This is a genomic window from Bacteroidetes bacterium SB0662_bin_6 (genome assembly GCA_009839485.1).
Lineage (GTDB): Bacteria > Bacteroidota > Rhodothermia > Rhodothermales > VXPQ01 > VXPQ01.
The window spans coordinates 1-57,671 of record VXPQ01000009.1 but is presented as its reverse complement, the minus strand read 5'-3'; the positions used below and the strand labels follow the sequence as shown (position 1 = coordinate 57,671).

The following is a 57,671-nucleotide window of genomic DNA, read 5'->3' as shown; positions in this document are numbered from 1 at the left end:
AGGTCAGAACGCCAGCATGCCCGCTGACTCTACCGCCGGAAGATCCTTTATATCCACCGGGGTGTTTTCTTCGTCCACCAGAACCACGCGAGGACGGTGGCGGCCGCCTTCCTCGGGGGTCATGTGGGCATACGCGATGACAATCACTTCATCCCCCTTGGCCGCTGAGCGGGCGGCGGGGCCATTCAACTTGACGATACCGCTTCCGGCTGGACCCGGGATAGCGTATGTCTCAAGACGCGAACCGTTGTTTACATTCACCACCTGCACCTTTTCGTAGGGAAGGATCCCTCCTGCTTCAAGCAACGCTTCGTCCAGTGTAATGGACCCTTCGTAGTAGAGGTCGGCTTCGGTAACCCGAAGCCGCTGCAACTTCGCCTTGAACATGGTAACGGTCATAACAATCCGGCTGGCCGGCCTTTCGCATAACTTGTCGTAAGAAGTACAGGGAATCTAACTTCCTTCGTCATATTTTTCCACACGCTGACCCGCGGGGGCTTGCGTAAAAACACTGTCGATAAGTCGTGTGCTCCCGAAACAGACGGCCACCGCCGCCAGTACGTGCTGACCGGGCGATATTTCGTCGATCGGCTGCAACGTATCCGCATCCACCACATCCGCATATTGCACCTGTGCATCGGTTTCCCGGCGGAGTATCGAGCGCATGATTTCAACCAGTGCCGCCCGGTGCTGTTCCCCTTTCCCGATAGCCTCTTCTGCGCCAAACACTGCCTGCGACACGACGACCGCCGCCTTGCGCTGCACAGGAGACAGATAAACGTTGCGGGATGAAAACGCTAATCCATCCGCGGCGCGAACGGTCGGCACGCCAACCACGCTGATGTCCAGCAGCATCTCCCGCACCAGCCTGCTCAGAATGACAAATTGCTGGGCATCTTTCAACCCGAAAACAGCCACATGCGGGCGGCATGCATGAAAAAGCTTTAACACGATCGTTGCCACTCCCTCGAAGTGCCCCTGCCTGAATGGTCCACACAGATATCTGTTCATATCCCCCACATCGACAGATATCCGGTCTGCCTGCACACCTTCCGGGTACATCTCCTCTATCCCTGGGGCAAACACGGTGAGTCCGGAAGACAACCTGTCAAGAATTTCCACATCCTTATCGAAGGAACGCGGGTAGTCATTCAGATCCTCCCGGGGACCGAATTGCGTCGGATTCACAAAAATGGACACCACTACATCGTCCGCAGAGGAAAGCGCCGCCCGAACAAGCGCCTCATGCCCTGCGTGCAAAGCTCCCATCGTGGGCACAAGCGCAATACAGCGCCCTTCACGGCGCCGCTGATCGGCCCATGCCTGCATCTTCCGAACGGAAGTGATTATTTTCATGGAATGCAGCGTATAATGCCCGGTACTCCCGCCATCATCATATTGTATTCCCATGTCTGAGTTTCGTATTGAAACCGATTCCCTCGGCGAGGTTCATGTGCCGGCCGACGCACTCTTCGGCGCGCAGACACAACGAGCCGCCGAAAATTTTCCCATCAGCGGCCTGCGCTTTCCGCGGGCATTCATCCAGGCGCTCGGCATGATCAAGCATGCTGCCGCCCGGGCAAACCGCTCGCTGGGCATGTTGCCGGAGGACAAGGCGGACGCCATCGCGAACGCCGCGCAGCAAATCATCGACGGAAAATACGACGATCAATTCATACTGGATATTTTTCAGACGGGTAGCGGCACCTCTACCAACATGAATGCCAATGAGGTGATCGCAACGCTTGCAAACAAGGCATTGGGGGGAAAAGAAGATGGCAAGCATATCCATCCGAACGATGATGTAAACATGTCGCAGTCGTCGAACGACGTCATTCCGACAACCATGCACATCGCTGCCCGCATGGCCATCGAGCATACGCTGCTTCCCGCGCTGGAGCGGCTTCGGGAGACTCTTGTAAACAAGTCCGTCGAATTTGACGACGTTGTAAAAAGCGGGCGCACCCACCTGATGGACGCCACGCCCGTGCGGCTCGGACAGGAGTTCGGCGGATACGCGTCCCAGATAGCGCATGGCATGAACCGCCTGCAAGATGCTTCCGGGGAACTGGAAGAACTGGCCCTCGGAGGTACGGCCACAGGGACAGGGATCAACCGGCACAAGCAATTCCCCGAAAAAGCCATTGCAAACCTTTCCGGGTTATCCGGGCTGACGTTTCGCGAAGCGGAAAATCACTTCGAAGCACAGTCCGCCAGAGACGCGTACGTCAGCGCATCCGGAGCACTCAATACACTGGCGGTCTCGTTGATGAAAATAGCGAATGATCTGCGCTATCTCGGGGCAGGGCCCACCAGCGGAGCAGCCGAAATCCGGGTTCCTGCCGTACAGCCCGGATCCTCCATTATGCCGGGCAAGGTCAATCCTGTACTCAGTGAGGCCATGATGATGACCTGCGCCCGCGTGATGGGGAATCATACAACCATCACGATTGGCGGACAGCATGGCAACCTCGAACTGAATGTGATGATGCCCGTTATGGCGCATTGCATGCTGGAAAGCATCTCGATCCTGACCGGGGCATGTGATGCGTTCCGTATCCGATGCGTAGAAGGAATTGAAGCGGATCGCGCACGCTGCCGCGAACTGCTTGAGTTGAATCCGTCGATCGCAACAGCGCTCAATGCCGCTATCGGGTATGACAAAGCGTCACAGGTTGCCAAAAAGGCGGCTCTGGAACGGCGTTCGGTACGGGATGTCCTTCAGGAGATGAATCTGATCCCGGAGGCGGACATTGACGCCATCCTCGATGTACGCCCCATGACCGAACCGGGCATTCCGGGCACGTAGCCATACGTAGCCTGTAACATGGGCAAACGACCTGCTTGTCCGGGATTTTCGCAATAATTTCGAATTTGGCACGTTTTTGTCTGCCAACGAAATACGTCGCCGCAGCGCCTTGTGCGGCGGCGCCATACCTCATGCATAGTTGCAATCCAATCCACATCCGAACATGCGCACAAAAAGAAATTATCCCGTTTCGCTGGCCGTGATCGTTGCCGTTTTCCTGTCCGGCGGCCTGTTCGCAATGACGGGAGCCAACCTATTCGGCATAGGAGACAAGGCCGGCGTCGAGACCCGGGCCGCCGAAAGTGCCCCGGTCGTCGATGCGCTCCCTGAAGCAACCACCCTGGAAGACACATTTACCCAGGTAGTCGAACGCGTCAATCCGGCTGTCGTACAGATCCAGGCAGAAAACCTCCCGACCGACTGGAGCCCGGATGCACCGCGGACAAATCCTTTCGAGAACACCCCGTTCGGGGATTTCTTCAGAGATTTCGACTTCGATGGCCCGCAGATTCCGCGAAGGGGGCTCGGGTCGGGCGTCCTCATCCGGCCGGATGGGCATATCCTGACCAATAATCATGTCATCGAAAACATGAACGAGCTGGCCGTCATCGCCATGGACGGTACGGAATACGAGGCGCGCGTCATCGGAGCGGATCCTGTAAGCGATGTTGCCGTGATCAAGATCGACGCAGAAGCATTGCCTTATGTCGGCATGGGAGACTCCGACCATATCAAGGTCGGACAGTGGGTCATGGCTTTCGGATCGCCTATAGAAGCATCGCTCGGCAATACGGTTACCGCGGGTATCATCAGCGCAACAGGCCGGATTCGGATAGGAAACGGCAGCGTAAATGACGACGCAAGCGGACCCGCCCCCACATATAATTTCATTCAGACGGATGCAGCGATCAATCCGGGAAATTCCGGGGGGCCGTTGGTCAATCTGCGGGGCGAACTGATCGGGATCAACACGGCTATTATCACTCGCACGGGCGGATATCAGGGAATCGGCTTCGCCATCCCCGTCAATACCGTACGAAACGTGGCCGACCAGTTGATAGCCACCGGGCGCGTCGAGCGAGGGAAGCTTGGCGTAAGTTATGGTCCCGCGAGCGAAGCCCTTATCGAAACGCTGAACCTGTCTCAGGGTGCAGCCGTTGTCGGGTCCGTAGTAGCCGGCTCCGCGGCGGACAATGCAGGCATCCGTCCCGGCGATATCATTGTCAGCCTGAATGGCAAGCAGCTGAGCAATCATCAGCAGCTCTCTCTATGGATCGGCGCCATGAAACCGGGAGACTATGCCGAAGTCGAGGTCAACCGGGACGGGGAGCAGAAAATCTTCCGCATCAAACTCGGAGGCTGGGAGAACGGTGAATCGACCCTGGCCGGGAACGAGGATGCGCCGGAAACGATCGGAAACCGCCTGATGGACGAACTGGGCATCACGCTGGGCAACGTTACCCCCGATCTGGCTCGCGAAGCGGGTTTCGAAGAGGAAACGATCGATGGTGTGATCGTTACGGATATAGACCCAACGAGTTATGCGGCTCGTGAAGCAAACCTCCGCCAGGGCGCCGTCATTTCGGAAATCGATCGGAAGGAAGTCCGCAACCTTAAGGAATTCGAGGCGGTTTACGATAATATAGAGGCGGGCAAGGCCTTTATCGTCCGGCTGCGCGCCCCGAATGGAGGCGCCGGAATCACTGCGCTGAAAAAGCCGCAGGCGCAAGAGGAATAAGTCAGAGCGCCGGGAGACGGTTCGAGGTCCGCCTACTGCCGAATCAGCATAGTTAGCCCATACTGGTGGTCTTCGATCCGCATGGGCGCTTCGGAGAAGGGAATCAGGTAGACCTCGTCCTTGTTCGGTAGTGTACGCACATCGTAGGTCTCCCCCTCCGCCGAACGGTTGCTCCAGAATCCCATACGGGCCTGCTCGCCGGCCGCGGTCGCGGCAATACCTATTTCGTACTTGCGGATCTCCTTGCCCCGCTGAAAAAGGGAAACCTCCCGCGTACCGTAACTACGGTACAAACGAATGGTCTTGGGAACGGTACCCGCGTCCCTGCCGTCGATGAGTACATAAACAGCCTTGCCGTAGCGAAGCGAATCCGCCACTGCCTCGTCCCCCTGGGCCACGTCTTTCGACGCACTGCAACCTGCAACAAGCGGAACCAGAACCGTTAGCGTTACAACAAGTCTTGCGATCATCATGCCACCCTCCCTGTTCCATAAAATACGCAGTGCCTGTATTTCTTATCGCAACGGCTGCACACGGTTCCCCGTCCACCCCTTATGTTCCTAAACGCTATATTGCGCCTCCCGGCGGACCCGTCCGCACCGTCCCATGCATACGACGACCATGCCCATACCCATCTCTTTCGCTCCCCTGGACACGTTGCCTGCAGTCATACGCACTGGCGGCGTGGAGGCTGACCGGTGTCTCGTAGTGACGGACGAACATGTGGCGGCGCTCTATGGCGATGCCGTATGTAACCACCTTGCACGGAACGAATTCGAACCGCTCCTCATCGTACTGCCGCCTGGCGAAGAAAGCAAGTCGCAGCATCGACTCGCAGAAATCTGCGACCGAGCGCTGGCATGGGGCATCGAGCGAAGTACGCCCCTTGTAGCCCTCGGAGGGGGTGTCATAGGCGACCTCGCCGGTTTTGCAGCGGCCACCCTCCTGCGCGGCATTCCGTTCTTTCAGGTCCCCACCACACTGATCGCACAAGTGGACAGCTCTATTGGAGGCAAAACCGGCATCAATCATGAAACCGGAAAGAACCTGATCGGCGCATTCTACCGCCCTGCCGGGATCCTGACGGATCCGGCTTTACTGAAATCCCTCCCAACGCGTGAGTGGACCAGCGGCCTTGCGGAAGTGATCAAGCACGGCCTTATTGCCGACGACACACTCTTTACAGCGTTGGAAACGCAGATAGATGCGTTGTTTGGTCGCAACGAGCCGGTCGTGGAACGCATCGTTCCTCACGCCGCGGGCGTGAAAGTGCGCATCGTGGATGAAGACGAATTCGAAACCGGGCTGCGAACCATTCTGAATTTCGGTCATACGTTCGCGCACGCCATCGAAAAAGTAGCCGGATACGGAGTATACACGCACGGGGAAGCCGTAGCTGCGGGTATGCGGGCAGCCTTGTACGTTTCCGAACACACCACACCAGGCTTCGACGCCGAGCGAGCCGATCGTATCGTCCGGCGTATTCCGGTACCTCCCGGACTCGCTTCTCTTTCGATAGCGGATCTCATGGACACCATGAAGCTTGACAAAAAGGTGCGCAGGGGCAACGTGCGGCTGGTGCTGCTTGACCGAATCGGCCATGCCTTCGTAACCGGAGATATACCTTCCACCCTGGTGGAGAAGGCCTGGGCGTTCGTTCAGGAAGCCATCGGCTGAACCAGGGAATATTTGTACAGGCGTACAACGCGCTTCGTACGCAGGCACTATTTCGGTACGCCTGCGTACTTATTCCTGGCAAACCTTCCCTGCACCTTGTCCTCCCGCCGAGTCATACGCTTCTCCGGCAGTCTCCTGCAGTTCGCCTTGGGCGCAGTGCTGTTTGGAGTGCTGGCATTCTTTGCTCTGGCGCGCACCGAACAAGGTAGAGAAACACTGCGCATTGGAGCAGAGCGCCTGATCAACCGCTCGCTGGAGGGAAACCTGGAGATCGGCAGTTTGTCGGGCAGCGTGCCCGGACGACTCACCGCCCAACAAGTCGTCGTACGGGATGCCGCCGGAAACCCGATCGCCCGCATCGATTCAGTGGTCCTGCACCCTACATGGCGCTCCCTGGTCGGCCGCACCATCTCGACGGGGCATGTCACGCTCGTTCGCCCGCGTATCACCCTGCAAAGGGATGAATCGGGCGCCTGGAATATTACAGAGGTTTTCCGGTCTGTTACTGATACGTCCCGGTCGGACACGAACCCCTGGTCTTTGCGGTCCAGCCTCGTACACATCGTAGAGGGAAGCATCCGGACCCGATCGGCATTTCCTTCCTCTTCGGAGGTTTTGTTCGACTGGGGTAATGCCTCGATGGAAAATATCGACGCCCGGCTGGCGATCGACATAACACCGGAAACAAAAAACGTTGAGGCGCTCGATTTCAAGGCCCGGCTTATTGATCCGGATATGGAAATCGCCCTGCTGCACGGGCAACTGACCGCACAGGAAAACAATATCGCGCTGCGCGAAGTCAACCTTCGCACGACGGAGAGCAACCTGTATTTGAACGGTTCGATATCGACACCCGATACGCTTTCCGGCCATGTTTCTTCCCCTGTCCTGGATATTCACCTCGACCGCAGTACCATCCACTCCGGAGAATGGAGCAGGGTATTCCCGGCTCTGCCCTCCATGGAAACCGTTACGGCTGCCGCAAGAGTGCGGGGTCCTGTCGAGGCGCTGATGATTGAGCGCCTCTCTCTCGAAAAAAACTCCTCTGCACTGGCAATCGAAGGAACCGTCTTCGGCTTACCGGACTCGCTGGATTACGAACTGGCGGTACGGGAAGGGCAAATGCACTGGCAGGATATACGTCCACTCCGGCACACTATTGCCATCCCGTCCTTTGAACACCTTGGCCGCATCGCCTTCACGGGCTATGCAAAAGGGACGGCGCATTTTCGCAGAGGAGAAACTGCGCCCCGGTGGCAAGGAGTGCACGAATTTGCGGTCGAAAGCGATGCCGGCACCATCGAGGGAGACGCCCGGATTACGCGCAACGAGCGCACGTTCTCTGTAGACGGCGCGCTGGACCTCACCGATGTAGACCCCGGTCGCGTATTCAGGAAACCGAATCTGGCAAGCGATCTCACGGGGCGCATCACATTACATGGGGATGGCCCCTCTCTCCCCGAACTGGCCGGGGAAGCAGAACTGGAGTTGACCCGCTCGAATACCGCCTACGGGCGATTTGATACGCTCCGTGCAGTGGTATCCGGCACGCGGCATGCCTTCGAGGGAACCCTTCATGCGGCAGAGCGCAGCGGATCGCTGGATGCTTCTTTCCGGGCCGACCTGGATTCGGCCCCTTTCCATTACCGCATGGAAGGCGCCACGACCCGATTCGATATTGCAAATATCCTCCGCAACGACTCCCTTTCTTCGTCACTCAATACCCGATTCACGGTGGAAGGAAGCGGCGTATCGTGGACGAGTTTCGAAGGGGATATGGAGGTGGCGTTCGATCCATCCGTCATGTCGATGGGAACGACTCAACGCACTATCCCGGCCCACCGCTCCTCGCTGTCGATCCGTCAGAACAATACGGGAGACTCCGGGGAACCTCAGGTTGTGCTGGATGGAGACATGGCGGCATTGAAAATAACGGGGGATGTAGCACTGGAGCCGGTCATACGACTCGTGCGACATTGGGGCGAGGCCATCGCCCGATCGGCAGCGTATGAGACATCGAAACCGTACCGTACGGCAGCGCCAAAAATAGAACCCGCAGGTGCTGGACGACAGGCCGGCAGCCGTACAGTAACCGGCCTGGAAGCAAGACAAATCGATGTAAAGTTGCACTTGCTGCGTTCGGACATCCTTGCCGCCCTGTTTCCGGCCCTGCCTTCGGTACATACCGACCTCCGGGCGGAAGGCCGCCTCCGGTTGTCCCCCGACTCGTTTGATCTCGACATGGATGTCGAAGCTGACTCGCTGCATACCGGCGAGGTACGGGCCTACAAGGTTGCAGCAAATCTGTCAGCCGCAAGCGACGATGCAGACGCCATCGCACGCACATTGCGATCCGCCCTGTCGGCAACAATCTCGGACATGAATGTCAGGGGAAGGCGCCTCGAACAGGCCTCCCTGAAGAGCGGTTTCCGAAACAGGACCCTTGACTTTACGGCACAGGCAAACGCCCCCGGGGCGGCGACGCCGTTGCGGCTACGCGCCCGCATGGATATCCTGAACGACCGCAACCGACTGTTTATCGAAGAGCTTCAGATAGCCGCCAGAAATCAGATCTGGACAGCAACCGATAACCGGATCATCGATTTCTACAAGGACGCTATTCATATTCCCGATATCCGGATTACCCGGCAGGACCGGTTCGCTGCGGGCCCACAGGAATACCTGCATATCACCGGTGCGCTTTCCGCTTCGCCACAGGACACGCTATTCATCCGTGCAGAAGATATTCGCATGCGGCATGCGGGCGAACTGATGGGCCTGCGCAATGCAGTCGATGGACAACTTGGAGGAAAAATCGCTTTTACGGGGTGGGGCCGTCGGCCCGAACTCACCGGGCATGTTTTCGTGGACTCCCTGACCTTCAAAAACCGCCCGTTGGGGCATCTTGCGCTCGATAGCCGCTATATTCCCGGTTCCCCGGACGTCGCCCTGCAAGCCCGTCTGACTCCTTCAATATCCGGCGATACGGACCTGCTGCCTTATCGGAACGACCTGACCCTGAACGGCACGTTCCGACTCCCCGGGCCGCAGAGCGTCTCCGAAACACGGGATCCCGGGGCCCTGGACCTGAACATACGTATCGAACGAGCGGATGCCTTCTTTTTTGAACTCCTGTTCAGCGAGGCCATTGCCGACGTAACAGGATATGTCGACGGAAGCGGACACATCGGCGGAGATTTTTCAAAACCGGCCTTCAATGCCGATCTCGCCTTGCGCGGCGTGCGATTTCATGTTCCCGAATTCCAACTTGCCTACGAGGCAACCGGCCCTCTTGTCGTGGACAGACAGGGTATTCATCTCGCGAACCTGCGCCTCTCCGATACCCGAAACGGAACAGCTGTCGTGGGGGGATCCATCCTGTTCAACGACTATCGCTTTTTCTCTTTCAGGCTTGAGGGGGCGCTTGACAGGCTGAATGTGATGAATGTGCGCAATTCGAGAGAATTGCCCTTCTATGGACGCGTCTGGGCTTCCGGCGACGTACTGCTCAGAGGACCGATTTCCAATGCGCTCCTGGAATCGAGTGAATTGAGAACCACTGCGGGCAGCGAGATATACATCCCGGTCGCTGAAACAAGTGAAAATACGGACACCGGTTTCATCGTATTTGCGGACTCCATGGGATATACGCCATCCGATTCCGTCCGGATCACCCGGCGGCGTAACCTCCTGACGGAACGCCCTGCGGGCGAACGGCCATTCGTGGACGGCCTCGACATGGACATCAACATTCTGAGTCCGGAAGGCACTACGGTCCACCTTGTGATCGATCCGCTTCTTGGCGACGTCATCAATGCCCGAGGAAGCGGACGGGTTCAGCTCGGACGAGACGAAGGCGAATTCTACACATTCGGAGCCTTCACCGTTACTTCCGGGGATTATCTGTTTACGGCCGCCGAGGTATTCTCCCGAAGATTTCTCATCGACAGCGGCACGATAGACTGGGACGGCGATCCGCTCAATGCCGAGATGAACATCGCGGCCTCGTATCGGACCCGAGCTTCTCTGGAAGGCCTGGGCCTCAGCACACAACAGCGCCAACTCATTCCCCTCGTCATCGAGTTGGGCGTGAGTGGGCGTGTCGCAACACCCATCGTCGATCTGAGACTCTCCGTAGACCGGGAGAAACGCAGCTACATCGGCAACTATGAAGGGCTGGAAACCCTGCTCAACCAGCCCGAACGAGCTGCCCAGTACGCCACCAGCGTGCTGCTTACGAATTCGTTCCTGCTTGCCGAGCAACAGCCTCTGACGCAAGGAGGCAGAGGCAGCCTGGCATTCAATAGCCTGTCTCAACTGGTCACCGGCCAACTCAACCGGTATATCAACAATGCATTGCCGGGCGTAGAACTCAACGTCAACGTGCATGGAGAAAATGCCCAGGACCTCGGCGTTGCCTATGCCGTGGCCCTGCAGTTGCTCGACGACCGCCTCATTATCCGGGGACATGGCATCTATCACAACGACGAAACCAGACAACGGCAAAGCGGACTCGACGAATTTGTCGTGGAGGTGCGTCTGGGGCCGCACGTATCCATGGATGTGTTCCACCGCCGGGAGGACGGCATTCTACTCAGTACGGAATCGGTGAACAGCACCAATACGACCGGGGCAGGTCTTTCGTACAAAACGGGGTTTTCTACCTGGAAACGCCTGTTCAGCCGCCTTTTCGGACTGAGGGAACCCACGGAAGACGACAACGAACCGTCTGAAGACATCGCGGCCGAAACCCCCGACAGCGAATGACGCCCGCAGTATTCTATAGACCGGACGTGGTCACATACGCCTCAGCGGCATAAAATTCAGGCAGGCCAAGCTTGTTCAATGCGCGGGCCGTACTCGTATTCCGGTCCCGGGCACGCTGCCAGAATTCACGTTCATCGTATGCCCCCGGAAACATGGCACGGTCTTTCTGGCTCTCGTGCTTGTAAATGGCTTCGACCTTGCGATCCAGATCGGCCTTGGAGAGAGGTAGAAAAACGTCGGCCTGGTGAATATCCCACTCCTGCCAGGCACCACGGTATAACCAGATAACCGGTCTGCGAAAACCGGCGTCGGTTTCATGCCGGGCTGCATACGCCCTGCATGCCCCGCCGATCGCCTCGTAGCACATGCGATGGGTCCCGTGCGGATCCGACAGATCTCCTGCCACAAACACATGATCCGGCCGGACTTCCTCAAGCAGGTCCAGTACGATCTGCTCGTCTGCCGGTCCGATCGGATCCTTTCGCACCCGGCCCGTCTTGTAAAAGGGCATATCGAGGAATCGTGCATTGTCTTTGCCGAGCCCCATCACCTCTATGGCCTCAATGGCTTCGGCATAGCGAATGTTCGCCTTGATGGCGCGTACTTCCTCCGTATCCACCTCACCCGGGGCTTTGCCTTCAAGAAATCGGAGTATTTCTTCGCACCGGTTTTCGAAATCCGGGCAGACCCCGTCATCGAGCCCCAACGTCTCCCGGCTGAATTCGAGAAATTGCAGGTGACGCCGGACATCCGCATCAAAAACGGCCACGGAACCATTGGTCATGTACGCCACCACCACATCGTTGCCCTTGATCACAAGCTTGTCGAGCATACCTCCCATTGAAATCACGTCGTCGTCCGGATGCGGGCTGAACACGATTACGGACTGATTCGATATAAGGTCGTCCGGATACGTAATGCGTTTGCGGAGATCCTCGAACACCGTGCGACACAGATTGTCGATATTGTCGTACGCATAGACCAGATTGTGCAGATTATGCCGGTAAAAATCCGACTCGTCAAGCGTAAGAATAGCTTTCCCCAGTTTCTCGCTTAACCAGATAACCGCCCGCTTTGCCATGGCCTGATCCCAATGCACGGAACCGGCCAACCAGGGAGTTTTCTCTCGAACAAGCGCACCGGCGGCAGCCCGGTCCAGATAGAAGACGGCGTTCGGATGCTCCTGCAAATAGCTGGCGGTAACCTGCAGGTTCGGCTCCTCCTCCACGGCACGCCGGACAATGGGCCCCTTGTGCTCCCCCGTCGCAAGCAGAATGATTTCCCGGGCCGCCAATAACGAGCGAACGCCTATGGTAATGCCTTGCCGTGGAACGTTCTCCTCTCCGAAGAAATCGGAGGCGGCATCCTTCCGGGTAATTTCGTCGATAACGATAAGGCGGGTAACGGTCTCCGGGCCGGAACCCGGTTCGTTAAATCCGATGTGCCCGCTGCGACCGATCCCGAGAAGAAGCAAATCAAATCCGCCTGCTTCTTCCACAGCCTGTTCGTACCGTTGGCAAAATGCAGCCACCTCGTCCTCGGGGAGCGCCCCATCCAGCGCATGAATGTGGTCCTCGGGAATGTTCACATGGTCAAAAAAGTTTTCCCACATAAACCGGTGATAACTCTGCAGACTGTCCGGCGCAATGGGATAGTATTCGTCGAGGCTGAACGTAACCACGCCGGAAAAATCCAGTCCCTCCTCCCGGTGCATCCGGATCAGTTCCTGATATACCCCAATGGGGGTGGAACCGCTGGGAAGGCCAAGCACAAATTTTGTGCCCGCAGCCTGGTGTTCCCTGATCAGCGCGGCAATGCGCCCGGCAGCCTTACGCGCCAGCGATACAGGATCGTCAAAAATTTCGACAGGGACCCGCTCGGGATACCTACCCGAACCGGAAAGCGCCTTGCGGGAAGCACCGATTTCCTGTTGCATAGTCTCGCCGGATGATTAGTAGGATACTCTGAGCTTCGCGGACTTAATCAGAGTATCCTATGCATGAATTTCTGCAAGCGCTTCGCGCTGCAGCGCAAGCGTTTGCTCGATTTCATCGTCGCCGTGCGCAGCCGACACGAAAAATGCCTCGAACTGCGAAGGGGCAAGATAAACCCCCCGTCTCAGCATCGCGTGAAAATAACGCGCATATTGCTTTGTATCGCAGGATCGGGCCCCTTCGTAATCCGTCACGCGACGGCTGGTAAAGAAAAGGGATCCCATGGACCCTACCCGGGTGCAGCAATAATCAAGATCCAGGTCGCGGAGATTCTTGCGGGTCCCTTCTTCCAGAGTACGACCCGATGCTTCAAGCCGGTCATAAAGGGTCGAATCATTCAGGATACGCATCAACGCCGTCCGGCCCGCCGCCATAGCAAGGGGATTCCCGGAAAGCGTACCCGCCTGATATACGGGGCCGGACGGAGCAAGATGCTCCATAATGTCGCGCCGTCCGCCGTACGCACCCGCGGGCAAACCACCGCCCAGCACTTTCCCGAGCGTGGTCAAATCGGGAATCACGCCATAGCGCTCCTGGGCGCCTCCCCGGGCCACACGGAACCCGGTCATCACCTCATCGAAAACAAGCAGGATGCCCCGGTCCGTACATATATCCCGAAGCCCTTCGAGAAAACCCGGATCGGGCGGCACGCAGCCCATGTTCCCTGCCACAGGCTCCACGATCACACAGGCAATGTCGTCCCCGTGCGCTTCGGCAAGCCGCACTACGCTTTGGAGGTCATTGTACCGTGCCAGCAGCGTATTCCGGATCGCCGGAAGCGGTACCCCGGGCGAATCGGGATGCCCGAATGTGGTCGCGCCGCTGCCTGCCGCCGCAAGAAAGAAATCGGCATGGCCATGATAATTTCCCTCGAACTTGATGATCTTGTCGCGTCCGGTAAAACCGCGCGCAAGACGCACTGCGCTCATGGTCGCCTCGGTACCGGAATTCACCATGCGGACCATTTCTATCGAAGGCACGATCTCCGAAACGATCTCGGCCATCTCAGCCTCGAGGCGAGTGGGGGCGCCGAAGGATGTGGAAGATTTCGCTGCTTCCGCCACAGCCCGCACGATCTCGGGCTCCGCGTGCCCAAAGAGCATCGGGCCCCATGACCCCACATAATCGATATAACGGCGTCCGTCCTCATCTTCGACCCAGGCTCCGGAGGCGCTTCGCAAAAAGACAGGGGTCCCGCCCACGGCCCCAAAAGCCCGCACCGGAGAATTTACGCCGCCCGGAATAACGCTCCGGGCCCTTTCGTATAACGCCGCGCTGGTCTTGAACATCGGAACCTGCTATCAGGACACTCTATTCCGCAAAACTCAGAGGATGCAGTGGACAGGCAACGCCCTTGCTTACGTGGGCGTTTCCGTAATCAAAGAGGTTGGCGAAGCAGATGCGGGCGCAACCCATCTGCGGGCCTCGGCAATCAATTCGCATTTCCTGCATCGCGTACGCCGCTCCGATGGGCGGGAATATGACTGGACAGGACATAGTGCATGGACCTTGCGCGAAACATCGCCAACCCCGGAAAGCAAGTCGGGAGCATCGGCAGAAGATGACTTCTTCGAAGCTTCCGGGAAAGTGATTTGCGAAACCACGGCTTCTGCAAGGGCCTCCACAAAAAGCGGATGGCAGTTCAAGCCCGACATGACCTCGAACTGGTGAATGCCTGCATTTTCGGCCCGTTCGCGCAAATCCACATCCAGTTCGAAGGCCGTTTCTATATGATCGGTCACGAAGGCAATGGGGACCACAACAAGCGAAGCGACGCCTTCCGCACCGAGCTCCTGGACCTTATCGATCGTGCTCGGCGTCAGCCATTCCATGGGCCCCACTTTGCTCTGGAAGGAAACATGGTACGGGCGGTCATATTCACGGTGGGCCATGACCCGATCCACCGTCGAGTGAATCAGACAACAATAGGGGTCCCGCCGTTCTTTCATTTCCCGCAACGGCGTACCGTGCGCACTAAAAAGTAAATGCGTACCCGTGCGTGCGGGTCGGGGGAAACGCTGCAACGCCTCGTCTATACGTTCGGAAACAGCCTGTATATACCTCGGGTGCGCCGCATATTCGAATACCGAGGTGGTATCCCAGTCCGGAATCTCCCCCGCTTCCCTAAGCGCATGCCAGTACACAAGCGAGGCGCCTGTGGTGGTCTTGGAATACTGGGGGTACAGCGGCAGCAACACTGCCTTGGTAACCCCGTCGCGTTGCATCCTGGAAGCGGCTTCTTCGCTAAGAGGATGCCAGTAACGCATAGCCGGGTAGGTCCTGAACACGACGCCTTCCGCCCGGCCATAATCCCGCATGAGACGTTCTTCAAGCGCGTGCGCCTGCTCGCGGGTCAGACGATTGATGGGTGATCCGCCGCCGATCGCAGCGTAATCCTTGCCCACCACCTTCGAACGCCGTTTGGAGATAAGCCGGCACAGCCAGTGCCGCAGCCGCCCGCCGACAGGAATGTCGATAATGGCGGGATCCATGAAGAGATTGTACAAAAACGGCGCAATGTCCTCCCCTTTTTCCGGCCCCCCCAGGTTAAAAAGTACGACGCCCACCGTATCGCCCCGCTCGACCCTGAGCGGATCGGAAGAAAAGAACGCACCGGTCACAAGGCGGCGGTCGTAGGAATATCCTTTCAGGAATTCTCGAGGCGTCATGGAAAAAGTACGGCGTGAACACAGGGGCACCAATTATTCGGAAAAAACACCCCTGCGGTTTCGCCCGGACGTTGAAGTTTCCACTAACTCCGACAGGCGCACTTTACGGTGCATCGCCGGCGGACGACAGGGAAAGCCAGTCCCTGGGCTGTAAAAACCACTGCAAGCGAGCTTCGGGCGTACCGGGATCGGGTGTCCAGTCGTATTCCCACCGGGCCACTGGCGGCAAGCTCATCAGAATGCTTTCCGTCCGCCCGCCCGTATCTATGCCGAATTTCGTACCGCGATCATAGAGCAGATTGAATTCGACATACCGCGCCCGCCGAAGCGTCTGAAACGCCCGTTCCCGCTCGCCCCAGGATTCGTGCAGGCGACGCGCCACAATGGGGGCGTATGCATGGAGAAAGGCCGTCCCGGCCTGCTGCACAAACGCAAACGTTTCCTCCGGCGCTTCCCGCAAGCCGTCGAAGAAAATACCGCCGACACCGCGCGCTTCCCCCCTGTGCGGCAAATAGAAATACGTGTCGCACCGTTTCCTGAACGCCTCATAATCGGCCACATCGTGCGCGTCGCACACATCCTTCCAGGTCCGGTGGAAATGCTGTACATCCTTCAGGACAGGATAGTACGGCGTCAGGTCGGCGCCCCCCCCGAACCACTGATTCACCGGACGGGCAAGGTCATCGCCCAATGCGAAGTACCGGAAATTGGCGTGGACCGACGGAACATGGGGATTTTTCGGATGGAACACCAGAGAAATACCCGTAGCAAAAAAAGAGTGCGCATCCGCCCCCGATATATTCCCCAAAAGGTCTGCAAGCACCTGTTCGGAGAGTTCCCCATACACGACGGACGTATTGACGCCTGCTTTTTCGAACACAGCGCCCTCCGAAAGTACAGCCGACAAACCGCCCCCGCCTCCGGGCCGTACCCACACATCTTCCTGGAAAACGGCTTGCCCGTCCATCTCCTCGATCGCGCCGCGGATCGTACGCTGAAGCTCCTGTACGAAGGCCTGCATACGTCCGCCGACGGTTTCCCGGTTATGGATGGATGACATCGACATGAAAGAAAAAGATAGCCCGGGGTCTTTCTTCAGGGTCCTGCCGGATGCGCCGAGGCATCGGATGACGCAAGCGCCTGTGCGATTTCCCGGGCGAACAAGGTTCCCCAGGCCGGAGGAGGAGGCGTGCAGAACGTCATGCGCTCGCGGGTAACCGGATGCGCCACCGTGAGCCTGAAAGCATGCAACGCAAGATTACGTCCGTCCAGTTCCCGCAAGGCGCCATACCTGAAATCCCCCAGGATCGGATGCCCCTCCGCCGAAAATTGCACGCGAATCTGGTGTTTCCGGCCCGTTTCCAGCCGCACCGAAAGGAGGCTCAGATCATCCTGCACGCCGAGCGAGCGCCACTGCAGCCGGGCTTCTTTTCCTGAAGCATCTCCTGCGGGTACAATGCGCACGCCACCCCGCACACTGGCTGCAAGGGTGTGCCGGAGCGTACCGCTTCCCCTGCATACTCCTTCCACCAGCGCAAGATACTCCTTTTCAGGGGTCCGTTGCCGGAACTGATCCGAAAGACGAGCCGCCGCTTTCGAGGTACGGGCCAATACGACGACGCCCGAGGCAGGACGATCGAGACGATGTACAAGACCAAGAAACGCCTGACCTTTCTTCGCAAAGGTTTCCTTGAGATACCGCTTTCCGAGGCGGAGCAGATCAGGATCGTTCGTTTCGTCCTGCTGCACAAGCATGCCGGGCGGCTTGTTCACCACCAGGAGATGGTTGTCCATGTACAGGATGTGGAGATCAGGCCGCTTTGGGTCGACCGGGTTCAGGCCGGATATATTCGCATCGGATGCGTTCATTCCGGGGCACGCAGCGTTTCGGAAAATTCGTGTACGGCGTCCACGAAAATGTGGGCATGCGCCGGGTCGTGGTTGGGATGCATGCCATGGCCCAGATTGGCGATATGGCGTTGGGGGCCGAATGCCTCCAGCATGCGGCGCACTTCGGCGCGAATCGTACTGGGCTTCGCAAAAAGGACAGCAGGATCGAGATTGCCCTGCAATGACTTGCGACCTGTCTCTTTACGGGCCGCCACAGGGTCCATCGTCCAGTCCAGCCCGATCACATCGTACTCCGTATCGGCCAGAATCTTCAGGGCATGATGCGCCCCGCGGGCAAATACGATACACGGTACTTCGGGATGCGCCTGTTTGAAACGATGCGCCAGATCGCGCAAATAGGGGAGCGAAAATGTTGCAAATTCCCCGGGACCGAGAAGACCCGCCCACGAATCGAACACCTGCACGACTTGCGCTCCTGCCTCAACCTGCCGGATCAGATAGTCCGCGAGCACATCCGTAAGGGAACGCAAGAGTTCATGTGCTGCCAGAGAATACCTGTATAGCCAGGAACGGGCATGGGCAAATTGCTTGCTTCCTGCGCCCTCGACCATGTAGGCCATGAGTGTCCAGGGAGCGCCGCAGAAACCGATAAGCGGCACACGGCCGTCAAGGGCCCGCCGCACCGCAGTCAACGCATCGAACACATAGTCCAGTTCGGTCGATACGTCGGGCGCCAGCAGGCGATCCAGATCGTCCGGTTGGCGCAATGGTTCGGGAAACACGGGCCCCACCCCCTTCTCCATACGAACCTCCATACCCATGGCCTGGGGCACTACAAGAATGTCGGAGAAAATGATTGCCGCGTCCAGATCGAACCGTTCGAGCGGCTGCAAGGTGATCTCAGCGGCCAGGGCAGGGGTGCGGCACACTTCGAAAAACGGCTTTTCGGCCCGCAATGCGCGGTATTCGGGGAGATAGCGCCCGGCCTGACGCATCATCCACACGGGGGTGCGGGGCGTGTCTTCCCCGCGGGCGGCGCGCAGAAGGAGATCGTTTTGCAGAAGGGGAAAATCGCACATGGTCCGAAAGAAAGAATCCGGAACCCGGATGTTCCGCACACAACGGGTGCCGGTATAGGATACTCTGATTAAGTCCGCGAAGTTCAGAGGCTGAGAGGGATGCGCTGGCAAGGAATGACGAAGCAGTGTGGCAGGCTCCACATAATGAGGAATGACACAGCCAGCGCATCCCTCTCAGCCTCCCGAAGGGCGCTTCACGTCCGCACTGCCCCGAATCCGCAGGGTTTTACGCTGATTTCAACGATGCAATTATGGTATCCTTTACGCACGAACGTGAAGCGCTGATCGAAGCGGTTTTGGTCAGAGTATCCTATAATATTTTCGAACATTTTCAAATCGGCTCCGTTCGCTGACGTGCCCGTGCCGGCGTAGCAAACACCCCCACTTGTGTCCGTAGTTCTCAATGCCCCCCCTGCGTCGCCTGTCCCGTAACGAACTGCTGCGCAAAAGCCTTCATCTGCTGGCGCTGGCCATCCCGGCGGGTATTTATATCCTCGATAAGCCGCTTGCCCTTTTTGTACTGCTGCCCCTGTCGCTTGTCGCCATAGGCGCCGATGTGTTGCGCACGAGGTCGGAAGGCTTCGCGCGCTTCATTGCCCGTTTCTTCGGCTATATGATGCGCCCCGCCGAAGTACCGGCCATAGGCGGTAATGTGATCATTAACGGCGCGACATGGGTGGTCGTCTCCGCCACCTTGCTTCTCCTCCTCTTCCCGGTCGATGTGGTCGTTCCGGGATTTGCTTCTTTCATGGTTGCGGACGCTGCCGCCGCCATCACGGGGATACGGTTCGGACGCACGCCATGGCCGGGAACGCACCGCACGCTGGAAGGATCAATCGCCTTCGTAGTCATAGCATGGGCCGTTCTGTTGCCGTTCGGACATATCCCGGTGGGAACTGCCGCGCTGACCGCGCTGGCGGGCGCTATCGTCGAGGCCCCGAAGCTCCCCGTGAACGATAATATCCGGGTGCCTTTTGTGATGACGGCGGTGTTGTGGGTGGTGGGGTGAGGAACCGATGCGCTACCCTCCCATCTCCAGTTCCACTTCCTTCGGGTAACATACGAACGGCTTCACCACCACTTCCCCAAGCGAAGCCACCGTCGTCGCCTCGACCGTTTGGGAAAGCTCCCGGACGGCCCCTGTCCTGTCGAGCACATGGACCGAATCCCGCACATGTTCGTAGGCAAGGTGGCGCGTGTCGTCCTGGATCAGATAACATTGGGTGTTTTCTGAGGCGCAATCGGCATCGCTCAATCCCTTGCTTACGAGCCATGTTGCGATGCGGTCTGTCCATGCTTCTACCTGCTCCTGAGTAGGGAGATCGGACAGAAAAGTAACGCGAAAGAAATCCCGTTCGATAAACCGGCGGCAGAGGTCTGCCAGGATGCGGTCCGGGTGGCGCATACATGCTTTCATGCAATGCATGACATCCACATCGTCGATCCGGCAAAAATGCTCCCGGACATCTTTCCGCCGTATATCGTCGAGTGTCAGATTATTCGTCAGGAAAAAGAGCAGAGAAGGTGAGCAAAATCCGTCCAGGCTTTTCGAATCCCGCGCAAGATGTTCGCGCATCCGCCCGAAAGCGGTGCGCAGGAGCCGGTCCCCCGCGACGACGGTTTTGTGCAGGTAGACCTGCCAGTACATCAGCCGCCGGGAGATGATATAGTTTTCGATGGCGTAGATGCCCTTGGCCTCGATGACGATACGGGAATCCGGACCTCCCTCCTGCGGATGCACCCGCATGGTTTTGATGATGCGATCTACACCCACATCTCCCTCTACGACGCCTGTATAAAAGGAATCGCGCCGCAGGAAATCGAGGCGGTCCATATCCAGTTGGCTGGAAACGAGTTGGTGAAAAAAAGGACGTTCGTACGTACCGTCGAATATCTTCAGCGCCAGGTCCAAGGCGCCCTCGAAGCGTTCATTGAGCGAAACCATGAGCTCCCGGCTCATGTTTTCATGACGATAACCGTCAATAAAGGTATGTTCCAGTACATGGGAGAACGGGCCGTGTCCGATGTCGTGCAGCATCGCCGCCGCTTGTGCGGCAATGGATTCTTCGGGCGATATGGGCGTTCCCTTGTCGGCAAGATTCGAAAGGGCGTCCTGCATCAGGGCCATGGCGCCCAGTGCATGACCGAAGCGCGTATGTTCTGCGCCAGGGAACACGAGATGCCCTATACCCAGTTGGCGGATGCGTCGCAGGCGCTGCATTTCCGGCGTTCCGATCAAGTCCATGAGGATGTTCTTCGGAACGGAGATGAACCCGTGCACCGGATCGCAGAATATTTTGAATCGACTTACCATGAATTACGTGACATGATGCGTTTCGATAAGAACGCCCGGACGATCTGCCTGCTCCAAACTTCGGGACAAGTTACAACCTTGTTACATTGTCATTCCTGCGAACGGACGTGATCGTTTCACGAGGGACCCATATCGCCTGTTGCGTCGACGTGGCGCCCGACTTTGCGGTGCGGGCAAAATACGCCCTGCGGATGCTGCTGACGCCGCTCGGATTGGAGCCGCGCTGGATCTCGCCTGATGCCCTCGCCGACATGGCGCCACCCGATGCTCCGGTGTTGTATTACGGACGGCATGGGACTACGCCGCCGGATCCGCGCATAATTCCGTGTACCCATGCGCCGGGCGCCGCCGTTTTTCTTGCGGGAACGTCTCCCTTCGACGCGAAGGATGCCACCGCATGCGAGATTGAGGGGGAGTCCGTCCCGGTTTGCTTTGCCGACGAAAAAGGACGTCCGGATATCGTTGCTTCCACGTTCCTGTGGCTGAGTGGTTGGCAGGAGCAGGCGACGGAAAGACGGGATGAGCACGGGCGCGTTCCATTTGCGGATTCGCTGCCGGCCCGGTTCGACACGGCCTGCTTTCCTGTAGTGGATGCCTATCGCGTATGGTTGGCCGAACGGCTACGGGCCGGAGGCGTACCGGTCTCGCCTCGCAGATGGGCAGGCTCCGGTTGGGCGTTTTGCCCCACCCACGACGTGGATTACGGAAGGAAATGGCGACCCGGTATTCTGTACCGCGAAGGAATAGCCTATTTCGTGCAGAACCACCGAGGAGAATCCTTCCGGGAACGGTGCGGGCGTCTCGGGCGCGTAGGCCGTCAAATGCTCAAGGGAGATCCATTCCGGCGTTCGATCCGGGAAATTCCTCGCGAGGTTGTTTCGCGTGGCGGAACCGCTACGTTCTTCGTAAAAGCGGGCGCCGGTCACCCGCGTGACACAGAATATCGCCTCGGTTCGCCTTTCCTGAGAAACTGGATGGCCCGGATTTCGCAAGAAGATTTCGAGATTGGTCTGCACCCTGCGTACCGTGCTATTGACGAGCCGGATCGTTTCGGACTCGAGAAGAAACAACTGGCAAAGGTGTTGGAACAGGTGGGCACGCCTCCTCCCATATCGGTTCGGCAGCATTATCTCCGGTTCGATCCAGTGACCACGCCCCGGCTGCAGGCAGCGCACGGTTTCCGCATAGACAGCACACTGGGGTTTGCCGAACACGAAGGGTTCCGGCGCGGCACGTGTCTGCCGTTTCAATTATACGATCTCGAGGAAGACCGTCCGCTGGATGTGTGGGAAATGCCGCTCACCGCAATGGATTCCACGCTGTTCGGACATCGCGGGCTTGATCCTGAAGAGGCTATCCGGACGACATCCGGCCTGATGGAGACATGCCGCCGGTACGGGGGCGCGTTCGTGGGGCTGTGGCATCCGGTGCTGGGGGACGAAATCGATTTTCCGGGATGGGAGAGGCACTTTCTCTCAACGCTGGACGAAGCGAAGCGGGAAGGCGCATGCATCATGGGGCTGGCGCAGGTGCTGGGGAAATGGGAATGATGAAGCGTGTGCGGGATAGGTGCATTACCTAACCCCCTACCCCGCCACCTGAATATATATCTCCGGCAGGTGGCGCCCGGTTTGTTCGTAATCCATCCCGTAGCCGATAAGAAAACGATCAGGCGCCCGGAACCCTACATAATCGAGAGGAACGTGCACACGGACCGCTTCCGGCTTGTGCAGAAGCGTAGCGATACGGAGTGAAGCCGGCTCCTGCTCCCTGATGCGTTCCATGAGATAGGCCATAGTAAGTCCTGTATCCACAATGTCTTCCACCACAATGACATGGCGCCCGCTCAAATCGATACGGGCCACGCCTTCCCGTTCAATGATCTGACCGCTGGAGGTTTTCCCTTCCTCGTACGAAGACAACCTCCGAAAATCCACCTCGCAATCTATAGTAAGCACACGCAGCAAATCGGCGAGAAACATGCAGGCGCCATGCAACACGCCGATAAGCACCGGATTCTTGCCCGCGTAGTGCAAGGAAATCTCCTCTCCTATTTCAGCCACGCGGCGTCGGATCTCATCGCGGTCGATGTACACCTCGAAGCGCTCGCCCCGGCACAACACGGAAGTGTCTGAAAATCTGGAAAGATTAGACGTATCGGACATGGCCGGCTGTGTTTTTTCAGAGTTCTTGCAGAGCGCTTGCAGAAACGATCCAGGTTCACAAATTCGAACTTTTCCGGTTCCTTGTAAACCGTAACCGGACCACCTCCGAAGAATCCTCTCTCACACGCGCTTCCTCCGAAATCCGCAGCGGAAGCACCCATACAATCCGTCCTTCCGACTCGACCACATGGACGGCGCGTTTCCGGTGCGGCGGCACATGCTCGTCCGTCAAAAAATCACTGATTTTCTTGCCCCGGCGCATGCCGAGCGGTACAAACCGGTCACCCGCTTCCCACGGGCGCACCAGCAAGGGGAACCGGGCCGTCCGCGCATCAAGATACACCTCGTCGGGCGCACCGGCGGCCACATTGCCGGGAGGCGCTCCGAGCCGCTCGACGTGCAGATATCCTCCGGGAATTTCGATGGCGCCCTCCTCATCGAGACGGCATGCAGAGGCGGCTTCGACAGAGGAACCGGAGGGCGCAAAAACGATCCGGTCCCGCTCCCGCCATACCACGATATTTCCGAATACGAGCCGCCGGCCCGGCTGCCTGTCCAGAAGGTGTTCGATGCGGGCCGCGGCGCGGGCATCCGCCTCGAATCCCGGGGCCCAGCGCCGCAGGGCCTCGATAAATACGCGGCGACGCAACACCGGCGGCAAGGCAAGGATCGCAGCCTCGTCCACCACGCCTTCCCCTGTCAATGCCGCATCGAAACAGGCTTCCAGTTCATCGCGCAGCACTTCGTCCACATATTCCCGGACGAGCGCGCCCGACCGGGCAATGTTCTCCACGACCGCTTCCCCGAAATGCTGTTCGATCAGGGGAAAAATGTGCTCCCGCAGAGCGCCGCGCCGGTATTTGGGAGCGGTATTCGATGCATCCTCCCGCCACGTAAGACCTTTTGCACGGGCATACGCCGCAATGTCCCGCCGCCGCTCAGCCAGCAAGGGGCGTACTACCTGTACGGACGATCCGGGAGCAATCTCCCGCCGGGTCGGCATTCCCGCCAACCCTTCGGGTCCCGATCCCCGAAACAGGTTCAGCAGTACGGTCTCCGCCTGATCGTCGCGATGATGGCCCACAGCCACCTTTCCCCAGGAAATCTCCATGGCCGCCTCCTCGAAAACGACATAGCGAAAATCTCGCGCGGCCTGCTGCACCGAGGCCCCGGACGGCCATTCCCCATCGAATGAGCGCACGATCAGATCGATACCCTGCTCCGCGCACCAGTTCCGCACGAACGCCTCGTCCTCATCCGATGCGTCCCCGCGCAGCCGGTAGTTGACATGCACCGCTCGCACAGACATGCCCAGCCCCGCCAGCACCGAAGTGAGCACCATCGAATCCACCCCGCCGCTCAGACCGACCACCACCGGTTCGCCGGCTTCCAGCAGGGCATGCCGGCGAAGAAAAGCGTCGATACGTCGCTCGAAGGAATCCATGCCGCAAGCGCCGTCAGTGACCGAAGCGCTTCTGCAACTCCTCAATGGGGATCCGAACCACGGTGGCGCGTCCCCTCGGACATACATAGGGTTTGTCGCATGCAAAGAGCTGGTCGATCACGGAGCGCATTTCCGCAGGTGCGAGGGTAACGCCGGACCGGATGGCGCCACGCCGCGCCAGACTCCTTGCAAGCCGCTCGCCTTGCTCCGCCCCGGCCTGCTCGTTGTCACGCCGGTATTGCGCCAGAATATCTTCCAGCAAAACCTCCTTGTCGCCGGAATGTATTTCCGACGGCACGCCCCGCACCACAGCAGTCCGCCCGCTGAGCAATTCGATGTCAAAGCCGAGAGTGCTCAGATCCGGCAATAATTCCTTGAGCAGCTCAAAATCCGCAGGAGAAAACTCTACAGTGCGGGCAAACAGCAGTTGCTGGGACAGCCCCTGCCCCTGCAGGAGATGGCCAAGCGCCCGCTCGTACAGAATACGCTCGTGCGCAGCATGCTGATCGATGATCATCAGCCCCGACTGGATCTGCGTGAGAATGTAGCAGCCGTGAAGCTGCCAGAGGAGCATATCCTCGTCCCCGGGCGCCGCAGCCGGAATCGGCAGGGACGCCGCGCCGCGATACAGTTCCTCGGATTGCCGGCCTGCATCCCGTTCATTCTTTTGGTAAAGCCCTGCCGGGAACGCCCCGGAAGAAAATCCGGAAGCGCCCGCCGGACGGGTTGTTCCGGGAACGGTAAATTCCTTCGCAGGCGATTTCAGCACCCAGGGTTCGGCTGTATCGGTGGACGACGCATCCACGAGCGGCGTCAATAACATCCCGCCAAGCCCTTTCTGCACCACCCCATGGAGAAATCCGTAGACGCCCCGGTCGTCGTCGAATCGTACTTCGGCCTTTGCCGGATGTACATTGACATCGACGCGGGACGGGTCCACCGACAGGAAAACACAGAAAAACGGCCAGGCGCCTTGAGGCACGAGCCCCTCGTAGGCCGATTGAATCGCATGTCCCAGCGAACGGCTCTTCACAATGCGCCCGTTGACAAACAGGAACTGCTCGTTGCGATGCTTCTTGTGCAATTCGGGCATGCCGACAAACCCGTGCACGGTCAGGTAACTCGTCTGCTCCCCCACAGGGACGAGCATACCGGGATACTGGTCGCCGAACAATGCTCCGATGCGGGCGCGGAGCGCCTCGGCAGGCTCCCCGGACTCGGCAGGAAGCTGATGCATTTCCACATCGTCGTGAATGAGCGTGAAGGCGATGTCGGGGCGGGACAGCGCAAGCGCCTGGAACGTCTCTATGATATGACGGAGCTCCGTGGCCGGCGTTTTCAGAAAATTCCTTCGGGCAGGCACGTTGTAAAACAGATTCCGCACAGCCAGCGACGTGCCGTCGCTCATTGCGCACGGCTCCGAAGAAACAATACGTCCTCCCTCGTTGCGGATGCAGAGCCCGGCGTCGTCAACGGCCCGTTTCGTGCGTAACTCGACCTGTGCCACCGCCGCGATAGACGCAAGGGCTTCCCCCCGAAAACCGAGGGTGCGAATACAATCCAGATCTTCGGCCGCAAAGACTTTGCTCGTGGCGTGCCGCTGAAAACACGCGGCCGCATCGTGCCGGCTCATACCGCACCCGTCATCCACAATCTGAATCAATTCACTACCCGCCCTCTTCAGGATCAGCGTAATGGACCCGGCGCCGGCATCCACCGCGTTCTCCAGCAATTCCTTCACGGCCGAAGCGGGGCGTTGCACCACTTCTCCGGCAGCGATTTTGTTGGAAAGCGTCTCCGGCATCACCCGGATGCTTCCCTCGATATCCATGGCTACGTCATGCGCCATACGACAACAGAGACAACATGTAAAAAACGCGTGGTCGGAACAGGGTCAACCAAGCTGGAAATAGATAAACAGGGCCATCGCCAGCAAAATCACAAACAGAATGATTCCTGCCGGGTTTCTCCGTTTACGGCGCGAAAGGCTCTTGATGCGCATGCGATGGCGCAAGTCCTGATCCTTTTTGGGATCGTAGAATCGCGGCTCGTAGGAGAACCTGCGATGCTTTGCACGAGAACCCGGCAAAAAAATACCCATGACACGCTCCTCTGATTTCCCGATCGAATATACACAAGGCGGGGTGCCCCGTTCCGGAACGAGTGTCCACTCGTTGCACACAGCAGCCTTACCGGCATCGCTCCGAACCGGCAGGCAACTGCATAGTGCTAACAGGCCCTAAAAGACACCGGCGGCAAAGCGCAGGTACAAATACATCGCAGCCGCTACCGGAAGCATGGCGTCGAACCGGTCCAGCACGCCGCCATGCCCGGGCAACAGCGAGCCGGAATCCTTCGCACCGGCCAACCGCTTCAACCGACTGGCCGCAAGATCCCCCAACTGTCCCAACACCCCGGCGATCCCGCCCAGAAGCAGTATGTTTACCCAGGAAGTTATCTCATACACGAACAGCTGAAACAGGACCGCTGCCGCAAGCGCCCCGAACACCCCGCCAATAGCGCCGGCCCATGTTTTCTTCGGCGACACCGCAGGCGCAAGCGGATACCGTCCGAAAAGCCGCCCGGTTATAAACGCCAGGGTATCGGCAGTCCATACAATCACGAAAACGGCCAGCGTCAGATAGAATGCCGATACATCGTCCATGCCCAGCCCGTTTGCAAAACGCAGTTCGATCAAAAAGGCCCACAATACACTCGGATACACAATGCCCAGCAGTGTGGCTCCGAGGCGGCGCGTCCCCGGCGAATCGGGCCGAACGCCTCCCGGTCCTGCCACACGCGTCTCCGCCCCCTCCCGCCCCGACAATCCGGAATACAAGGGAAAGCAGGCCACCACCCCTACAACGACTGCAGCGGCCACATAAAGCGCAGGGCGCCAGGCGGCTTGCAGGACAAAAAGCGCGCCGATGAGCAAGCCGGGAATGCGATGCGGATGCAGCCCCCCCTCCTCAAGCAGGCGGTACACCTCATGCTGGCACATCAAAGCCAGACCCAATACAAGCAGGACGAACGGCCAGGAACCCAGATAAAGCAGTCCGACGATAATCGGAATGCCTACCAGTGCGGTAAGAAGACGAAGAAGGATACTTTTATACACGTGTCCCGCAAGGTATGGAAGAGGCCGGACCTGGTGCTGAATAATTTATTCACGCCGAAAACGCGGAAGCGTTTCGAAAACAGGCGCATTGCCGGTCTGACCCTGCGCTCTCCGTTCGATCGCCAGCACGAACAGAACAAACAAACATCCGCCCAGAACCACCAGATACCACGGCATATTTATGTGTTCGATATCGGTGATTTCGTGTTCCGGATGCCTTGCAATATAGGCGCCCATTACTACGGCAACGGCATTGTTCACAAAATGCACGGCGATGGCCGGCCAGATACTTCCGGTCCGCCACACGAGATACGCCATGAACACGCCCAGCGCCGCAAGCGGCAGGATTTGTGAAAAACGCAGATGATACAGGGCGAAAACAATCCCCGAAAACAGGATGCCCCCGACCACGCCGAGACCCCGCTCGGCCTGACGCTGTACATAGCCTCGGAACAGCAACTCCTCGCAGAAGGCGGGCGTAAGCGCCAGCACGACCAGGTGAAATGCGATGTTCGTGTCTACATGAAGCACCTGACGGATGAGTTCCATCTGCGAGGCCTCGAACTCCCGAATGACTTCGGGTAGAGGAAGCGCTCCATTTACGGCGCCAAGCCACTGTACGACGGGCAGAAGCGCAATAAGCGCGGCAAGCGCAGGTACCATGAAAGACGTATCGAGCCGCCGCACCCGGAGAAAAGCGAGAGGACGACGGGTGTGCATCCGCGCCAGCCACCACGCCGGCAGGCACAAGCCCAACACCTGACCGATCGTATTCGCCGTAAGCAGGATGCCGGCATGCTGTTCTATGAGCATGGACGGATCCGTCAGCAACGCATCCGTAGAAACCCCTTCTATCAGCAGAAGCACTACTACGGCAAGCGGGCTGATGATCATCTGAAAAAGGACGAAAGCCAAAACCAGGGCGGCAAAGGTCGTCCACAGCGGCGAAAAGCCGCGGCGTTCAAACAATCCGTCCAGCGGAATGGGCCTCCGCGCCCCCGGTGCGGAGGCCGGCTCCCCTTGAGATACATCCGGAGAAAGATGTTGGGGCGACTCATCCATGATTCGTACAGGTGAAAAGGTAACGATGTAAAACGGAACGGGCTGTTACGACAAGGGAACCTGGCGCCTGCCAATCGTTATCTATGGCGCAACAAATGCTTGCGCCCGTAGCTCAGTTGGATAGAGCGTTGGATTCCGGTTCCAAAGGCCGGGGGTTCGAATCCTCCCGGGCGCGCCATTTCGCCATGCTGTGCGGGGTTGTCTAACGTTTTAAGGGGTGTGGCGGGTTGCATAGCCCCCTAAAACCTCCACGTCACCACAGCGGATATCTCCGGTGTACGATACGGCCCGTATTCCGTATACCCCACCCCCATGTTCGTTTCGATGCGGTGATTGTGGAGCCGGGCCGCAATAGCCGCATCGAACGCCGCAAGCACATGATTCAGGATAAGCACTGCCGACATGCGCGAAGCGCGCCGGAGTAAGGTGTTGGCGTGGGCATGGTCGTCAGCGTAGTCCAGAAACCGGCCCTGTACGTTCGGCTTGGAACCGTTTGCGCCGGTTCGCTCGGGATCGATGGCATCGGTAAAATCTTCGCCGCTCTTCCACGCAGGGTAGTCCACCCATCCGGGCGCAAACTGAAAATATTTCCCGATCAGTTCATAATACTGCTGCTCGCCGAAATACGGGATCTCGTGCGAAAAGACCGCACCGGTCTCCGGATGCCATACCTCGCGCTCGACCGCACGCATCGCATCGAAAAACTCCCGGACAACCTGCCGATCTGCGTCCGTCCATCCGTCCGGCCTCATGAAATCGATTCCGGAGGGCGGGGAAATCACGGCGGCGCCCAGCGTCATTTCCTCGGTGCCCGCTTCAAGCCAGGCCGCGTAATCGTTCAACCAGGAAGCATACCGCACCGGATCCCAGAACCGATGGGCATACGCCTGATAGGCCCTTTCGCCATCGCGCCCCTGATCTCTCCAGGTGAAATAGGCCACCAGCAACCCGCCTTCTATCGCAACCGCCGCCGCGGAACGGATCCAGTTCCGGTTGTAGGCTTGCCCAAGCCCCGGCAGAACCGCCGACATCCCGAAAGCCAGCGACACGCTGCGTACGACGCTTTCCGAAGCTTGTCCCGGCATATCCTGGTATAGTATCCGGGATCGCAGTTGCGCCGCCGAGATGACATCCTCGTTTGCATCCTGCGCCGCCAACGAAGCCGGCCGGACCGCCACAACGGCAACGAACACAACAAAACCCATCAAAACAATGCGTTGCATAGCATCCTTATTCTGAAGGAACAGTCTGTTTAAGCCAGGGGGCGATCATGCGCTCGAACGCCGGGGCATCCTGCGCTCCCAGGACGAAATCGCGGATCACGCCATCCCGGTCGATCGCATAGGTCGTCGGGCGAATCTGAAGGGTGCGCCGGAACGGATCGGAAAGGTTTTCAAGATGTTCGTCCTGGACATACCCCGCAACCGTGCGCAACGGCAACTCGTTGTTGAAATCAACAAGCGTCGGCCGCGATTCGTCCGAAATCGTGAGCACGACCAACCCTTCATCCGCGTAGCGGTCCTGGAGCCCGTTGAGCGCCGGTAATTCTTCGAGGCAAGGCGCGCACCAGGTAGCCCACCAGTTGAGCAGGATCACCTTGCCGCGGTAATCGGACAGGTGCATCTCTTCTTCCGAAAGCAGCTCCACGAACGCAAAATCCGGAGCCGGAGCACCCAGTTCGGTATCCTCCAGCCGGGGCTCGCCGGAAAAAACGAACCCGCTTCCCGAATCGACCCGGTACGTTACATACACCAGGAGCCCGGCAGTCACAATGAGCGCCATGGACATGAGCGACCCCAGCCGCTCTACGGCGTCTGCCGGCAGCAGCGTGCCGGTCTTGCGGTACAGGAAGATCAGAAAGCCGGTCCCGGCAGCGATCATACCGGCGGCAGCGAAATAGGAAAGCGCAAAATCCATGAGCAAAAGCGGCGAAACGCGCCGTTAAAGATCAAAGTCAAAGAGAAGTCCGAAATGCCATAACAACTCGTGCCCGTACCGGATAAAGCGACTCCCGTCGACCGTAAGGAAATCCTCGTCGGGTTCGAACGTGAACGTATCCAGTCCGTAGGTTGCGCTGACAAAAAACGCAGTGGGCAGAAGGTAGAAAGAACCGAGCCCGACACGCAGTTCCATGCCGATGTCGCGCCGCATGTCTGCAGCCCTGGGCGTCCCCTCGCTCCAGGCGAGCGCCGCATCCGCGTAGATACGGCCGTATACCTTGTCGAAATAAGCGAACAGCGCCTGCTTCGACACATGAGACCATATCGGAAAATGATAGGCCACCTGCAACCATAAGGTTTCGTTGCCTCCGAGGGCGTAAAACGGATATCCCCGTGCACGCAGCAGGCCGCCTACATAGTCGTTGTAAAAATCATCCACCTCGGCCCCCAGAATGGTGCTGCCGCGCAACCGGATTCCCAGACCATGGCTTGCGGAAGCGGACAAACCCGGAAGCCGGAAGCCCGCTCGCGCATCCAGGGTAAGCCGATGGTTGCGCCCGCGTTCGTACGAGGGTACGAGGACACCGTCCTCCACGTCGAACCGCTGCAGCAAGCGGCCCGATTCGGCCTCGTAATGTACATCGGCGCGTATCCGTTGGGGCAGTACATCGCTGTGGCGATGGAGCTTTTTAGACTGGAACCGGGCGCCTGCCGTAAACGCGCGTCCGATGAAATAGCGGGAAGCCGTACCGGGTACGAAACCGTTTTCCTCTGCGGAGAAGAACCGCTCGGTCGAAACGCGATAGGGACTGTACCGGTATCCGGCCTCGAGCAGCAGGGCCTTGTTCACTTTGCTGCGGGCGTAGACATTGCCTTCCCACAGGCTGTAGGCAATATCCACGTGCGTCGTATCCGGATAACAGGCCGTACAGGGAAATTCCTCGATCCGCAACCCGTTCTCCACATTCCGGCGGATGTTATACAGTTCGATGGAAAACTGCGGCGCCCATCGTTTCGGCAGAAACCGGAAGCCGCGGTTGTATGCAATGGTGAGGAAGGCGTCGCGCTCCATTTTCAGCAGATTGGAAGGCGCCAGAAGATCGCCCGCCCCCTTCGCCTTCGTGGAACCCGGACCCACCATGATTCCCCCGAAAAACGACATCTCTTCGAGCATCTCGCGCGAATTCACATACACGCCCAGTTTGGTCGTGCGCAGGAGATGCCCCCCCACGGAGCGCTGTGGAATACGCGCGCCCAATGATCGCCCGCGCCGCGACACGTAATTGTCGATGCGCAGCACAGGGAAAAACCCGATCGGAGTAAACACATTCCGGTATTTCTCCACGCCCTCCGTCACCGCCGCTTCTTCCGTTTCCGGCTGCGCTTCCTGGCCGGCGTTCGAATCGCCCCGCGTCCTCCGCACCCGCAACACGGTCTCCCCGTCGAACGGGCGAATATCCGTATCGTCGAACGCATCGAGCATCCCCCATTGGTCCGGAAGAACCGGCGCCGGCTCCCCTTTTCCGGTAATGACAGGCGGGACATACACTGCCGGAGCCGGAATGGATACAGGGTGATCCAGCATGGCAATGTGGTAACCGTCCGCATCGTACCGCGCAAACGCCATCGCGCCGTCCGGGGCCAGATCAGGCATGAAGGCGCCCCCTGTCACATTGGTCAGCGGCTCCGGAGAAGTACTGGATATGCCCCCTCCGTCGTCGAGGCGCATCCGGTAGACGTTGAAAATGCCCGATTGGTCTGATGCGTAATACAACCAGGTTCCGGAGGCATCGAACGCAGGAGACCGTTCGTCTGCGTCCGACACCAGCACCTCCTCCGGAGTGGCGGAACTATCATCGACCGCAACCCTGTAGATATCGCGCCCGCCGCCCCGCGAAAGCGTCAGGTATATCCATGCGCCGTCCGGGCGCCAGACCGGCTCGGTTACCTGGGTGCCGTCGTCATAGTGCGTGATGCGGCGCGTTTGCCCGCTCGATACATCCAGCAGATACAGATTGGCGCTGCCGTCGGATTGTCCCAGGAAGGCGATCTGCGAACCGTCCGGGCTGTATGCGGGCGCCGCCGCGCGCAGGTTGCGGGTCAGCCGCTCCGTTTCCTTCGTTTCCGGATCGAACCGGTACAGGTCCGAAAACAGATACCCCTCCGCATTGGTTTTCGTGCGGGCATATACCAGATGATCCCCACCGGGATGCCAGCTTACGGACCCGCCCACACCGGCTTTCGCTTTCTGCGTATATCCCAGTGAGCACTCAAACTGTGCACCGCCCCCATGCCGATGCCGGTGTGCCGCCGCCGTACCGGATTGCAGGTCCAGGCCCTCCAGCCGGTACGCCTCCTCTTCTCCGGTCTCCCGATCCAGAATATACAGGGAAGAAAGATTGTAGTGCTCGCCCTTGTTCGATACATAGGCAAGGCGGCGGCCATCGGGCGAAAAACGGGGATAAAAATTGCTGAATCCTTCCGCCTCGATCAGGCGTCCTTCGACCATATGATCCCGAACGGGGCCCATGCGCTCCTCGTACTCGCGGCGGAGCGTTTCTATCCAGTCCGCATAGACGCCGGCTGCGTCAAGGCCTGTCGCATCCTTCAGGGCCTTCTCAATATTCCAGGTATTCCATTTTCCGAGCCCGGAAGTCAATCGGCGCAGTATGTCCTCCCCATACGTAGCGGCGAGATAGTGCGTGAACGCGAACCCCTGATTGTATACGAGTTCGCGCAGCAAGCTGGAATGCGAATAAAATCCCCCCATTTCGGCCAGCGTCAGTTCCTCACCGGCCAACACCCGGGTCCGCAGCACCATATCGCGGTGGGTATCCCAGTGATCGTAGTGCATGAACGCGCGCTGGTACTGCGCCGTCCCCTCCGCCAACCAGGCGGGGTTGTTGAGTGTCGGGACGGGATACGTAACAATCACGTCCGGATATCCGTACAATACGTCAGGCCTCTTTACGTCCTCGTAATCCAGATACTGGAAATACAGGAACGGAAACCGGCGGCCCGCTTTCATCGCCGCCTGCAACTGCACTATGTGCGTAAACTCGTGTGTGATCACGTTGCGCAGCCAGTTGTGGTCGCCGCGAAGCGGGGAGTCCAGTGCAGGCGCCCATATCTCGATCTTGTTGTCAAAGAAATAGGCGGCGCCGTTGGAATAATCCTCAAAATCCTTGAGCACGAAGGTTACCTTGCCGTCGGGCTCATACTGGTACAACGAAGTGATCGGGGCATATATTTCTTCGGCAATGCGGGCAACGACCCGTGCCGTCCGGCTGCTTCCGTTATCCGCCCCGTCATGATGGAAAACCACCTGGAAATGCTCGGTTTCGAAGAGGTACCAATCCAGCCCCGGACGAGTGAAATCGTATAAATCCACGATATTTTGCGCCTGAACCGCCGGAGCTCCGCCCACGAGAGGCATACCGGCCAGCACGACCGCAAAGAGCATCCGCGCCGACGCCAAACGCCCGGCAACCCGGCGCCAGACCCCCTGCCCCCTGTCGTATGTATGTAGCCCGGTCATTATTTTATCGAATAACCATCTTACCGAATAACCGCCATCTTGATGAGTTTGGTGGCGCGGGTCCCGTCCGCCGCCTTTGCCGTGAAGCGCGCGAAATACAGACCGCTCTGCACGTCGGCCTGCCAAACCGTTTCCGTGGGCACGCCCCCCACGATGCTGCCCATGTCCACATCGCCTACCTGAGCGCCGCCCGCGTCCAGAATCGTCACGCGCACCTGGGCGTCGCGGGACGTCCGGATGCGCAAGTGTGTGATGCCGTCTTCTATCGGATTGGGCCAGTTATAGGTCTCTTTCGAATCGATCAATCCATCCGGTACAAACGGATCGGCCTGCTCTTCGAGCGCTGAAAAACTGCTTTGGGCGCCGGAACCGTACAATTCCCCCCACCAGATTTCCGGGATGGGAGGCAATTGCCATGCTTTTGCAAAGCCGGTCGCAGACACGGCGATGACGCGATTATCCAGAAGCAACGGCGTGGTATACACAGCACCCCCCGCTTCAAGAGGGAACGGCGCTGCCGTCCTGCCACCGGGTTCGACAGCGTATAGATATCCATCCGTTCCGGCGGCAAGTATCGTCCAGCCTTCAGCCCCTTCGAACCGGAATACGAGCGGCTGGACGGCAATGCGGGCCGGAAGCATCACCGGAAATCCGGCCGCCAATGCCCCGGATTGCGTAAATGCGAAGATTGTGGAATCCATCGCCGCAAGCACATCGAGCCGGTTGTCCCCATCCACATCCACGAGTACCGGGTAGTTCGAAAGCACGCCTTCACCGACCCTCCCGGCGGACGCGGCCACCGCTCGTACGTCGATCCGGCGCGTTACCCCGCCCGGCGCAAGCAGCAGCAACTCCCCTGTTCCGGTGAGCGGAAGCACCGCCATGCTGCCGGCGCGCTCCCTGCCTATCGCCGGACTCCCGACGCCGGAAGCAGCGTCTACCGTATACCTCCAGGCCGTCCCGTCGATCTCGACGCCCCCGGTTTCAAAGACCACAGGCGCCGCAGCGCCTGCCGGACCGTGCCATGCGGCCAACCCCAACGCTCCCCCGGACTTACCAGGGATAACCCGGGCGCCGGATGCAGAGGCCTGCACATGCACCCCACCCGTTTCCCCTTCAAGAAGCACATGCCATGCATCTCCGTTTCCCGCCGGTATATGCACGATTGGAGAAATCGGCCGCCCCGCCCCCGCCTCGGGAGGAATTTCCCAAACGGCTTCGGGGGCATCCAGCGAGCCCCCAAGGTCCCGTACCACGATGGCGCAGCGTTCGGCGCCGGCATCCGTCCTGCATTCGAACGTAGCCATGCGGTTATCAGGAGCCACGGCAGGGGATGCCGCCGTAGCAACACGCCCTGTCAACACGGTTCGCCCTCGGGTTGCAACGGCCACGCTATCCCGCCCGTACAGCAGCAGGTGGTCTCCCGCTTTCGACACTTTGGACCCGGCGGGAAGCGACATGAGGGCCCCGTGCAACGCCTGCAGTTCCGGGGCATCTACCGGGAGGGCCCCGCCCACGGTCTCCCGCCGGTAATCGAACGACATCTCTGCACCGGGCTCGGAAAATGCATCCAGCACAATGAAACTGGGTCCGCCGGCATTCGTCTCGCTGCCCGGATATGTGTCCGGGCCGAAGCGGTTCCGGTACAATGGCGGCCCGCCGTCGGGGCCAAACGGATTCCCTTCGTAGAAAAAGTCAAAAGGCGTGCCCAAATGCCGCCGGTGTCCGAATAAACCCTCCGACGGATAGCCGATGTCCTGCGGGCCATCCGCTTCTTCAAGATCGATGGCGCGCTCCTCCCCCACATTGACGGCATAATCCGCCAGTCCGGCCCACAATCGCCGCTCATCCACATGCCAGATCAATAGCCCCCCGTTCAACTCAATTTCTTCGTCCTCACTATCCACACCGCCTGGAAGCGCCCAATCGTACCCGTCCGCTCCCACCACTACACCCCCGACAAAGCCGGTCGTTGTCACGCTGTTGAAGAGCGAATCGCCGTTGTCCACGCGCTGTTCGACAATTTGCCCGTCTTTAAAAACGCGCAGCGTCAGGCCATCCCCTTCCGGATCCCGGTAACGGTTCTCGACCAGAAAATATTCGGTGTCCGAAACGAGCACGCGAGCCGATTCGGAAACATCCGGGGCCGAAACGGCGCGAAGCCGGACGGTCCGCGGGCCGTCCCCGGTAAGTTCCACCGGATCCGTCCAGCCCAGAAAATACTTCGTCCATGCCATGGGCTCGGGCGGGAGAAGCCCGCTGTATGCAAAAATTCCCTGCGCATCCATCAGGCCGAACGGCCCGATGGCGCTTTGCCCGTTCTCGGTATCGAACAGGTCCGGCACACCCAGAAAATTGAAAAAACTGGCCGCAAGCAGGCCATTGATGGAAAGTTCAAGCAGATACCGCTCCCCGCTGAAGGGGTCCGTGCCTGGCCGGGTTTCGGTGCGTGGAACGATCATGGAATGATCGACAGGAAATCCGTGAAATGTCGCTCCCCCGGCGCCGAGCCTGCTCAGCGTTTCCGCATCGAAAAAGATCGAGGGTAAATCTTCCGGGGTCCGGTCCAGCGAGGTACCGGAAAGCTCCGTATCCCGCCCCACGCCGGCATGAAACAGGAGCAGCGCCGTACGTCCGGGTACAAACCCGCTCATATCGAAGGCAATGTCCGCCTCGGCAAGCGTCCAGGCATCATGCACCAGGCGGGCCAGCTTCGCCCGCTCCATGTCGCTGTCGGCATCGAGGCCTGTGGGCGCATAGGCTCCTATCGACCTGGGAAGCTGCACCACGCCGGGTACAAGATGCGTGCGTACTGCCGTTTTGCCATCGGAAACACGCGCCACGTAATCTTCCAGAAAAGCAAGGTGCGCCTCAAAGTAGGCGGCGTTATGGGGCAACGGATCGATCAGCGGCTCGATTCCATGGTACGGATCGCCTGCAAACGTTCCGTCACCGGTCGAAAAACGGGTCGTATCGGGTTGGAACTCGACGCGGAGCGCCACCACGTCATACGCAGGCGCTGCAGGCTTGCGGAGCGGGCCGGAATGAATCTGCGCATGCCCCGGCGCCGACCATCCGACTGCCGCCCAAACAAGTGCAGGCAAAAGGAGGAGCCGCATCGCATCGCCACCGATCATGCACATCCTCGCCATATACGGCTCATGAAAAAGCGGATGCGGAGAGTACTTAGCGCAGGAAATTCAGGAGGAGAGAAAACCGCATCGTGTTCGCCAGCGGGTGATTCTCCTCCAGGGCATAGATGTACGAAAAGTCGGCCCCGATGATGTTCCACCGGACCCCCGAACCGAACGTCAGGAACTTCCTGTTACCGAAATTCGGGTTTTCATAAAAATACCCGGCGCGAATGGCGAACAGGTCCCGGTACCAGTATTCGAAACCTGTGCCTATGGTCATCTGATTGAATGCATTGAGTGTCTCGTAGGTGGCATCTTCCTCACTATTTGCTGCACCGATCCGTACATCAATGGGCTGCCAGCCGGAAAAAATCGCTTTGTAGAACGGATCTGCTTCCCGGGTGGAAGAGCCGGGTGTGTCGTCCTCCGATATATTGACGCGAATCAGCATTTTGTTGAAATCCTGTGCAAGCGTCAGTTTGTTATACTCGTCGAAATTGAACGTAACGGCATACCCGAACCTGAGATTCTGGGGAATGGGGTCGGCCTGTCCCTGATCCGAATACTGGATCTGCGGACCCATATTGGCGAGATTGAATCCAAGATCAACCCCCACCTCCGTATTACCGGCCTGGAAACGCGGCACGCTGTACAGACCCGCAATATCGAAGCCGATCGTTACCCCGGCGCGCGTTTCCTGCGCCCCCACGGTCTGTCCCGGCGCAAGATTCGAATAGATCATGCGGATGCCCGTGCCCAGAGCCAGATTCTCCAACACATTCGTCCCGTAGGAAGCGCCCGCCGCCAGATCGTACGACTTGAACGTGCCTGTGGGATTGTTTTGGGCGTCCCGCCCTTCATGCTCGCCAAGAAACAGGTAGGTCAGATGGGCCCCGAACGTGCCGATACGGTCTACCCGATGCTTACCTCCCAAATAACTGTAGCTAAGATCTGCATTAAACTCCGGAAGCCACTGGGAATAGGTTAGCGAAACTTCTGTGCCATCCTGCCGGGCCAAACCTGCCGGATTCCAGAAGATCGCGTAGGCATTGTTTGCAACGGCAACGCCTGCATTTCCCATGCCTGCCGAACGGCTATCCGGCTCGATCTGCAGAAAAACCACGGCGGCCCCGCCGGCCTGCGCATGAGCCGCCTGGCTGGCAAAGGTTGCAAAAAATACGGTGAGAATAGCCGCGGCAAGAAATCTTCGGCTCATGGCAATGTACCTGCTGCTTTCGTTGAATGGTTGCATGATTCGTTCTCAAGGAGGCGAAAAAGGTTCCTGATTGCTATGTGCAAGGCTATCGGATGATAGCCAGTTTTTCTATGTGTTCGGATACGGAACGGCCGCCGTCCGGATTTTCCACGCGCACGCGCACCTTGTACAGGTAAATACCGGATGCAAGGAGGTTCATATCCTCGTCCCGCCCATCCCAGGTCACCTGCACGGGGCCGGCGGTCAAAACTCCGGAAGGCAGCGCCTCTTCCGTATCGATAGTACGGACCGGGCGTCCGGACAGGGCGTAAATGCGCACCTGCACGGAAGCCATGCTACCCGCCGGCTGGTTATGCTCGAACACGAACCGAGTGTGACCGCTCGTCGGATTCGGGTAGTTGTACACATTGTTCAACACCACGTCCTGCGTGGAAGCCACCACGAAATCCAGTGATTCGACATTCGAATTATTGAGTACATCCCAGGCGCGCACCGACAACGAATGCGGCCCGTCGGCCAACCCGTCCGCATAATCCCTGAACGAATATTCGACACGGCCGCTCCGGAACGAACCGGGATCGCTTTCAAAGCGGCGGCCTATATCCACGGCGGAGCGTTCGTCTCCGTCGACCACCAGCAGCATCTCGTGCCCCACGCCCGTGCCTACCGTGTTGATGCCGCTGTCGTCGCGCAGTTTTACGATGAGGCGGGGGTTCGCCGGGGTCAATCCGCCGGAAACAAACGTGGTATCGTTCAAAAAGAGGGAAATATCCGGTCCGACATGATCGTCGGGCAAGGTGGCGGCCGTCCCGCCGACCACGATCTGCTCCGTATAGCCGCCGGCATGTTCGGAGGCATTGCGCACATAGACACTCACACGACCGGGTTCGTTACTGTACGAAATATCTTTCGGCACCACAAACGTGGCGCTGAAGCGGCCCGAGGTTACCGGCACGCTACCCCGCCAGAGCAGATCCTCCCAAACCGTATAGTAGTCCCGGGGCATAGCAGTACGATCGGGTACGTTGACGCGGCGCGCTGCATCGAAAACCACAAGGTGCGCCTGCCCTTCGAATCCCGGATCCACCGCGCCCGCAGTCGTACGTACATGGCCCTCGATGGTTACTTCGTCCAGCGCCCGGAAAGCGGGCATCTCCTCAACGGGTGTTCCGTTCACCCGCTCGACCACGGCTTCGCGCGAAGGATACCCGAGACGCAACGTCGGATCGCCGAGCAAACTGAATTTGCGATTGTTCGCCTGCAAGCCCGCCCGGGTATTCTTCGTGCTCACCATGACATCACCCAATCGGCGGGGCCTTCCGTCCGGTGCGGGTTTGAACAACTCCTTGTTCAACGCCCGGTTCAGACCCACGTTCAACTCGTCGAGTCCCGTACTCGTATAGACCAGACGGACCGTCGTCATCAGCGCAATGGCGCCTCCGCGCTCGTTGAGCAGCAGCACTTCCGCAGCGCTTTGTTCTCCGGACAGATCCCACCACCCGTAAGAACAGGTCGCGGTAATGAACAGCGGCAGGCGGTCATAATTGCGCAATTCCCGTCCATCCTCAAGGGTAAAAATTCTTTCCTGGGCAAGCCCGTATTCCCCCCCGTGCCCGCTGTAATTCATGACCAGTACGCCGTCGTCCTGAATGTCCTCGTTGATGTCCCGCTCGACGCCGGGCAGGCGCCAGCCGTTGGCGAATTCCCGTTTGTAAGAGATACCGTACACCTTGCGCAGATCGATTTGCGGATACTCCTGCGCGAGCAGTTCGGCTACTACATCCGTATTCTGCGTATGCAAATCCGGAGTCCCTTCTTTCACTGCCCGGAGTTCGTTGTACGCATCGTCAGCCACAAGCAGATACTGCTTGCGCCAGGCGCCGTAGGTAGCGGGATTCTCGTAATGCTTGATCTTGGCCACCATGACGGCGGCTTCTTCCGAAGTCTGCACAGGAAACCGGCCGATGCCTATATCGACACGTTCCCGACCCGTTAAACGCGAATTGCCTGGCCATTCCCATATTCCCTCGTCCGCATCCAGCAAGCCGAAGTAATCGTCGCTGGTGTATGATTCGATCGGACTGAACGATTCTTCCGTTTCGTAGGGCGGAACCCAGTTTTCGAGGATAGACTCGTTATCCGTGCCCAGACGGCGATAATTAAAGTGCCCGTCTCCGAAGAGCAGGGCATACCGGAGCGGCTTACCCGCCTCGTTGCCCCTGTCGTACAGAAAACGCAGATAATCGCGCAACCCGCGCATGTCCGTAAGCCCCCCGGAAAACTCATTGTATATCTCGCGAATATCCGTCACCAGCACGTCGAGTCCGTCCCCGCGGCGATGTTCCGCCAACTCCTCCGCAGCGGAATGAAATTCATCGGGGGTTACAATCACGAAATCCGGATACGCGGCAAGTCCGTGCAGATTCTGCGAAGCGACACGCTGCGCATTCTCTGCACGAAGCGGCCGGGCTGCTGGCGGACGAAACACCGCCAGTTCACGCGGCGCGGATGCATCGGCCACTTGCATCTGAACGCGCCAGGCGTTCCCGACCTGCCGCACGACAAGACTGCGGACATGACCGGGCTCCGTCACGTCCCACACCAGCGGTTCTGCGGTAAACCCTTCCAGGGCAAATTCGAACGTTCCCGTTTGTCCCCCGGGCGTACTGAAATGGAGCGAGTCGCCGGTTGCCCGCAGCTGCTGCGTATAAAATACCCGCATCCAGTCCACGGAAGCCTGGGCATCGTTTTCGGCGTCTCCATCCAGGCGGATCGAAAGATTCAGGGGGTCGTTGGCGCCTGCGTCGCGCGCGAACACAGCAACACCGGGAACCGCAATGGGCGCAACCTCACCATCAAAAAGCACACTCCTCGCGGCCCGAAGAGAACCCGCCAACGCCCCATTCGATTCGAAGCGCACCGTGGCGGCGGGATTGGAGCGGATAGCCACCCGCGCCTGATAGCGAACAGCTCCCTGCACAAGTCCCGGCAGCATCAGGTTTTCGATCAGGGGCCGCGAGTCCCCGGCACGGATCGGCGTCATAACCCATGTGTGTCCGGTTCCGTTCTCCTTGCTCCACATGAACTCGTCGAAATCCACCATATACCGCCCTTCCGTCTCGGAGCGCGTTTCGAGGCCCGTATACGCAGGGAAAGGCTCTGATACAGGCAAAGCAGCATCTTCGTCCAGTATCTTGACGAAGTAATAATTCTCATTGGAAAAGGGATGAACGTAATGCTCCCATCCCTCCTCCCCGTATGTCCAGCCGTACGGCCCTTTCCCGTAGAAAACCACCGAATCCCCTGCATCGAAGCTGCCGTCGCCGCCGCCCGAGCGATAGGCGGGCTGTTCGACAAGATCCGCGAGCCGGGGCACCGAATTGAGCGCCGGTACGGGCGCCCCCCCATTGCCGTAAATAGCGACGCGGTCCGGATCGATGGCGTCCGGAGAGGGAAAATCAGACAGGGCGGCCAGAAACTCCCTGTCGATGCGGTACAAGCCCGTGGTATGCACAGGAATCTTGTAGACCACGCCGTTGGCCAGCACACTCTCCTCAATGTCGAGGTGCGGGTTGTCGTTACGGCGGGATACGGCGAAACGGGAAGCCACGCCCTGCTTGCCGGCCCCGCTTGCGTAGCGTACGGAAGCGCGCACCTGTCGATAGCGGCGGACCACCCCATCCTCGTAGACAAGCAACCGCACACCAAGATTGATGAGATGCCGCCCCTGACTTGTGCCCAACCCATCCAGCCATACTACAGGACCACTCGTTTCCTGCGCGACCAGCGTATCTCCGACGGGAAGATCCAGTTCGTCGTATGCAGACGCAAGCAACGAAAGATCGGGGACATCCTTCGACGGCAATTCGATCGTTTCCGAAACGGTCGGCAGCCCAAAAGACAACGCGCGGGCAGAAGAAATCGTAAATGCCTCGATCCCCGCCGAATCGACAAGGGCCTGCATGGAAACCGGCCAATCCACCGTAATCTCCACAACCACGCCCTCCGAAGAAGATTCCACCGTACGGATATCCACATCCTGCGCTACGGACACATTCGCCCGAACGAAGCACAGGAAAACCGCAAGGAACGCGAATCGAACACTCATGATACCTTGCTTCTCTCGCCGGATCGCTTACGCGGCAGAGAAAAACATGCTGTTACGAAATAGGAAAACGATTAAGGGAACGAGGACGAAGCAGCCGTCCGGTTTCGTAACAGTCTCAGGTCGATAGGCGAAAAGAAGTAAGGAAGCGATACGGGGGCATTATATCGAGCCGCGCCGGGTGTACCCGATTATACAAAGCAATACACCCTCGTTCGACGGGCACAAACGGCCCCCTTACCCGCACAAAACGAAACCCGCCCGGCAAGGTTCCACCTGCAGCGTATCGGCCGGTGAAGTTTCGACGAAACAGCTACAGGCCCTAAGTCCGCGAAGTTCAGCGTATCCTACAGTTCTTCGAGGGGCCGTTCCTCTGCAACAGCAATGCCCCTGGACGTACGCACGGGCGTACCCACAATCGTCACCGGGTCGTGCTCGAAAAAGAAATGCCATCCCCCCTCTACGGCATCTTCAAGAAAATTCGCCTTTTCTTTTAGGGTCACAAGCGGACGCACATCATACGCAGCAGTCCAGGCCCCCCTTGAATGGGCCGCTGTAGGCAGGAGATCCGACACAAAAACGAGCGTGCGTTCTTCGTCGGATATTTTCACCAGTTGCTGCGCCTCCGTATGTCCATCCACAACGATCGCCTCGACCCCGGGAAAAAGCGCACCCGGCCCGTCTATCAGACGCAGTTGTCCGGCACGCTCGAGCGGTTCCATATTTTCCTTCATAAATGACGCGGCTTCGCGTGCGTTCGGGTGTAACGCCCACTCCCAATGCGCGCGCTGCACGTGATACAATGCATTTTCAAAAACCGGGACCGGGCCATTCCGGCCTGTTGCGGTGCCGCCGCCGCAATGATCGAAATGCAGGTGGGTATACACGACATCCGTCACGTCCGCCGCACGGAAACCTGCCTGGTCAAGCGACCTGTGCAGCTCGGTATCGGTGTAATCCACGGAATAGATGCTGGCGAATTTCTCATTGCCCTTGGTACCGATGCCGTTGTCGATGAGAATAACGCGCCCGTCTCCCTCCAGAAGCAGGCAACGCAGGGCAAGCGTAATCCGGTTCTTGTCGTCCGGCCGGATATGGCGCTCCCATAACGCACGCGGCACCACACCAAACATGCCGCCGCCATCCAGACCGAATCGACCCGTCTCGATCGTATGCAGTTCGTAGGAACCGATGCGCGCCATCCGCCCTACCGATCGTATGCGTTCGACCTGCCGGAGGCGGAATACCCGGGGATACTCTGATCAAGGCATTGTACGACCATCATGTACCCACTCCCTCGCTCAGTTCCAGCATGCGCTCGATCGGACGGAGCGCCGCCAGGCGCACTGTCTCCTCCATATGCATCTCGGGCTCCTCGAATTGCAAGCAGAGATACACTTTCTCGATGGTATTGAGCCGCATGTGAGGACACCGGCTGCATTCGCACCCGCTTTCCGGCGGCGCCGGAATAAATGTCTTTTCGGGGCTATCCTTGCGCATCTGGTGCAGAATGCCTTCTTCCGTCGCCACGATAAAGGCATCATGCGCACTTTCCCGGGCAAAACGGCGAATGGACGTCGTAGAGCCGATATGGTCCGCATGGCGCAAGACCGGCTCCTCGCACTCGGGATGCGCCAGGACCAATGCATCCGGATGGCGCACTTTCAGACGAAGCAACTTGCGCTCGCTGAACGTTTCGTGTACGATACATGCCCCTTCCCAAAGCACCATATCGCGCCCCGTTTCCCGCACAAGGTGCCGCCCGAGGTTACGATCCGGCGCGAAAATAATCGGCTGGTCCTCCGGAATGGAGGACACGATATGTGCAGCGTTCGACGAGGTGCAAATAATGTCGCTGAGCGCTTTCACGCCCGCCGTACAGTTAATGTAGGAGACCACAAGGTGGTCGGGATGGCGCTTTTTGAACGCAGCCAGTTCGGGCGCCGGACACGAGTCCGCAAGAGAACACCCGGCGTTCAGATCCGGCAGCAACACTTTTCGTCCGGGATTCAGGATTTTCGCCGTTTCCGCCATGAAATGCACGCCGGCGAATACAATGATATCCGCGTCCGTCTCGGCGGCTCTCCGGGCGAGCCCCAGCGAGTCGCCTATATAATCGGCGATGTCCTGAATGTCCGGTTCCTGATAATAGTGCGCCAGGAGCACCGCGTTCTTTTCCTGCTTCATCCGTTCGATTTCCTCAAACAGATTCAGCATAGGATCGACGGGTGCGTCGATAAAACCGGCCTCCCTGTCCAATACCGGAATGTCCACCATAATGCACGGGAGAAATAGTGACCGTACGGTAGCGTATCTCCGCTCGCAAAAGCAGTAAGGAAATGTAACGCCGTAACGCTCTGTGCGTTCTCTGAAACGGAAACGGCGCAGAGCGCCGCTGCATAGTGTCAACAGGCCCTAATCATCAGACCCTGTCCGGAGTTTCCTGACGCAGTACGCCCTCCTCAAGCCGAAGCACCCGATCGGCGCTCGCCGCCAGTGCAGGATTGTGCGTGGCGAGCACGAACGTACACCCGAAATCGCGGCTAAGCCGAAGCATTTCCTCATGCAGATGCGCAGCGTTTTTCACATCGAGATTGCCCGACGGCTCATCAGCCAGCACCAGACCCGGCTGGTTCATAAGCGCCCGGGCCACGGCAACCCGCTGTTGTTCCCCCCCGGACAACTCGCCGGGCCGATGTTCCGCCCGATCATCCAGATGCAACATGCGGAGAAGCATGATGGCGCGGTCACGGGCCTCCGAAAGGCGCTGGTGGCGAATGAGTGCCGGCATGGCCACATTTTCGAGCGCCGTAAACTCCGGCAACAGGTGGTGAAATTGAAAAACGAACCCGATCTCCCGGTTGCGGAATGCAGCCAACTCCTCGTCTGACGCGCTGAACACCTCCTTGCCCCGGCAATACACCGAGCCGCTGTCCGGGCGGTCAAGCGCCCCGAGAAGATGTAGCAGGGTGCTCTTGCCGGTTCCGCTTTCCCCTACGATGGCCACCACTTCGCCGGAACGCGCCTCGAAATCCACGCCACGGAGCACCTGCAAGGATCGATCACCCCCCGAAGGGTAGCTCTTTCTAAGCGCGCGCACACTCAGAAGCGGCGCACCCCGGGGGGTATCCCCCATGGATTCCAGGGTATGTTCCGCCACACTCAAACTATGCTCCCTCTTCGCGTTCGATCCCGTATTTATTCATCTTGTTGTACAAATGAGACCTTTGCATCCCAATGGCTTCTGCGGTTCGGCTAATGTTCCAATCGAAATCATTCAATTTCCGCTCAAGAAACATTTTTTCCGCCGTGTCGCGAAAATCACCCCAGTCTTCCGTCCTGGCAAGCAGATCCATCAGGGGATCCCAGGAGGTTTCCCGGGAAAACGCATAGCGGTCGATATCCTCTACACGAATCTCGTCATCGGCCGTAAGCACGATGAGACGCTCTATTACGTTTTGCAGTTCGCGCACATTGCCTCGCCATTCCTGCTCCATGAGGCGCTTCATGGCCGACGCGGTAAAATGCTTTCCGGGCCGGCCGTTGCGCCGTGCGAGGTCCTCGCAAAAACGGGCAGCGATGACAGGAATATCTTCGACACGTTCCCGCAGGGTCGGAAGATGTATGGGAATCACGCTGAGCCGGTAGTACAGGTCCTCCCGAAAGGTTTCCTCCCGGATGCACGAAGCAAGGTCCTTGTTGGTGGCGCAGACGATGCGTACATCCACCGGAATGACCCGATCCCCGCCTACGCGCTGGATATTGTTTTCCTGAAGCACCCGCAGCACCTTGGCCTGGGCAGACAAACTCATGTCCCCGATCTCGTCGAGAAACAACGTACCCCCGTCCGCCTGCTCGAATTTGCCGATACGCTGCTTCACCGCGCCGGTAAAAGCCCCCTTCTCATGGCCAAAGAGTTCGCTTTCGATCAATTCGTCGGGGATCGCGGCACAGTTCACGTCTACCATCGCCCCGTCCTTTCTGGGCGACAGGTGGCGAATCCACTTTGCAACGAGTTCCTTTCCCGTACCGGGGTCGCCCGTAATGAGCACACGCGCTTCCGAAGGCGCAACGCGTTCAATCGTGTCGCGGACGGCGCAAATAGCAGGACTATCGCCAAGGATAGGGGTGAGCTCGCCCTCGTAGGCGTCTATCGCTTCCTTCATCCGGCGATTCGCTGTGGCCAGAACCCCCCGGTCCATGGCGTTGCGTACGGAAACAAGCAAGCGATTCAGGTCGGGCGGCTTTTCGATAAAATCGTACGCCCCCAGCTTGGTTGCCTTCACAGCCGTCTCTATGGCGCCGTGCCCGGAGAGCATAACAATGGGCGTCTCGGGCATTTCTTCGCGCGCCACGGCGAGGACCTCCATGCCATCCCGTTTCGGCATGTTGACATCGAGCATAACGACATCGTACCGCCCGGCGCGCAGCCGGGCAAGGGCCTCTTCCCCGTCGACGGCTTCTTCTACGCCGAACCCTTCGTACTCGAATATTTCGCGTAGCGTACGTCGAATACTCGGTTCATCGTCGACAACAAGAATAACAGGAGGCATGCGATCGGTCAGGATGACTGTTTCGCCGTTGCACGTGCAATATATACCCGGATATTTGCAGCCTGGCTGGATTCGGGATATTCCGCTTCGACTGCTTCGTACTGTTCGAGGGCATCCTCGTATTGCCCCGCCCGCTCGTAGAGCTGACCGGCATGCAGGAGATATTCCGGCGTCGTCAGTTCACTTTCGAAGTGACGTGCAGCGCGCCGGTACAAATCCCCGGCGCGGGCATATTCCTCGCGCTGCTCCCAGGCCGCCGCCTCCCCCGCAATGGCGCCCGCACCGATAAAGTCCGGCCCCTTGTCGAAATCCTCGAAGTACGAAAGCGCCCGGTCGTATTCGCCCAGATTGAAGAGTGCATCCGCTGCATAGAACCGCGCAAGATTTCCTGCAGGCGTACTACCGTACTCATCAGCAATTTCCAGCAAGCCCAGATTCTCCAGCGATCCGTCCAGTGCCTGCTGGTACGATGCTTCCTCATACAGGGGCAGGACCTGGGCCAGGAGCACCTCCGCCTCGGAGGCCTGTCGGCCCTGATAGAAAACATTCCCGACGATCACAGCAGCAATCACTGCAAGGGCAGCGGCCCCGCCGTAGACCACCTTCCTGTTGGCGTCCACGAATCGCCACGCACGCGCATAGAACGTGACAACCTTGTCCTCACGCAACTCATGTCTTCTGGAAATACTTCGGGGGGCTGGCATAGATTCGCGGGATGCGCGCAGTAAATTTCGGGAAACATTACGGGAATCCGCAGTACGGGAATCCGCAGTACGGGTATCCTGTAAAAATACGGATTGCCGCTTTTATGCGTATGTACGCACAGAGGGTCCATCATTTTCCTTCAAAAGGAGCGCCGATCCGGCAGTACGTCATTTTTAGACAAGATTTTCACCAAATCCGGGAATCTGACATGGATCGAAGCCGGTTGGGGGCCGTTTACTGCACCGCACGGCATGCGCCGGCCTAACCCATTAAACCCGCACACGCCCTTACCGGGCCTGCTTTTTCAAAAAATCGTATACAAACCTCATGGCCATCAAGCTTGGAATTAACGGTTTTGGACGCATTGGACGGCTCGTATTCCGCGCGATCCTCGAACGTCATCTTGAAGATCTTCATATCGTCGGCATCAATGACCTGACCAGTGCCGGCACCCTCGCGCACCTGCTGAAATACGATTCGGTGCATGGCCGTTTTCCCGGCGATGTGCACGTCGATGGAAACTCGCTTGTCGTGGACGGAAAGGTATTCCCGGTTTTTTCGGAGCGGGATCCCGCCCGGCTCCCGTGGGGAGACCTCGGCGCGGATGTGGTGGTGGAATCCACCGGAATTTTTCGCTCAGCAGAGCAGGCCGGCAAGCACATCGAAGCCGGCGCTTCGAAAGTGATCGTCTCGGCGCCCGCCAAGGGCGCGGTAGACGCCACGGTTGTGATCGGGGTCAACGACGACACCTTGACCGGTGAAGAAAAACTCCTGTCCAATGCCAGTTGCACCACGAACTGCCTCGCTCCGATGGTCAAGGTTCTCGATGACCGGTTTGGTGTGAAGCGCGGCTTTATCACCACGGTGCACGCCTACACGTCGGACCAGGCGCTCGTGGACGGCCCCCATTCGGACCTGCGCCGGGCACGAGCTGCAGCCCTCTCCATCGTACCCACCACGACCGGCGCCGCCAAGGCGGTGGGCCTCGTGCTGCCGCACTTGCAGGGAAAGCTGGACGGCATGGCGCTCCGCGTGCCGACGCCGGCCGGCTCCATTACGGATCTCACGGCCGAACTGGACCGGGAAGTCTCCATCGAAGAAGTCAACGCGGCGTTCCGCGAAGCCGCAGCAAACGACCTGAAGGGACTGCTCGAATACAGTGAGGAACCGCTCGTGTCGAACGATATTCTCCACAACCCGCATTCCTGCATCTTCGATGCGCCGTGCACCATGGCGAACGGCACCACCGTGAAAATCGTCGGATGGTACGACAACGAATGGGGATACTCGTGCCGGGTGGCGGAACTCGTCCAAAAAATCGCCGGCTGACCGGAAGTACAGACGCATGCGCAAACGGACCATCGAAAACATGACGGTGCGTGGGCGGCGTGTGCTGGTGCGCGTTGACTTCAACGTACCGATCGCGGATGGCGCCATCGGGGACGACACGCGCATCCGGGCCGCGTTGCCTACGATACGCACCATCCTTGCAAACGGCGGAAAGGCCATCCTGATGAGCCACCTTGGCCGCCCGAAGGGTAAGCCGGATCCTGCCTTTACACTGCGCCCCGTCGCGGACCGCCTGAAAGAATTGCTGGGGGCGCCCGTGCACTTTGCAGACCATGCCACGGGGCCGACGGACCCGGCAAGCCGGCAGGCCATCAACGTACTGAACGAAGGAGAAGTACTGGTGCTCGAAAATACCCGGTTCCATCCGGGAGAAACGAAGAATGATCCTGATCTTGCCGGGGAACTGGCTGCCTTCGCAGAGCTGTATGTAAACGATGCATTCGGCACCTGCCATCGCGCCCACGCTTCGACAGAGGGAGTAGCGCACCGGGTTAAAGAAGCAGGCATGGGGTTGCTCCTCGATAAAGAGATCGAATACCTGTCGAAGTTGCTTGATAGTCCGGAGCCGCCGTATGTGGCTGTACTGGGCGGCGCAAAGGTATCTGACAAGATCGGCGTCATCCAAAACCTGCTTGATCGGGTCGATGCGCTGCTCATCGGCGGCGCCATGAGTTACACCTTTCTGAAAGCACTGGGGCACGAAACAGGGGTTTCGAGAGTGGAAACGGATCGCCTCGACGATGCAAAAGCGCTGTACGAACAAGCCGGCGGCAAAATCAGGCTGCCGGTTGACCATGTCACGGCAGGCGCGTTCGACAACGAGGCTCCTCGACACATCGTTTCCGGCGCCATTCCCGAGGGGCAAATGGGTCTCGATATCGGCCCGGAAACGATCAGGGAATACGGTCGTGCAATCGGAGAAGCGCGCACCATCGTGTGGAATGGCCCGATGGGCGTATTTGAAATGTCGAATTTCGCCGCAGGAACGTTCGCTGTGGCCAAAGCGCTTGCCGGAGCCACTGCGCACGGCGCCCTTACGGTGGTAGGTGGAGGGGATTCAGTAGCAGCAGTCTCTCAGGCGGGGTACGAAAAGCTTGTGAGCCATGTCTCGACGGGCGGCGGCGCCATGCTGGAGTTTCTGGAAGGCAAGATCCTGCCCGGCATTGCGGCGCTGAGTGACAGATAGTTCACCGGCGCCCGGATTTCTTCGTGCATTCTTACGGTCATGATTTACGAATCCGTCGATCAGATCGACTTCGCTGTCAGCGATTGCCCGGCGATACCCCTGCAGGGGCGTGTTGTCATGGCAACGCCGGCGCACTATGATGTGCAATACGTAATCAACCCGCATATGGCCGGTCATGTGGGCAACGTGGACCGTGTCCGGGCACAGCGCCAATGGGAAACACTGCGGGATACCTACCGGGCCCTCGGCATGGAAGTACACAGCACCCAGGGCGTAGAGAAACTGTACGATATGGTTTTTGCGGCTAATGCCGCCGCAGCATTCCTGTCTCCGGACGGGAAATCGCCGGGGGTTATTATGAGTCGTATGGCCACAGCGTCCCGATACGACGAAAGCGTACACTACGAGCGCTTTTTTCGTGAACTGGGGTATGATGTGCTGCATCTCCCCGAGGGGCTTACCTTCGAAGGAGGCGCAGACGCCATCTGGCATCCCGGCAGACGTCTGATTTGGGGCGGATACGGCCAGCGCACCGACCGAGCTACCCATGATGCCATTTCGGCCATGCTGGACGTACCCGTTATTCCAATACGACTCGACGACGAAGCCTTCTACCACCTCGATACGTGTCTCTGCACGCTGGACGAACGCACGGCGCTCATCTGCCCGGCTGCACTGCGTCCCGAAGATATAGCCATGATTCACCGACTCTTCGAACGTATCATAGAAGTCCCGGAAACCGAGGGCCGCGAACGGCTGGCGTGTAATGCGCATTGCCCGGACGGGCGGCACGTGCTGCTTCAGAAAGGGTGTCCGCACACCACGCAAAAACTGCGGGATGCGGGGTTCGAACCGATCGAAATCGACATCGGAGAATTTCTTAAGGCCGGCGCGGCGGTGTATTGCATGAAGTTAACCACATGGTAAGGTGGAACCGCTCATCTCCGTGATCATCCCAGCATTGAACGAGGCTGCGGGCATCGAAAACACGTTGCGGTCCGTAAGCCGGCAGGCGCCCGAACATGAAATCATTGTCGCGGACGGCGGCTCTCTCGACAAAACGGCAGCTATTGCGAGCAGGTACGGACGAGTCGTCCAGGCGCCACGCGGACGATCCAGACAAATGAATGCGGGAGCTGCACAAGCCAGAGGGGATATCCTGCTTTTCCTGCATGCCGACACGCTCCTGCCCCCCGACGGCCTCGAAAAGGTGCGGGGTACATTATCCGATCCCGAATTGGCAGGGGGCGCCTTTCGGCTCCGATTCGACCGCAATACCCCCCTTCTTCGCTTTTACAGCTGGTTCACGTACCTGCACGCGCCACGGATCTGTTTCGGGGACCGTGGCTGTTTCGTTCGGCGTTCCGTATTCGAGGAATTGGGCGGCTATCCGGATCTCCCCATTTTTGAGGACATCGAACTCGTGCGCAAGCTCCACGAACGCGGCGGCTTCGTCTTTCTAAAGAATTATGTCACCTCTTCGGCGCGCCGTTTTCGGGAACGCGGACCCTTTCTGCAACAACTCCAAAACACCTACCTGTGGATCCGGTACGCGATCGGGGCGGACCCGAAAACCCTTGCAAGCTGGTACCCGTATGGAAAACAAAAAGCCCGTACAGGATAACCCCCGGATTTCACCAACGCCTGCCGTATCGCCCATTTTCAATACCGGAACGCATGCATGGAACACAAGCAAACCCGCAGGGTAGGGTACGAAGTGACCAGGGTTTGCGTTACGACCTGTAATTCTGCAGGATGTCCTCCATGTAGAGACGGCTCCGAACGGTGAAAACCCGAAGCGCTTTTTGTCCCGGGGTTTTCTGTAAACAGGCGTACAATCCCCTGCACTGGTCTAACGTCCCATACATTTTCGCCAAGAGGTTGGCCGCTCATGGGTTCTTCTCGGAAAAAAGAAAAAATACCTGCACAAACCGCCATTACGAGAGATCCTTTCCCGAATTCGAAAAAAATATTCGTGGAGGGAAAAATCCACGATATCAAGGTTGCGATGAGGGAGGTCGAAACCGAGGATACGATCTCTGAAAACCCCGGCGCGGAAAAATTCAGGATAACCCTTTATGACACCAGTGGCCCCTACACCGATCCTGAAGCCGATATCGACGTGCACAAAGGGCTTCCGCCGCTTCGCGCAACGTGGATAAAGGAGCGGGGGGATGTGCTGGAACTGCCCGATTTCTCCTCGGAATTCGCACGGAAAAGGCTCGAAAGAACCAACGGGATAACCTTCGGAAATACCCGGAAACCCCTTCGTGCCGCCCCTTCGCGCAATGTAACGCAGATGCACTATGCTAAAAGGGGCATCGTAACCCCTGAAATGGAGTACATAGCCATACGGGAAAATCAGAGAATCGACGAACTCAGGGAGAATTACTACGGGCAGCTTGGATCTTATCATGAAGGGATGGATTTCGGCGCGCGTATCCAGCCGTCCCGCATCACGCCCGAATTTGTACGGGAAGAAGTCGCAGCGGGGCGCGCCATAATTCCGAATAACATAAATCACCCCGAAAGCGAGCCCATGATAATAGGGCGAAACTTTCTCGTAAAAATAAATGCGAATATCGGGAATTCAGCGGTTACCTCAAGTATTGAGGAGGAAGTGGAAAAAGCGGTCTGGGCGTGTCGATGGGGAGCCGACACCATAATGGACCTGTCGACGGGGGACAATATCCATGAAACCAGAGAGTGGATCATAAGGAATTCCCCGGTTCCGATAGGAACGGTTCCCATATACCAGGCCCTTGAAAAAGTGAATGGGAAACCGGAAGAGCTTACCTGGGAGATTTACAGAGATACCCTGATCGAGCAGGCTGAGCAAGGGGTTGACTATTTCACCATACACGCAGGGATTCTTCTTCGCTACATACCGCTTACGGCCAACAGGGTGACCGGAATCGTTTCCAGGGGCGGCTCCATTATGGCGAAATGGTGTCTCGCGCACCACAGGGAAAGTTTCCTCTACACGGAGTTTGAGGAAATATGCGAGATAATGAAGGCGTATGATATAGCCTTTTCGCTGGGTGACGGCCTCCGGCCGGGTTCCATAGCCGACGCGAACGACGACGCCCAGTTCGCTGAGTTGGACACCTTGGGAGAGCTTACGAAGATAGCCTGGAAGCATGACGTTCAGGTCATGATAGAAGGTCCGGGACACATCCCTATGCAGATGATACGGGAGAACATGACGAGGCAGCTGGAGACATGCGGGGAGGCTCCGTTTTACACCCTGGGGCCGCTTACGACCGATATAGCACCCGGTTATGACCACATCACTTCCGCCATAGGGGCAGCGATGATAGGGTGGTACGGAACCGCCATGCTCTGTTACGTGACGCCAAAGGAGCACCTGGGGCTTCCCAATAAAAAAGACGTCAAGGACGGGGTCATAACCTACAAGATTGCCGCCCATGCGGCGGATCTGGCGAAGGGCCACCCCACTGCGCAACTTCGGGACAATGTACTTAGCAAGGCAAGGTTCGAATTCCGATGGAACGATCAGTTCAATCTCTCGCTGGACCCGGATACGGCCCGTGATTTTCATGACGAGACGCTGCCGGCTGAAGGGGCAAAGGTCGCGCATTTCTGTTCCATGTGCGGTCCGAAATTCTGCTCCATGAAAATCACGCAGGATATAAGAAAGTATGCCCGGGAACACGGTCTCTCCGAAACGGACGCTATTCAGAAGGGACTGGATTCCAAGGCCCGGGAATTTGCGGAAAAAGGAAAAGAGATCTATGTCGAGCAGTTGGATTAGATTTAAGGAGACCCCGCCCTCCGTTTCACCTGATTCTTTCTATCGAGTGTCATGGCCCATATCGTTCTGCGCCCGCGCTGGCAAGCCAGAGAAAACGACGTAACTTCCGAACATACGTACCGGAATCGGCGGCAATTCATCCAGGAGTTGGGTCTGGGCGCCATCGGGATGGCGGCCCTTGGCGCCATGGGATGCTCCATGACTTCGTTCGGGCCGCTGGACACCATTCCGGACAATGCACCGCGTGAAGGATATCCGGCCGCGCGCAACGAGGCATTCTCTGTCCCGGAACGGGCGGTAACCGGACGCATCTACGCCTCCTCCTACAACAATTTCTACGAATTCGACGGGGCCTCCAAGGAAATCTGGCCTCTCACGGAGCCCTATGAACCGTTTCCGATGACGATCCGGGTACGCGGGCTCGTCGAAAAACGGCTCACATTCGATGTGGCGGAGTTGATCCGCACCATGGATATCGAAGAACGCCTGTACCGCTTCCGGTGCGTCGAGGCCTGGGCCATGACGGTGCCGTGGACAGGGTTCCCGCTCAGCAAACTCATCGAACGGTGCAAACCGCTTTCCCGGGCGACTCATGTGCGCTTCGTATCGGTCAACCGCCCAAATCAAATGGAGGGCATCAGAAAGCAGCACTGGTATCCCTGGCCGTATTACGAAGCCCTGCGCATGGACGAGGCAATGAACGAATTGGCCTTTGTCGTAACCGGAATGTACGGGGAGCCCCTCCCGAAGCAGAACGGATCTCCGCTGCGACTCGCCCTTCCCTGGAAATACGGCTACAAGGGACCGAAAGCTATCGTACGTATTGAATTCACGGATAGCCAGCCGGGGACCTTCTGGAACGACCTGCAACCCCTGGAATACGGCTTCTTGTCGAACGTGAATCCGAATATTCCCCATCCGCGCTGGAGCCAGGCCACGGAAACATTGCTGGAAATCGACGAGCGTGTCCCCACGCAAATTTTCAACGGATACGACGAATGGGTATCCGCACTATACCCGGGCGAACCCCGCCAGCCCGGCAGACCCTTAGCGCGGTAACCCGGCGACTTCCGCAGGGTCTCCCCTCCTGTGCAGGTATCGATTCCAGGCGTACACGCCCCAGGAAAGGAGAATGCATCCAAAGAGGGCAATTCCGCCGTTTATACCGGCAAGACGCCATTGAGCGCGGCCGATCGCCGCGATCACCACTTCCTGCGATGGCCCTCCGGACAGAAACACGTCCAGCGAATCGCTCCCCTCGAGCGACCGCACAAACGTAATGGGAAGCGGCAACACGTGCTCGGTATACGAGCCGTCCGCTTCAGGTACCCGGAGATGAGCCGACGCCATGGTGATATCTGCCCGGTCGGTGGTGGAAAGCGCCACCACATCCGCTTTGACCACGGCGCCGGTTCGCACCGTTTCCCGGAGATTCATCGTCACTACCGCCTGATTGACCGCCAGCAAAAAGAGCAAACCGGGAAACACCCATAAAAGACGAGCCACGAGCAGGGAAGCACGATGACGCATAAGAAGGCGGTTTAGGGAGCGGTGCGAAAAGCGGTCGGCGACCGGCTATTTGAGGAATAGATACGGCTTCCATGCCTCGTGCAATATCCCGATATAATCGCGGATAAACATCACGTGACTGGGCCGGTACGGCTTACGAAACAGCGGCATAGCGGCCTCTTCGGGTTTACGATTTCCCTTTTTGTTGTTGCACGGGGTGCAGGCCGTCACAAGATTTTCCCAGGTATCCCGCCCGCCTTGGGACCGGGGCGTCACATGATCCACAGTCAATTTCTCGCGGCACCCGCAATACTGGCACCGGAATCGATCCCGTCGGAGAATGTTTTTTCTCGTAATCATGACCCGCTTGTACGGAACGCGTACGTATGTCCTGAGCCGTACAATACTGGGAAAGGGATACCGGGTCGTCGGCGACCGGACGTATCGATCCGGTACGGACTCGACGAGTTCGGCTTTTTGCAGAAAGACCAGCACTACTGCACGCTCGACGCTGCATGTCGTCAATGCGCGGTAGTCATTGTTCAGTACGAGTACGTGGCCATTCATAGCGTTATTGGACAAGTACGTCGCCGTACGAAACGATTTCGCCAATGCCATCGAAAATGAGCAGGCGATGCAAGCCGACCGGCCCGATCAGGGAAACCGGCACATGAAACAGATAGGCTCCCGGGTCGCTGGCCTGTTCTATTTCAGAAAGCGTTTGCAAGCGGTTGTCGTGCAGGTTTTTCAAACGAAGCGGGGAATACACGGCATCAAACACGGTCACGGTGACGCGGATCGTGATAAAATCCCCGATCGGCGCCGGATTCGGCATGGCCGGGTCTACCCTGATCTCCCCCACGTATACAGGCGCCGTCCGCCAATCGTCCTTGTCTTCGGATAAAATTTTTCCAGACGCATCGACGCGCGTAATGTTCTCCGGAGAACGACTTGCCTGCTCTGCAAAATCATCCTGCTCCTCCTGCGTATCGCACCCGGCAGACAGGAACATGCCCGCAAGCATCGCAATGCAAAAACCGGCAAAGCATTTTCGGGAAAACATTACCTTGCGCAAAAGGCATCGGATCACATTGGCGGAGCGATCAACGAAAACGATCAGCCACCGCTTGCACGACGGCATGCTCCCAAGGGTCCCGATTCCTTGCATATTCTGTCATAAAAATACGTGTACCCCTTCGCAGCAAGCATGCTCGCCCCATGAAAATATATACGCGCACGGGAGACCGCGGGGATACCGGCCTGTTCGGAGGTAACCGGGTATCCAAAGCACATGTACGCATCGAAGCTTATGGCGCCGTCGACGAAACGAATGCGCTGCTCGGCATGGCGCGGGCCTTCGCCTCGGAACACCCGGCCTGTGAACGTCTCGACAAACTTCTTGCAGCCCTGCAGGACGATCTTTTCGTAGCCGGAAGCGACCTTGCTACACCACTGGACAGCAAAGCCGCTGTACCACGCCTGGCAACCACGCACATAGAGCGGCTCGAACAGGAAATAGACTGCCTGGAAGAAGACCTCCCGCCTCTGGATAATTTCATTCTTCCCGGAGGCGTATCGATCGCATCCATACTCCATGTCGCGCGAACGACCTGTCGCCGGGCCGAACGGCGGGTCGTTGCAGCCGCAGAAAGCGAACCGCTCAATGAAGCCGCCTTGGCCTACCTGAATCGGCTATCTGATTACTTGTTCGTGCTGGCGCGATGGGCAAATAGCACGGCAGGAGGAAAGGAACACCTGTGGAAACCGAAATAATGCTGCTGGCGGTTGCGAAACCGCAGGAAATGCCGTACGTTGATAGAATACGCTGCTTCTCGGAATTCCGTATTTCGTCGATATTCGGCAGTTCCGAACAATACATCCGGCATGCGGCCTCCCACCCGCCCAAAAGGGCCCCCAAAAAGTTTTATACCGCCTAAGCGTGGGGGTGTATAAGGGAATTTAAAGAAAGACGT

Annotated in this window: 43 protein-coding genes and 1 tRNA gene; 14 read left to right on the top strand and 30 right to left on the bottom strand. The window is 58.4% G+C overall.

The window, feature by feature from the left end; all coding sequences use genetic code 11:
- Positions 1-3 precede the first annotated feature (3 nt).
- Entirely contained in the window at positions 4-399 is a 396-nt protein-coding gene (locus F4Y00_01100) for an aspartate 1-decarboxylase (protein ID MYE03563.1), read from the bottom strand.
- A 54-nt stretch (positions 400-453) separates the two neighbouring features.
- Entirely contained in the window at positions 454-1,356 is a 903-nt protein-coding gene (locus F4Y00_01095) for a pantoate--beta-alanine ligase (protein ID MYE03562.1), read from the bottom strand.
- A gap of 52 nt (positions 1,357-1,408) precedes the next feature.
- Between F4Y00_01095 and F4Y00_01090 the strand changes: the two genes are divergently transcribed.
- A complete protein-coding gene (locus F4Y00_01090) occupies positions 1,409-2,809 on the top strand; it encodes a class II fumarate hydratase (GenBank protein MYE03561.1) in 1,401 nt (466 codons plus the stop codon).
- A 163-nt stretch (positions 2,810-2,972) separates the two neighbouring features.
- Entirely contained in the window at positions 2,973-4,547 is a 1,575-nt protein-coding gene (locus F4Y00_01085; protein MYE03560.1) for a Do family serine endopeptidase, read from the top strand.
- A 32-nt stretch (positions 4,548-4,579) separates the two neighbouring features.
- Here the strand turns inward: F4Y00_01085 and F4Y00_01080 are convergent, their stop codons facing one another.
- Positions 4,580-5,020, bottom strand: a complete 441-nt coding sequence (locus tag F4Y00_01080; GenBank protein MYE03559.1) for a hypothetical protein — start codon at positions 5,018-5,020, stop codon at positions 4,580-4,582.
- Between the two features lie 133 nt (positions 5,021-5,153).
- On the opposite strand from F4Y00_01080, the gene aroB reads away from it, so the two are divergent.
- On the top strand, positions 5,154-6,224 hold the full coding sequence (gene aroB, locus F4Y00_01075; protein MYE03558.1) for a 3-dehydroquinate synthase: 1,071 nt from the start codon (positions 5,154-5,156) through the stop codon (positions 6,222-6,224).
- A 96-nt stretch (positions 6,225-6,320) separates the two neighbouring features.
- Positions 6,321-10,991: a hypothetical protein gene (locus F4Y00_01070; protein ID MYE03557.1), complete on the top strand. Its 4,671-nt coding sequence runs from the start codon at positions 6,321-6,323 to the stop codon at positions 10,989-10,991.
- A gap of 13 nt (positions 10,992-11,004) precedes the next feature.
- On the opposite strand, the gene F4Y00_01065 is transcribed toward F4Y00_01070, so the two are convergent.
- The 6 genes from F4Y00_01065 to hemE all read right to left on the bottom strand — a co-directional run bounded on the left by F4Y00_01065 (position 11,005) and on the right by hemE (position 18,584).
- Positions 11,005-12,927 (bottom strand): glucosamine-6-phosphate deaminase, encoded by a 1,923-nt coding sequence (locus tag F4Y00_01065; protein ID MYE03556.1) that lies wholly within the window; start codon positions 12,925-12,927, stop codon positions 11,005-11,007.
- Between the two features lie 57 nt (positions 12,928-12,984).
- The gene (gene hemL, locus F4Y00_01060) at positions 12,985-14,274 is read right to left on the bottom strand and encodes a glutamate-1-semialdehyde-2,1-aminomutase (protein MYE03555.1); all 1,290 of its coding nucleotides are present in this window, start codon (positions 14,272-14,274) and stop codon (positions 12,985-12,987) included.
- A gap of 69 nt (positions 14,275-14,343) precedes the next feature.
- Positions 14,344-15,654 (bottom strand): ferrochelatase, encoded by a 1,311-nt coding sequence (gene hemH / locus F4Y00_01055; protein ID MYE03554.1) that lies wholly within the window; start codon positions 15,652-15,654, stop codon positions 14,344-14,346.
- Positions 15,655-15,757: 103 nt separating this feature from the next.
- Positions 15,758-16,714, bottom strand: coding sequence for an oxygen-dependent coproporphyrinogen oxidase (gene hemF / locus F4Y00_01050; protein ID MYE03553.1), 957 nt, complete (start codon positions 16,712-16,714; stop codon positions 15,758-15,760).
- A 35-nt stretch (positions 16,715-16,749) separates the two neighbouring features.
- Positions 16,750-17,523, bottom strand: coding sequence for an RluA family pseudouridine synthase (locus tag F4Y00_01045; protein ID MYE03552.1), 774 nt, complete (start codon positions 17,521-17,523; stop codon positions 16,750-16,752).
- Positions 17,520-18,584, bottom strand: coding sequence for a uroporphyrinogen decarboxylase (gene hemE, locus F4Y00_01040; GenBank protein ID MYE03551.1), 1,065 nt, complete (start codon positions 18,582-18,584; stop codon positions 17,520-17,522). Before hemE ends, F4Y00_01045 begins: the two co-directional genes overlap by 4 nt.
- A gap of 403 nt (positions 18,585-18,987) precedes the next feature.
- On the opposite strand from hemE, the gene F4Y00_01035 reads away from it, so the two are divergent.
- Positions 18,988-19,593 (top strand): phosphatidate cytidylyltransferase, encoded by a 606-nt coding sequence (locus F4Y00_01035; GenBank protein ID MYE03550.1) that lies wholly within the window; start codon positions 18,988-18,990, stop codon positions 19,591-19,593.
- A 12-nt stretch (positions 19,594-19,605) separates the two neighbouring features.
- Here the strand turns inward: F4Y00_01035 and F4Y00_01030 are convergent, their stop codons facing one another.
- A complete protein-coding gene (locus F4Y00_01030; protein ID MYE03549.1) occupies positions 19,606-20,898 on the bottom strand; it encodes an HD domain-containing protein in 1,293 nt (430 codons plus the stop codon).
- Positions 20,899-21,005: 107 nt separating this feature from the next.
- On the opposite strand from F4Y00_01030, the gene F4Y00_01025 reads away from it, so the two are divergent.
- Entirely contained in the window at positions 21,006-22,448 is a 1,443-nt protein-coding gene (locus tag F4Y00_01025; GenBank protein ID MYE03548.1) for a hypothetical protein, read from the top strand.
- 36 nt (positions 22,449-22,484) lie between these two features.
- Here the strand turns inward: F4Y00_01025 and hpt are convergent, their stop codons facing one another.
- The 6 genes from hpt to F4Y00_00995 all read right to left on the bottom strand — a co-directional run bounded on the left by hpt (position 22,485) and on the right by F4Y00_00995 (position 28,687).
- Positions 22,485-23,063 (bottom strand): hypoxanthine phosphoribosyltransferase, encoded by a 579-nt coding sequence (gene hpt / locus F4Y00_01020; GenBank protein MYE03547.1) that lies wholly within the window; start codon positions 23,061-23,063, stop codon positions 22,485-22,487.
- 55 nt (positions 23,064-23,118) lie between these two features.
- A complete protein-coding gene (tilS, locus tag F4Y00_01015; protein MYE03546.1) occupies positions 23,119-24,594 on the bottom strand; it encodes a tRNA lysidine(34) synthetase TilS in 1,476 nt (491 codons plus the stop codon).
- On the bottom strand, positions 24,521-26,311 hold the full coding sequence (gene mutL / locus F4Y00_01010) for a DNA mismatch repair endonuclease MutL (GenBank protein ID MYE03545.1): 1,791 nt from the start codon (positions 26,309-26,311) through the stop codon (positions 24,521-24,523). Before mutL ends, tilS begins: the two co-directional genes overlap by 74 nt.
- Before the next feature lie 90 nt (positions 26,312-26,401).
- Positions 26,402-26,608, bottom strand: coding sequence for a hypothetical protein (locus tag F4Y00_01005; GenBank protein MYE03544.1), 207 nt, complete (start codon positions 26,606-26,608; stop codon positions 26,402-26,404).
- Between the two features lie 138 nt (positions 26,609-26,746).
- Positions 26,747-27,670 carry a phosphatidate cytidylyltransferase gene (locus F4Y00_01000; protein MYE03543.1) on the bottom strand — a complete coding sequence of 308 codons (924 nt, stop codon included), beginning with the start codon at positions 27,668-27,670 and terminating at the stop codon, positions 26,747-26,749.
- Positions 27,671-28,687, bottom strand: coding sequence for a CPBP family intramembrane metalloprotease (locus tag F4Y00_00995; protein ID MYE03542.1), 1,017 nt, complete (start codon positions 28,685-28,687; stop codon positions 27,671-27,673).
- A 101-nt stretch (positions 28,688-28,788) separates the two neighbouring features.
- Here F4Y00_00995 and F4Y00_00990 point away from each other — a divergent pair.
- A tRNA-Arg gene (locus F4Y00_00990) sits at positions 28,789-28,865 on the top strand.
- 61 nt (positions 28,866-28,926) lie between these two features.
- On the opposite strand, the gene F4Y00_00985 is transcribed toward F4Y00_00990, so the two are convergent.
- From F4Y00_00985 to F4Y00_00935, 11 genes are all read right to left on the bottom strand, one after another.
- Positions 28,927-29,910: a hypothetical protein gene (locus F4Y00_00985; GenBank protein MYE03541.1), complete on the bottom strand. Its 984-nt coding sequence runs from the start codon at positions 29,908-29,910 to the stop codon at positions 28,927-28,929.
- Between the two features lie 7 nt (positions 29,911-29,917).
- Entirely contained in the window at positions 29,918-30,604 is a 687-nt protein-coding gene (locus F4Y00_00980; GenBank protein MYE03540.1) for a TlpA family protein disulfide reductase, read from the bottom strand.
- Between the two features lie 24 nt (positions 30,605-30,628).
- Positions 30,629-34,165, bottom strand: a complete 3,537-nt coding sequence (locus F4Y00_00975) for a hypothetical protein (protein MYE03539.1) — start codon at positions 34,163-34,165, stop codon at positions 30,629-30,631.
- A 20-nt stretch (positions 34,166-34,185) separates the two neighbouring features.
- Positions 34,186-37,317 carry a hypothetical protein gene (locus tag F4Y00_00970; GenBank protein MYE03538.1) on the bottom strand — a complete coding sequence of 1,044 codons (3,132 nt, stop codon included), beginning with the start codon at positions 37,315-37,317 and terminating at the stop codon, positions 34,186-34,188.
- Positions 37,318-37,351: 34 nt separating this feature from the next.
- The gene (gene porV, locus F4Y00_00965; GenBank protein MYE03537.1) at positions 37,352-38,515 is read right to left on the bottom strand and encodes a type IX secretion system outer membrane channel protein PorV; all 1,164 of its coding nucleotides are present in this window, start codon (positions 38,513-38,515) and stop codon (positions 37,352-37,354) included.
- A gap of 85 nt (positions 38,516-38,600) precedes the next feature.
- Positions 38,601-42,623 (bottom strand): type IX secretion system sortase PorU, encoded by a 4,023-nt coding sequence (gene porU / locus F4Y00_00960; protein ID MYE03536.1) that lies wholly within the window; start codon positions 42,621-42,623, stop codon positions 38,601-38,603.
- A gap of 344 nt (positions 42,624-42,967) precedes the next feature.
- Complete coding sequence (locus tag F4Y00_00955; protein ID MYE03535.1) at positions 42,968-43,822, bottom strand: MBL fold metallo-hydrolase; 855 nt, start codon at positions 43,820-43,822, stop codon at positions 42,968-42,970.
- A 79-nt stretch (positions 43,823-43,901) separates the two neighbouring features.
- Positions 43,902-44,897, bottom strand: coding sequence for a quinolinate synthase NadA (gene nadA, locus F4Y00_00950; GenBank protein ID MYE03534.1), 996 nt, complete (start codon positions 44,895-44,897; stop codon positions 43,902-43,904).
- Positions 44,898-45,042: 145 nt separating this feature from the next.
- A complete protein-coding gene (locus F4Y00_00945; protein MYE03533.1) occupies positions 45,043-45,756 on the bottom strand; it encodes an ABC transporter ATP-binding protein in 714 nt (237 codons plus the stop codon).
- Positions 45,757-45,787: 31 nt separating this feature from the next.
- Positions 45,788-47,173, bottom strand: coding sequence for a sigma-54-dependent Fis family transcriptional regulator (locus F4Y00_00940; protein MYE03532.1), 1,386 nt, complete (start codon positions 47,171-47,173; stop codon positions 45,788-45,790).
- Between the two features lie 8 nt (positions 47,174-47,181).
- Complete coding sequence (locus F4Y00_00935; protein MYE03531.1) at positions 47,182-47,877, bottom strand: tetratricopeptide repeat protein; 696 nt, start codon at positions 47,875-47,877, stop codon at positions 47,182-47,184.
- A gap of 328 nt (positions 47,878-48,205) precedes the next feature.
- Here F4Y00_00935 and gap point away from each other — a divergent pair, with 328 nt between their 5' ends.
- The 6 genes from gap to msrP all read left to right on the top strand — a co-directional run bounded on the left by gap (position 48,206) and on the right by msrP (position 55,248).
- A complete protein-coding gene (gene gap, locus F4Y00_00930) occupies positions 48,206-49,207 on the top strand; it encodes a type I glyceraldehyde-3-phosphate dehydrogenase (GenBank protein MYE03530.1) in 1,002 nt (333 codons plus the stop codon).
- 16 nt (positions 49,208-49,223) lie between these two features.
- A complete protein-coding gene (locus tag F4Y00_00925; GenBank protein MYE03529.1) occupies positions 49,224-50,414 on the top strand; it encodes a phosphoglycerate kinase in 1,191 nt (396 codons plus the stop codon).
- Between the two features lie 39 nt (positions 50,415-50,453).
- Positions 50,454-51,341, top strand: a complete 888-nt coding sequence (locus F4Y00_00920; protein ID MYE03528.1) for an amidinotransferase — start codon at positions 50,454-50,456, stop codon at positions 51,339-51,341.
- 1 nt (position 51,342) lies between these two features.
- Positions 51,343-52,038 carry a glycosyltransferase gene (locus F4Y00_00915; protein ID MYE03527.1) on the top strand — a complete coding sequence of 232 codons (696 nt, stop codon included), beginning with the start codon at positions 51,343-51,345 and terminating at the stop codon, positions 52,036-52,038.
- 267 nt (positions 52,039-52,305) lie between these two features.
- Positions 52,306-54,189: a phosphomethylpyrimidine synthase ThiC gene (gene thiC, locus F4Y00_00910; GenBank protein MYE03526.1), complete on the top strand. Its 1,884-nt coding sequence runs from the start codon at positions 52,306-52,308 to the stop codon at positions 54,187-54,189.
- A gap of 51 nt (positions 54,190-54,240) precedes the next feature.
- Positions 54,241-55,248 carry a protein-methionine-sulfoxide reductase catalytic subunit MsrP gene (gene msrP, locus F4Y00_00905; protein ID MYE03525.1) on the top strand — a complete coding sequence of 336 codons (1,008 nt, stop codon included), beginning with the start codon at positions 54,241-54,243 and terminating at the stop codon, positions 55,246-55,248.
- Here the strand turns inward: msrP and F4Y00_00900 are convergent.
- Genes F4Y00_00900 through F4Y00_00890 form a run of 3 tightly spaced genes read right to left on the bottom strand, consistent with a single transcriptional unit; the run spans position 55,237 to position 56,710 of the window.
- The gene (locus F4Y00_00900; protein ID MYE03524.1) at positions 55,237-55,719 is read right to left on the bottom strand and encodes a hypothetical protein; all 483 of its coding nucleotides are present in this window, start codon (positions 55,717-55,719) and stop codon (positions 55,237-55,239) included. The genes msrP and F4Y00_00900 overlap by 12 nt on opposite strands.
- A 45-nt stretch (positions 55,720-55,764) precedes the next feature.
- On the bottom strand, positions 55,765-56,265 hold the full coding sequence (locus F4Y00_00895) for an HNH endonuclease (protein ID MYE03523.1): 501 nt from the start codon (positions 56,263-56,265) through the stop codon (positions 55,765-55,767).
- 4 nt (positions 56,266-56,269) lie between these two features.
- Positions 56,270-56,710 carry a hypothetical protein gene (locus F4Y00_00890; protein ID MYE03522.1) on the bottom strand — a complete coding sequence of 147 codons (441 nt, stop codon included), beginning with the start codon at positions 56,708-56,710 and terminating at the stop codon, positions 56,270-56,272.
- A 206-nt stretch (positions 56,711-56,916) separates the two neighbouring features.
- Between F4Y00_00890 and F4Y00_00885 the strand changes: the two genes are divergently transcribed.
- Positions 56,917-57,471, top strand: a complete 555-nt coding sequence (locus tag F4Y00_00885) for a cob(I)yrinic acid a,c-diamide adenosyltransferase (GenBank protein MYE03521.1) — start codon at positions 56,917-56,919, stop codon at positions 57,469-57,471.
- Positions 57,472-57,671: the final 200 nt, after the last annotated feature.

Excerpts from the sequence above, each read along its gene's own strand:
- F4Y00_01100 (MYE03563.1), bottom strand. The coding sequence starts at position 399 with ATGACCGTTACCATGTTCAAGGCGAAGTTGCAGCGGCTTCGGGTTACC.
- F4Y00_01095 (MYE03562.1), bottom strand. The coding sequence starts at position 1,356 with ATGAAAATAATCACTTCCGTTCGGAAGATGCAGGCATGGGCCGATCAG.
- F4Y00_01090 (MYE03561.1), top strand. The coding sequence starts at position 1,409 with ATGTCTGAGTTTCGTATTGAAACCGATTCCCTCGGCGAGGTTCATGTG.
- F4Y00_01085 (MYE03560.1), top strand. The coding sequence starts at position 2,973 with ATGCGCACAAAAAGAAATTATCCCGTTTCGCTGGCCGTGATCGTTGCC.
- F4Y00_01080 (MYE03559.1), bottom strand. The coding sequence starts at position 5,020 with ATGATGATCGCAAGACTTGTTGTAACGCTAACGGTTCTGGTTCCGCTT.
- aroB (MYE03558.1), top strand. The coding sequence starts at position 5,154 with ATGCATACGACGACCATGCCCATACCCATCTCTTTCGCTCCCCTGGAC.
- F4Y00_01065 (MYE03556.1), bottom strand. The coding sequence starts at position 12,927 with ATGCAACAGGAAATCGGTGCTTCCCGCAAGGCGCTTTCCGGTTCGGGT.
- hemL (MYE03555.1), bottom strand. The coding sequence starts at position 14,274 with ATGTTCAAGACCAGCGCGGCGTTATACGAAAGGGCCCGGAGCGTTATT.
- hemH (MYE03554.1), bottom strand. The coding sequence starts at position 15,654 with ATGACGCCTCGAGAATTCCTGAAAGGATATTCCTACGACCGCCGCCTT.
- hemF (MYE03553.1), bottom strand. The coding sequence starts at position 16,714 with ATGTCATCCATCCATAACCGGGAAACCGTCGGCGGACGTATGCAGGCC.
- F4Y00_01045 (MYE03552.1), bottom strand. The coding sequence starts at position 17,523 with ATGAACGCATCCGATGCGAATATATCCGGCCTGAACCCGGTCGACCCA.
- hemE (MYE03551.1), bottom strand. The coding sequence starts at position 18,584 with ATGTGCGATTTTCCCCTTCTGCAAAACGATCTCCTTCTGCGCGCCGCC.
- F4Y00_01035 (MYE03550.1), top strand. The coding sequence starts at position 18,988 with ATGCCCCCCCTGCGTCGCCTGTCCCGTAACGAACTGCTGCGCAAAAGC.
- F4Y00_01030 (MYE03549.1), bottom strand. The coding sequence starts at position 20,898 with ATGGTAAGTCGATTCAAAATATTCTGCGATCCGGTGCACGGGTTCATC.
- hpt (MYE03547.1), bottom strand. The coding sequence starts at position 23,063 with ATGTCCGATACGTCTAATCTTTCCAGATTTTCAGACACTTCCGTGTTG.
- tilS (MYE03546.1), bottom strand. The coding sequence starts at position 24,594 with ATGTATGTCCGAGGGGACGCGCCACCGTGGTTCGGATCCCCATTGAGG.
- mutL (MYE03545.1), bottom strand. The coding sequence starts at position 26,311 with ATGCCGGAGACGCTTTCCAACAAAATCGCTGCCGGAGAAGTGGTGCAA.
- F4Y00_01005 (MYE03544.1), bottom strand. The coding sequence starts at position 26,608 with ATGGGTATTTTTTTGCCGGGTTCTCGTGCAAAGCATCGCAGGTTCTCC.
- F4Y00_00995 (MYE03542.1), bottom strand. The coding sequence starts at position 28,687 with ATGGATGAGTCGCCCCAACATCTTTCTCCGGATGTATCTCAAGGGGAG.
- F4Y00_00985 (MYE03541.1), bottom strand. The coding sequence starts at position 29,910 with ATGCAACGCATTGTTTTGATGGGTTTTGTTGTGTTCGTTGCCGTTGTG.
- F4Y00_00980 (MYE03540.1), bottom strand. The coding sequence starts at position 30,604 with ATGGATTTTGCGCTTTCCTATTTCGCTGCCGCCGGTATGATCGCTGCC.
- F4Y00_00975 (MYE03539.1), bottom strand. The coding sequence starts at position 34,165 with ATGACCGGGCTACATACATACGACAGGGGGCAGGGGGTCTGGCGCCGG.
- F4Y00_00970 (MYE03538.1), bottom strand. The coding sequence starts at position 37,317 with ATGGCGAGGATGTGCATGATCGGTGGCGATGCGATGCGGCTCCTCCTT.
- porV (MYE03537.1), bottom strand. The coding sequence starts at position 38,515 with ATGAGCCGAAGATTTCTTGCCGCGGCTATTCTCACCGTATTTTTTGCA.
- porU (MYE03536.1), bottom strand. The coding sequence starts at position 42,623 with ATGAGTGTTCGATTCGCGTTCCTTGCGGTTTTCCTGTGCTTCGTTCGG.
- F4Y00_00955 (MYE03535.1), bottom strand. The coding sequence starts at position 43,822 with ATGGCGCGCATCGGTTCCTACGAACTGCATACGATCGAGACGGGTCGA.
- nadA (MYE03534.1), bottom strand. The coding sequence starts at position 44,897 with ATGGTGGACATTCCGGTATTGGACAGGGAGGCCGGTTTTATCGACGCA.
- F4Y00_00945 (MYE03533.1), bottom strand. The coding sequence starts at position 45,756 with ATGGGGGATACCCCCCGGGGTGCGCCGCTTCTGAGTGTGCGCGCGCTT.
- F4Y00_00940 (MYE03532.1), bottom strand. The coding sequence starts at position 47,173 with ATGCCTCCTGTTATTCTTGTTGTCGACGATGAACCGAGTATTCGACGT.
- F4Y00_00935 (MYE03531.1), bottom strand. The coding sequence starts at position 47,877 with ATGCCAGCCCCCCGAAGTATTTCCAGAAGACATGAGTTGCGTGAGGAC.
- gap (MYE03530.1), top strand. The coding sequence starts at position 48,206 with ATGGCCATCAAGCTTGGAATTAACGGTTTTGGACGCATTGGACGGCTC.
- F4Y00_00925 (MYE03529.1), top strand. The coding sequence starts at position 49,224 with ATGCGCAAACGGACCATCGAAAACATGACGGTGCGTGGGCGGCGTGTG.
- F4Y00_00920 (MYE03528.1), top strand. The coding sequence starts at position 50,454 with ATGATTTACGAATCCGTCGATCAGATCGACTTCGCTGTCAGCGATTGC.
- thiC (MYE03526.1), top strand. The coding sequence starts at position 52,306 with ATGGGTTCTTCTCGGAAAAAAGAAAAAATACCTGCACAAACCGCCATT.
- msrP (MYE03525.1), top strand. The coding sequence starts at position 54,241 with ATGGCCCATATCGTTCTGCGCCCGCGCTGGCAAGCCAGAGAAAACGAC.
- F4Y00_00900 (MYE03524.1), bottom strand. The coding sequence starts at position 55,719 with ATGCGTCATCGTGCTTCCCTGCTCGTGGCTCGTCTTTTATGGGTGTTT.
- F4Y00_00895 (MYE03523.1), bottom strand. The coding sequence starts at position 56,265 with ATGAATGGCCACGTACTCGTACTGAACAATGACTACCGCGCATTGACG.
- F4Y00_00890 (MYE03522.1), bottom strand. The coding sequence starts at position 56,710 with ATGTTCCTGTCTGCCGGGTGCGATACGCAGGAGGAGCAGGATGATTTT.
- F4Y00_00885 (MYE03521.1), top strand. The coding sequence starts at position 56,917 with ATGAAAATATATACGCGCACGGGAGACCGCGGGGATACCGGCCTGTTC.